Annotated in this window: 51 protein-coding genes and 10 pseudogenes (1 of these 61 running past the window's edge); 31 read left to right on the plus strand and 30 right to left on the minus strand. The window is 67.4% G+C overall.

The features are described 5' to 3' along the window. Nucleotides 1-802: 802 nt before the first annotated feature. From AV521_RS40775 to AV521_RS40845, 16 genes and pseudogenes are all read right to left on the minus strand, one after another. Complete coding sequence (locus AV521_RS40775) at nt 803-4585, minus strand: serine protease (RefSeq protein ID WP_076096373.1); 3783 nt, start codon at nt 4583-4585, stop codon at nt 803-805. After that, nucleotides 4582-4890, minus strand: coding sequence for a trypco2 family protein (locus AV521_RS40780; protein WP_076096451.1), 309 nt, complete (start codon nt 4888-4890; stop codon nt 4582-4584). The genes AV521_RS40775 and AV521_RS40780 overlap by 4 nt, the downstream gene beginning before the upstream one ends. Before the next feature lie 713 nt (nt 4891-5603). Beyond that, nucleotides 5604-6134, minus strand: coding sequence for a hypothetical protein (locus tag AV521_RS49810; RefSeq protein ID WP_076096375.1), 531 nt, complete (start codon nt 6132-6134; stop codon nt 5604-5606). Nucleotides 6135-6139: 5 nt separating this feature from the next. Further along, nucleotides 6140-6364: a hypothetical protein gene (locus AV521_RS40790; RefSeq protein WP_076096377.1), complete on the minus strand. Its 225-nt coding sequence runs from the start codon at nt 6362-6364 to the stop codon at nt 6140-6142. A gap of 800 nt (nt 6365-7164) precedes the next feature. Further along, nucleotides 7165-7614 carry a site-specific integrase gene (locus AV521_RS51805; RefSeq protein ID WP_256725909.1) on the minus strand — a complete coding sequence of 150 codons (450 nt, stop codon included), beginning with the start codon at nt 7612-7614 and terminating at the stop codon, nt 7165-7167. 306 nt (nt 7615-7920) lie between these two features. After that, nucleotides 7921-9570: a hypothetical protein gene (locus AV521_RS40795; protein ID WP_256725910.1), complete on the minus strand. Its 1650-nt coding sequence runs from the start codon at nt 9568-9570 to the stop codon at nt 7921-7923. Continuing rightward, nucleotides 9567-9914, minus strand: coding sequence for a helix-turn-helix transcriptional regulator (locus AV521_RS40800; RefSeq protein WP_076096379.1), 348 nt, complete (start codon nt 9912-9914; stop codon nt 9567-9569). The genes AV521_RS40795 and AV521_RS40800 overlap by 4 nt, the downstream gene beginning before the upstream one ends. A gap of 345 nt (nt 9915-10259) precedes the next feature. Further along, nucleotides 10260-11366 (minus strand): serine/threonine-protein kinase, encoded by a 1107-nt coding sequence (locus tag AV521_RS40805; protein WP_371917107.1) that lies wholly within the window; start codon nt 11364-11366, stop codon nt 10260-10262. A 159-nt stretch (nt 11367-11525) separates the two neighbouring features. Further along, nucleotides 11526-11999: a DUF6262 family protein gene (locus AV521_RS40810; RefSeq protein WP_218639405.1), complete on the minus strand. Its 474-nt coding sequence runs from the start codon at nt 11997-11999 to the stop codon at nt 11526-11528. Next, nucleotides 11989-14241, minus strand: a complete 2253-nt coding sequence (locus AV521_RS40815; RefSeq protein WP_256725911.1) for a site-specific integrase — start codon at nt 14239-14241, stop codon at nt 11989-11991. The genes AV521_RS40810 and AV521_RS40815 overlap by 11 nt, the downstream gene beginning before the upstream one ends. Then, entirely contained in the window at nt 14238-15347 is a 1110-nt protein-coding gene (locus tag AV521_RS40820; protein ID WP_076096381.1) for a tyrosine-type recombinase/integrase, read from the minus strand. The genes AV521_RS40815 and AV521_RS40820 overlap by 4 nt, the downstream gene beginning before the upstream one ends. Further along, nucleotides 15307-15945: pseudogene (locus AV521_RS40825) on the minus strand (tyrosine-type recombinase/integrase); the annotation flags it as partial. The gene AV521_RS40820 and the pseudogene AV521_RS40825, both read right to left, overlap by 41 nt. Nucleotides 15946-16047: 102 nt before the next feature. Then, on the minus strand, nt 16048-16809 hold the full coding sequence (gene istB / locus AV521_RS40830) for an IS21-like element helper ATPase IstB (RefSeq protein ID WP_280923685.1): 762 nt from the start codon (nt 16807-16809) through the stop codon (nt 16048-16050). Nucleotides 16810-16814: 5 nt separating this feature from the next. Beyond that, a complete protein-coding gene (gene istA, locus AV521_RS40835) occupies nt 16815-18407 on the minus strand; it encodes an IS21 family transposase (RefSeq protein ID WP_076096383.1) in 1593 nt (530 codons plus the stop codon). 273 nt (nt 18408-18680) lie between these two features. Continuing rightward, nucleotides 18681-19112 carry a phage integrase N-terminal SAM-like domain-containing protein gene (locus AV521_RS40840; protein ID WP_256725913.1) on the minus strand — a complete coding sequence of 144 codons (432 nt, stop codon included), beginning with the start codon at nt 19110-19112 and terminating at the stop codon, nt 18681-18683. A gap of 152 nt (nt 19113-19264) precedes the next feature. Next, a complete protein-coding gene (locus tag AV521_RS40845) occupies nt 19265-19606 on the minus strand; it encodes a hypothetical protein (protein ID WP_076096385.1) in 342 nt (113 codons plus the stop codon). 23 nt (nt 19607-19629) lie between these two features. On the opposite strand from AV521_RS40845, the pseudogene AV521_RS40850 reads away from it, so the two are divergent. From AV521_RS40850 to AV521_RS40865, 4 genes and pseudogenes are all read left to right on the plus strand, one after another. Beyond that, nucleotides 19630-20349 (plus strand): annotated as a pseudogene (locus AV521_RS40850) (recombinase family protein); the annotation flags it as partial. Between the two features lie 61 nt (nt 20350-20410). Continuing rightward, nucleotides 20411-21397: a transcriptional regulator gene (locus tag AV521_RS40855; protein WP_256725919.1), complete on the plus strand. Its 987-nt coding sequence runs from the start codon at nt 20411-20413 to the stop codon at nt 21395-21397. A 74-nt stretch (nt 21398-21471) separates the two neighbouring features. Beyond that, nucleotides 21472-21639 (plus strand): annotated as a pseudogene (locus tag AV521_RS40860) (LysR family transcriptional regulator); the annotation flags it as partial. A 220-nt stretch (nt 21640-21859) separates the two neighbouring features. After that, the gene (locus AV521_RS40865; protein ID WP_076096389.1) at nt 21860-22837 is read left to right on the plus strand and encodes an L-threonylcarbamoyladenylate synthase; all 978 of its coding nucleotides are present in this window, start codon (nt 21860-21862) and stop codon (nt 22835-22837) included. Nucleotides 22838-23167: 330 nt separating this feature from the next. On the opposite strand, the gene AV521_RS40870 is transcribed toward AV521_RS40865, so the two are convergent. Together AV521_RS40870 and AV521_RS40875 are read right to left on the minus strand one after the other, a co-directional pair. Further along, nucleotides 23168-23809 (minus strand): carbonic anhydrase, encoded by a 642-nt coding sequence (locus AV521_RS40870; protein WP_076096392.1) that lies wholly within the window; start codon nt 23807-23809, stop codon nt 23168-23170. Between the two features lie 268 nt (nt 23810-24077). Further along, nucleotides 24078-24428: a helix-turn-helix domain-containing protein gene (locus tag AV521_RS40875; RefSeq protein ID WP_076096394.1), complete on the minus strand. Its 351-nt coding sequence runs from the start codon at nt 24426-24428 to the stop codon at nt 24078-24080. Between the two features lie 62 nt (nt 24429-24490). On the opposite strand from AV521_RS40875, the gene AV521_RS40880 reads away from it, so the two are divergent. From AV521_RS40880 to AV521_RS40895, 5 genes and pseudogenes are all read left to right on the plus strand, one after another. Continuing rightward, nucleotides 24491-25303, plus strand: coding sequence for an ANTAR domain-containing protein (locus AV521_RS40880; protein WP_256725914.1), 813 nt, complete (start codon nt 24491-24493; stop codon nt 25301-25303). Between the two features lie 168 nt (nt 25304-25471). After that, nucleotides 25472-26029, plus strand: a complete 558-nt coding sequence (locus tag AV521_RS40885) for a hypothetical protein (protein ID WP_107481155.1) — start codon at nt 25472-25474, stop codon at nt 26027-26029. 35 nt (nt 26030-26064) lie between these two features. After that, nucleotides 26065-26559 carry a hypothetical protein gene (locus tag AV521_RS40890; RefSeq protein WP_076096396.1) on the plus strand — a complete coding sequence of 165 codons (495 nt, stop codon included), beginning with the start codon at nt 26065-26067 and terminating at the stop codon, nt 26557-26559. Nucleotides 26560-26657: 98 nt separating this feature from the next. Beyond that, the gene (locus tag AV521_RS48915; protein ID WP_023544658.1) at nt 26658-26813 is read left to right on the plus strand and encodes a DUF6131 family protein; all 156 of its coding nucleotides are present in this window, start codon (nt 26658-26660) and stop codon (nt 26811-26813) included. A 735-nt stretch (nt 26814-27548) separates the two neighbouring features. Then, nucleotides 27549-28451, plus strand: a pseudogene (locus AV521_RS40895) (LLM class flavin-dependent oxidoreductase). A gap of 266 nt (nt 28452-28717) precedes the next feature. On the opposite strand, the gene AV521_RS40900 reads toward AV521_RS40895, so the two are convergent. Continuing rightward, nucleotides 28718-29215: a hypothetical protein gene (locus AV521_RS40900; RefSeq protein ID WP_076096398.1), complete on the minus strand. Its 498-nt coding sequence runs from the start codon at nt 29213-29215 to the stop codon at nt 28718-28720. Between the two features lie 610 nt (nt 29216-29825). On the opposite strand from AV521_RS40900, the gene AV521_RS40905 reads away from it, so the two are divergent. The 5 genes and pseudogenes from AV521_RS40905 to AV521_RS40925 all read left to right on the plus strand — a co-directional run bounded on the left by AV521_RS40905 (nt 29826) and on the right by AV521_RS40925 (nt 33718). Continuing rightward, entirely contained in the window at nt 29826-30413 is a 588-nt protein-coding gene (locus tag AV521_RS40905; RefSeq protein WP_076096400.1) for a hypothetical protein, read from the plus strand. A gap of 185 nt (nt 30414-30598) precedes the next feature. Continuing rightward, the gene (locus AV521_RS40910; protein WP_256725915.1) at nt 30599-30976 is read left to right on the plus strand and encodes a nucleoside triphosphate pyrophosphohydrolase; all 378 of its coding nucleotides are present in this window, start codon (nt 30599-30601) and stop codon (nt 30974-30976) included. Between the two features lie 35 nt (nt 30977-31011). Continuing rightward, nucleotides 31012-31559: pseudogene (locus AV521_RS51810) on the plus strand (IS5 family transposase); the annotation flags it as partial. A 62-nt stretch (nt 31560-31621) separates the two neighbouring features. After that, the gene (locus tag AV521_RS40920) at nt 31622-32473 is read left to right on the plus strand and encodes a chromosome condensation regulator (RefSeq protein WP_076096402.1); all 852 of its coding nucleotides are present in this window, start codon (nt 31622-31624) and stop codon (nt 32471-32473) included. A gap of 246 nt (nt 32474-32719) precedes the next feature. After that, a complete protein-coding gene (locus AV521_RS40925; protein WP_305965219.1) occupies nt 32720-33718 on the plus strand; it encodes a helix-turn-helix domain-containing protein in 999 nt (332 codons plus the stop codon). Nucleotides 33719-34351: 633 nt separating this feature from the next. Here the strand turns inward: AV521_RS40925 and AV521_RS49815 are convergent. Continuing rightward, nucleotides 34352-34528: a hypothetical protein gene (locus AV521_RS49815; RefSeq protein WP_179023774.1), complete on the minus strand. Its 177-nt coding sequence runs from the start codon at nt 34526-34528 to the stop codon at nt 34352-34354. Here AV521_RS49815 and AV521_RS40930 point away from each other — a divergent pair. Beyond that, nucleotides 34504-35022 (plus strand): annotated as a pseudogene (locus AV521_RS40930) (DUF5753 domain-containing protein); the annotation flags it as partial. The gene AV521_RS49815 and the pseudogene AV521_RS40930 sit on opposite strands and share 25 nt — an antisense overlap. A gap of 35 nt (nt 35023-35057) precedes the next feature. Here AV521_RS40930 and AV521_RS48285 read toward each other — a convergent pair. The 3 genes from AV521_RS48285 to AV521_RS40940 form a co-directional block, all read right to left on the minus strand. Further along, complete coding sequence (locus AV521_RS48285; protein ID WP_256725916.1) at nt 35058-35198, minus strand: hypothetical protein; 141 nt, start codon at nt 35196-35198, stop codon at nt 35058-35060. Beyond that, nucleotides 35195-35428, minus strand: a complete 234-nt coding sequence (locus AV521_RS40935) for a hypothetical protein (protein WP_076096406.1) — start codon at nt 35426-35428, stop codon at nt 35195-35197. The genes AV521_RS48285 and AV521_RS40935 overlap by 4 nt, the downstream gene beginning before the upstream one ends. Before the next feature lie 109 nt (nt 35429-35537). Next, nucleotides 35538-36095, minus strand: a complete 558-nt coding sequence (locus AV521_RS40940) for a GNAT family N-acetyltransferase (protein ID WP_076096408.1) — start codon at nt 36093-36095, stop codon at nt 35538-35540. A 218-nt stretch (nt 36096-36313) separates the two neighbouring features. Here AV521_RS40940 and AV521_RS40945 point away from each other — a divergent pair. The 5 genes and pseudogenes from AV521_RS40945 to AV521_RS53050 form a co-directional block, all read left to right on the plus strand. Further along, a pseudogene (locus tag AV521_RS40945) lies at nt 36314-36658 on the plus strand (transposase); the annotation flags it as partial. Between the two features lie 300 nt (nt 36659-36958). Further along, nucleotides 36959-39622, plus strand: coding sequence for an ABC transporter substrate-binding protein (locus AV521_RS40950; RefSeq protein ID WP_076096412.1), 2664 nt, complete (start codon nt 36959-36961; stop codon nt 39620-39622). Between the two features lie 559 nt (nt 39623-40181). Then, the gene (locus tag AV521_RS40955; protein WP_143658739.1) at nt 40182-40712 is read left to right on the plus strand and encodes a hypothetical protein; all 531 of its coding nucleotides are present in this window, start codon (nt 40182-40184) and stop codon (nt 40710-40712) included. 1060 nt (nt 40713-41772) lie between these two features. Continuing rightward, nucleotides 41773-42925 (plus strand): annotated as a pseudogene (locus AV521_RS47195) (protein kinase); the annotation flags it as partial. A gap of 173 nt (nt 42926-43098) precedes the next feature. Then, nucleotides 43099-43359, plus strand: a complete 261-nt coding sequence (locus AV521_RS53050; protein ID WP_371917106.1) for a hypothetical protein — start codon at nt 43099-43101, stop codon at nt 43357-43359. A 1174-nt stretch (nt 43360-44533) separates the two neighbouring features. On the opposite strand, the gene AV521_RS40975 is transcribed toward AV521_RS53050, so the two are convergent. The 3 genes from AV521_RS40975 to AV521_RS49820 are packed head-to-tail and all read right to left on the minus strand — an operon-like array spanning nt 44534 to nt 47179. After that, nucleotides 44534-45358 carry a hypothetical protein gene (locus AV521_RS40975; RefSeq protein ID WP_256725917.1) on the minus strand — a complete coding sequence of 275 codons (825 nt, stop codon included), beginning with the start codon at nt 45356-45358 and terminating at the stop codon, nt 44534-44536. Then, entirely contained in the window at nt 45355-46593 is a 1239-nt protein-coding gene (locus AV521_RS40980) for a cytochrome P450 (protein ID WP_076096418.1), read from the minus strand. Before AV521_RS40980 ends, AV521_RS40975 begins: the two co-directional genes overlap by 4 nt. Nucleotides 46594-46624: 31 nt before the next feature. Beyond that, nucleotides 46625-47179, minus strand: a complete 555-nt coding sequence (locus tag AV521_RS49820) for a DUF6228 family protein (RefSeq protein WP_179023778.1) — start codon at nt 47177-47179, stop codon at nt 46625-46627. An 83-nt stretch (nt 47180-47262) separates the two neighbouring features. Between AV521_RS49820 and AV521_RS40985 the strand changes: the two are divergent. From AV521_RS40985 to AV521_RS40995, 3 genes and pseudogenes are all read left to right on the plus strand, one after another. Beyond that, nucleotides 47263-47448 (plus strand): annotated as a pseudogene (locus tag AV521_RS40985) (WYL domain-containing protein); the annotation flags it as partial. A 258-nt stretch (nt 47449-47706) separates the two neighbouring features. Further along, nucleotides 47707-48618 (plus strand): glycosyltransferase 87 family protein, encoded by a 912-nt coding sequence (locus AV521_RS40990; protein WP_179023780.1) that lies wholly within the window; start codon nt 47707-47709, stop codon nt 48616-48618. A gap of 12 nt (nt 48619-48630) precedes the next feature. Further along, the gene (locus tag AV521_RS40995; protein ID WP_076096422.1) at nt 48631-48906 is read left to right on the plus strand and encodes a hypothetical protein; all 276 of its coding nucleotides are present in this window, start codon (nt 48631-48633) and stop codon (nt 48904-48906) included. A 282-nt stretch (nt 48907-49188) separates the two neighbouring features. On the opposite strand, the gene AV521_RS41000 is transcribed toward AV521_RS40995, so the two are convergent. Next, complete coding sequence (locus AV521_RS41000) at nt 49189-49677, minus strand: hypothetical protein (protein WP_076096424.1); 489 nt, start codon at nt 49675-49677, stop codon at nt 49189-49191. Nucleotides 49678-49742: 65 nt separating this feature from the next. Here AV521_RS41000 and AV521_RS41005 point away from each other — a divergent pair, with 65 nt between their 5' ends. Beyond that, nucleotides 49743-50708 (plus strand): YafY family protein, encoded by a 966-nt coding sequence (locus tag AV521_RS41005; RefSeq protein ID WP_076096426.1) that lies wholly within the window; start codon nt 49743-49745, stop codon nt 50706-50708. Between the two features lie 335 nt (nt 50709-51043). Here the strand turns inward: AV521_RS41005 and AV521_RS41010 are convergent, their stop codons facing one another. Further along, nucleotides 51044-51481, minus strand: coding sequence for a hypothetical protein (locus tag AV521_RS41010; RefSeq protein ID WP_076096428.1), 438 nt, complete (start codon nt 51479-51481; stop codon nt 51044-51046). 96 nt (nt 51482-51577) lie between these two features. On the opposite strand from AV521_RS41010, the gene AV521_RS41015 reads away from it, so the two are divergent. The 6 genes and pseudogenes from AV521_RS41015 to AV521_RS50190 all read left to right on the plus strand — a co-directional run bounded on the left by AV521_RS41015 (nt 51578) and on the right by AV521_RS50190 (nt 53976). Further along, nucleotides 51578-52147: a TetR/AcrR family transcriptional regulator gene (locus AV521_RS41015; protein WP_076096461.1), complete on the plus strand. Its 570-nt coding sequence runs from the start codon at nt 51578-51580 to the stop codon at nt 52145-52147. A 333-nt stretch (nt 52148-52480) separates the two neighbouring features. Next, nucleotides 52481-52652, plus strand: a pseudogene (locus AV521_RS48295) (M18 family aminopeptidase); the annotation flags it as partial. Between the two features lie 66 nt (nt 52653-52718). Next, nucleotides 52719-52973: a DUF6458 family protein gene (locus AV521_RS41030; RefSeq protein ID WP_076096430.1), complete on the plus strand. Its 255-nt coding sequence runs from the start codon at nt 52719-52721 to the stop codon at nt 52971-52973. Nucleotides 52974-53041: 68 nt separating this feature from the next. Next, nucleotides 53042-53359, plus strand: coding sequence for a hypothetical protein (locus tag AV521_RS41035; protein WP_076096433.1), 318 nt, complete (start codon nt 53042-53044; stop codon nt 53357-53359). A 16-nt stretch (nt 53360-53375) separates the two neighbouring features. Beyond that, a complete protein-coding gene (locus AV521_RS50185) occupies nt 53376-53804 on the plus strand; it encodes a hypothetical protein (RefSeq protein WP_218639406.1) in 429 nt (142 codons plus the stop codon). Continuing rightward, entirely contained in the window at nt 53773-53976 is a 204-nt protein-coding gene (locus tag AV521_RS50190; RefSeq protein WP_218639407.1) for a hypothetical protein, read from the plus strand. Before AV521_RS50185 ends, AV521_RS50190 begins: the two co-directional genes overlap by 32 nt. Before the next feature lie 599 nt (nt 53977-54575). Here the strand turns inward: AV521_RS50190 and AV521_RS48300 are convergent. Beyond that, nucleotides 54576-54902, minus strand: a complete 327-nt coding sequence (locus AV521_RS48300; RefSeq protein ID WP_107481157.1) for a hypothetical protein — start codon at nt 54900-54902, stop codon at nt 54576-54578. A gap of 592 nt (nt 54903-55494) precedes the next feature. Continuing rightward, the gene (locus AV521_RS41050; RefSeq protein WP_256725918.1) at nt 55495-56058 is read right to left on the minus strand and encodes a lytic transglycosylase domain-containing protein; all 564 of its coding nucleotides are present in this window, start codon (nt 56056-56058) and stop codon (nt 55495-55497) included. Nucleotides 56059-56637: 579 nt separating this feature from the next. Between AV521_RS41050 and AV521_RS41055 the strand changes: the two genes are divergently transcribed. Beyond that, nucleotides 56638-57671: the 5' portion of a DUF4158 domain-containing protein gene (locus tag AV521_RS41055; protein WP_076096437.1), read on the plus strand. Its footprint extends 127 nt past the window's final position; the window shows 1034 of its 1161 coding nt (coding positions 1-1034); its start codon is at nt 56638-56640; the stop codon falls past the right edge of the window.

Below are 57671 nucleotides of genomic sequence, written 5' to 3' on the forward strand. Positions count from 1 at the left end.
CAGACATCTCGCCCAACAGCCGGGGAGCCCTGCTCGTTACGCCCGCACAGCCGTCCCCCGATCGGTGGCCAGGCTGAAGAAGCTCACTGAACACTTCACCGGTCTCGTAGTCCAGCGCCCAGGCGGTGGTGGAACGCGCATGGACATCCAGGCCGACCGAAGTACGCTCGGAAAACATCCGGTGCCTCCCGGTAATTGCGGCACTACCCGCCACCGTGCCCACCGGCAGGCAACCCGCGTCAACTTACGCGAGGGGCATCGGTCTTCGACTCCGAGGCGGTCACACCCACCGACGCTTCATACGGTCTAACCATCCGGGGAGTCGCGTCCGGGTTCCCGTGTCGCACGACGCAGGATTCTGCGAACTCGCTCGCTTCCGACCGGGCGGCCCAGAAGGTAAGAAAAGAGGAGCAAGGGCACGAATACGTCGAAGCCAAGCTCATGTCGCTCGGGGCCCCGGCGCCTCGAGCCGGCTGCAACCCGGCCCTCTGGCTACGAGATGCCTTGCACGCGGTCGGCGCCCGGAACGTTCGCCACCGGGGTGCGCACCGCTTCTGCGGACGGTTGTCGCGTGTTGCCGCTTGGGTGGGAGACCCTATCAGGACGGAGGAGCACGTCGCCGATGAACGCCATCCAAGACGTCCTGCCTTCGACGACTTGACCGAGATCCCGACCACTCGGACAAGTGTCAGCAGTGGCGCGGGAAGCGGCACTCTTGGCGCCACCTCAGCGAGCGCTCGATACCCTCGCCAGCACGAAAGAATGGCCTGATCAGACGCCGTTCGCTCCGCGGTATGCAGGTTCAACGCTGGCAGTAACGACCGTGCTGGGCATGCGGTGTGCGGTTGGCCGCTTGAGTGCCCTTCTTGCGGGGGTGAAGCCCAAGCTTTACCGGATTGCGTGATCGCTGAGGTGGCTCGTTCAGGCCGTCTATGCTCTCCAAGTCTTTGTCGATCCGTTCCAGCGTGTCACCGACTTCGACACGGCCCGGCTCATCGGCACCGAGTTGGAGGAGGCAGCTCCTGACATCCTCGACCACATCGCGGGCCTCTTTGAAACGACCCTGACGGGTCAGGGCCTGGACCAAAATGGCCTGTGCCTGGGTCATATCGAACTGGGTTTGCCATGTATGCCTATCAATGCCCTTGTAGATCTTGATCGCATTTATTGCGGCCGTCTCGGCTGGATCGAAGGCCCGACTGGGTCGCTCCGGATAGAAGCGCTCGTCATTGTTTCCCTGGGTCACCAAGATCTCTGCTTTAAGCCGGTAAGCTGCAGCCTGGGAGAGGCGGTTGGCCCGCCTGTCGTCAAGCCGCATACTCTCGTACAGCGTCAGCGCTTGATCGATCCTGTCGCGAGCCTCGTCGAGATCCGCCTCGAGATCCCTGACCTGTTCACTGGGTGCCTCGATCTCAGACGTAAGCACCTGCGGCAGTTGATTTGATTGCCCGCGTGCCCGCCCAAGAAACCCGGCCGCCAAGTGCCTCAGCGCATTAGCGTGATGAGGGCGGACGGCCTCGCGATATTGCTGCTCCAAGGTCTTGTAATGGATATCCACAGCCTCTTCATGCAGTTTGATGCTATCGTTCCACTCCGCTTTGGCTTCATGCTGGGATCCACAGATGGACAAGGCCAGGGCATAGTGGCGCCGCCAACGACCGGGACTCCGACTGAAAAGGTAACTGTACTTCGCACAGGCATCTTTGGCCGTGCTCAAGGCTTCATCCTTGGACCCATTCTTGCCAAGTTGCCAGGCCAAGGCCCGCAGGGCGAACGCTTGTTTACCCTTGATTTCATCTTCTTCGGCTTCGGTGACCTTCGGAAGTCGCTGGGTCACCTTGTACGCACGCGTGGCGGCCTGCAGAGCTTCCCTGTGTCGGCCTATGTCGTTGGCGGCCGTTGCGTACGTGCACAGGCCCTTGGCAAGTCGGAACGCGTCCACTTGCGGTGGGCTCTCTTGGTACAGCTCGTCGAACAGCCGCACGGCATCCCGAGCCTGATCGTGGGCCTCCTCGAAACGACCAACTTCGTCGAGGCGATCGGCAAGATCGCTATGTGCCTCTGCCAGCCCTCGCTTGCGTTCGGGCGATGATGTCGTCTGTGCCAGTGCACGGTGGGCGTACACAGCCTCGTAGGCGATCTCGCATGCTCGGTTCCGGAAACCGGAATTGGCCAGGTACAAGGACCACCGCTGAAGAGCAGTAGCAAGTCCCACCGTTTTTTCATCGGTATGGGGCGCGTCGTCGCGTTGGTAGTAGGCAACTGCATGTTCCGCTATGGCCGTTGCCAGCTCAAGGAGGACGTCCGGACAGGACTCGTCGAGTTCCGTCAGTACCTCAGCAGCGATGGCCTGGGCTTCCCCTTTCTGCAAAATCGTGTTGAGCGCCGCCGCCAGTGAGGCCCCGATGGCCTGGGCAGTTCCGTCCTCATCATTCTTCGCCACCTTCTTCACTAGCCGAAGCAAAGGGGTGGCATGTGCGCGCAGTGTATTCTCGAGAACGCCGCGGGCCTTCTGGATGTGTGAACTCGTCCCTGGGATATCGGCACTCGTACGGTGGTTCTCCCCCTCGCCCTCCGCAGTGACCTGCAGTAGCTGCAACACGTTGAGCACCTGGTGCGACTGGTCTACCGGGCAGTACGGGATTCCCGGGCCGCCCCCTTCGACATCGAGCAGCTGCGAAGCGAGCTCGGGAAAGGCCACGAGCATCCTGGCTCCGACGCGCTCGGCCAGGCGCAGCGGCTGGAGAGGATGTAGGTATCCCTCGCCCGTGAACTGTGTGTGCTGCCACCGGGCGAATGCGCGCCGCCGCCATTCCGGCTCGTCGGTGAGGTCGGGGACAAGCTTCAGTCGGCGGGACGCCTCTGTCTCACCCCTTCCGTCTGTCTCACCCGTTCCATCTGCCGGACCAGCAGCCACGGCCATGCTTGCAATGGCGACGACACGTTCGAGAAGCACGGCGTCGTCGGGCAGCCCAGCAGATCTTGCCGCCTCCTGCCACCTCTGTCGCTCCACATCGATGGCGTAGTCGAGCAGAGCCTCCACCCGTGAGCGCAGTGTCGGAGCGGTGGAAATAGCCGGGCTCTTGTCCATTTTCGCGCGCGCGTCAACTAAAGCCTGAATCAAGATCAGAAGATAGCTCTCAAAATCGCGACTCCCGAAATCCGGCGCAGGGAAGTTGTCCCTGATTCCGGTGGGAACTTCGTCACCTGAGGAAGCGGCCTTTCCCTCCCCCGTCGCATCGCCCTGCGCCTTCTGTTGATACCAGAATTCTTTCTGCTGGTACCAGATTTGGAAGGCCTCGACTGCAGCGTTGTAGACGTCCTTTCGACTGCGCTGGGCCGGCGTGATGAGCGGCGGGGGATCTCCGCTGTCCACAAGAGACTCATGCCGACGCCGAATTGCTTGCCACCAGGGGCCCCCACTGTGTCCCACTGCGAGGATCCGCAGCCTATGTGGGCGATCGGATTGCCTATCTACTTCGGCAAGGAGAGCCTCTAGTTGGCCTACATGAGCGTCGGCGTCGTCGACGACCAACAGACGCTTCTCGTCCAAAGCGCACACCTGGCGGAAGTCAACACGTAGCGGGTCGACGATGCCAGCAACCCAGCCTTCGGCGCCCATGACGCGGCACACTTCGCGGGCTAGGCGAGTCTTGCCGACGGCGCCACCCCCCGACAGCAATCGCATGCGGATCTTTCCGGGCTGTCGACACCACTCGGTCAACTGATCCCGTTCACGCTTGCGTTCATCACCGCAGAAGGGCACGACGTCGTATCGGGCCTGCAGGAGATCGGCCTCCGACCACTGGCCTGGGGGAGGGAGAGGACTGTAGGGCGGCTTGAGCACCCCGTGTCCAGCCCATACCGGATCGGTCAGAGCTTCGTCGGTTCGCCGAACCTGGTATTGACGCAAGCACGCCTTCGCATCCTCATAGCCGCGCTCACCGAAGATCCACTCAACCGGAACGGCCTGGAGCCGCCCCTCAACCGACGGGCGATCCTCCGTGATCACGCCGAGCAAGTGGTCACCGCTGAACAGAGCCGCACCCGACATGCCGCCCCACAGCGACGCGGCCACGCTTCTCACTGGAGTCCCAGTACTGATCTGAAAATGCAAGCGCTCTGTTGGTGTTTCGGCATCGTGGGCGGTTCGACTGCCGGTCCGGGGAAGTACAAATCCCCGGGCGTCTTCGACGTTCATGTATTGCTGGGTGTCCACCATTGACGTAGGAAAGCCGAGTGCCTGCGCCGGAACCTTGTCCTCGCCCACGAGTCGACCCAATCGAACCTCGCCGCGCCCCTTTCCACACAGGGCCAGCGGATCAAAGGCGGTCCCTTCATGAATGAGTAGTGCAAAGTCGAGAGCTTCCGGGCCGCTCTTCACTGCAACCTTAAAGGTGGAACTCTCCGCCAGGTCGTATCGTCCGTGCTTGTCGCGGCTGAACCTGAGTACCTCTGCCTCGGAACCTTCAGACTCCACGCAATGCCCGGCAGTTAGCACCAAGGTGGGCGCAAGAAGGTAGCCCGAACCGCGAGCGTTATCCAGCAAAACCGATACCAGACGCTCAGCGTCCGCGCCGATCATTTTGCGCGCTGACCCTTGACGAGGGTACCGGGAGGAACATCGAGATTGAGCTTGATGCGCTGCGTGGTTGCCTTGCTTCGATCCATTCCGCCAGTGGCCTCGATAACCCAAAACCTGACGCCACCTTTGCCTCCACCTTCGATCGTCACCTGGACCGTGGCCTCAAGCTCGACACCAGACACGCCAAAGCGCAACTCTTCCTCTGCACTTTCCTGCTGCGCGGTCTCTAGTTCCGTACGAAGCGCTGAGATCATCTGGTGTAGCTGCAGTCCGTTCCGCTGCTCGCCGTCACGTTCGTTTGTCATCGCGGGCTCCAATTGATGGCGTTCCGAGCGCTTCCGACCACGCATCGTTCTACGCATTCACCGAGTAACAGGGCAAAGCCCTCTCGGGCAAAGGCCGCATGGGTCTGTGCTAGATCTCGTCATGAGGTAGATCCGCGCAACCGGCGACTGGGTCTTCCGCAGCCATGCACGGTCCAGCGATAGAGGCACGCCATACTTCACGCGACGGTTGGGCCTGCGGAAATGTTCTACTTCCCAGTCTTCACTCCTGACCGGGCACTGCAACTCGATCACGCGGTGTGTCGGTGCATTCAGTGCCGACGCAACGGGACTGCGGGCAGGACATGAGCGCTGCACCCCCGGTCCGTAGATCCGGTCTACGATGACCTGTGCCTTGCGCAGCAACGCTGCGAGGAGGATCTGCGGGCCATACGCAAGGATGGCCCGCAGCCGGAGTCCACCGAGAGCCGTCTGGATGCCCCTCGACGATGCGGGTGATGAGGGTGCATTCACCCCGACTCCGATAGTTTGTGCGTCTTGGCTATCAGGTCGTCGTAGTTGGGTCGGAGTTTGACAGCGTGACCTGCGTGGCCATCGAGGAGTGCTGACCTGCTCAGCACCCTGAAGAACCTTATGCTGCTGACCGACCAGTTCTGGGACCGCGGTCCGGACGGCAGAGCGTCGCGCGGAGAACGGGCGTCGGTGCCGCCGCTCGGCGTTGGTGGGTGCCGTTCCTAGCGGTGCGACTCGCGTCGGCTGGCGAGGTCCGGAACCCCCTCGCGTGCGGCCAGTTGCTGTTCCAGGGCCGCGTTGGTCTCCTTGAGACGATGGTTCTCGATCTCCAGTACCTGGACGACCCGAGCCAGGAGCTGAGCCTGGGAGCGCAGGTCGTCGCGCTCGGCGCGGACGCGCGCCAAGTCCTCCTGCTGCTTGCGGCTGCGGGCCCGCGTGGCCTCGGAGACTGGCTCGGGGCTGTGACCGCGGGCCTTGACGAGGGCGTAGAACAGGTCCTTGAGGCCGATGTGCTTGTGGGTGAGCTTGTTGCGTCGCAGCCGGGCCTCGACGGCGAGGGAGACGATAGTCAGCTTGCCGTCGGAGTGCAGCGGGGTGCCGATCAGCAGGCGCACCATTGCGTCGGTGATGGCCCGGACCTCCACGGCGTCCTCAGGCCCGCTGTCAGCGGATGCGTGGGCGAGGGCCTCGCCAACGATCCGGGCGAGGTCTGCCACGCGGTGCGTGCTGGCGTCGCTGGCTGGGTCGGTCATCGCGGTTACTGGGGGTCGGGAGCGGCCGGGGGCTGCGCTTCGTGGCGGCGGATGATCTCGGTGAGGTGCGTCTTGCGCTGCTGTTCGCGGGCCGCGATGGGGTAGGGATCGAGACCGGCTTCGGCGTCGGCGTCGATCCGGGCGACCTCGCGGCGCAGGACGGCGATCTGGCTGTCGGTGCGGCTGATGTTCGCGCACGCCGGATGGCAGCGGGAGTGGTCGGGCGTCACGCGGGTGGCGTCGCGCCCGCGGCCGCGATCTGGGTTGCATAGGGCGGTGAACGCGTCGTGGTTGCAGGTCAGGAAGGCCGTCGGGTCTTCGTAGACCTGGAGGCGGGGGTTGGCGACAAGTGCCCGCAGTTCCCGCTTGCCGAGGTAGGTCCCGGCGTAGCGGCTGGAGAACTCGGCGGCCGCGGCGCGGTAGCGGTCGGGCCGCTGACCTTCTCGCTGGCGGCGATGCGCTCGCTGGCATCGGTGAGAGTCTCGGCCAGGGCCATGCCCTTCTCCTGATCCAGGACTTCGAGCATGTCGGCCTTGGAGCGGCCTAACGGTGGAGTCGGGTATTGGAACTGCCCGAATGGGTCCTTCGTTCCGAGGACTGGCGCTACGATCTGACTAAGTGTGAGGGGAGTATTCCCTCGCGGCGGTGTCGTCATCACGGGTCCGAGCAGCGACCCCGGTGCCGTCGGTCAGCTCTCGTAGCTGGCGGAAGAGACCTCCAGCCGACCAGTCATGTCCTGGTTCGGGTGGAGGTGGAGAAGCTCCCACTTGGATGAGAGCTCCAGACCTTTCAGTCGGACGAGGCTGAAGGGGTTTCCTGTGAGCGTCCTTTCCGGCATCGATCCACTCGTGTTCGTCGTTGGCGTTGTGGTTGTTCCTGTCTGCAGACTGGTCGGGCTCTTGATCGCCCTGCGGGGCACGGATCCTGGCGACCGCCCAGCGATCATTCGTGCGTTGGCGGAACTCTTCCGAGTTACGCGGTCAAGGCGTCGGTGAGCTTCCTTCATGGTCAATGTGGATGGCTGCCCCCATCAGGTGCTCCGCTGGCTGACGTCAGCGGCGTAGGCCGCCCAGTCTCCAGCGGATGCCTGCTGCCACTGGACGGCGACTTTGATGTGGACACCGAGCATCCGGGCGAGGATCGCGGCGGGGAGTTCGGCCGCGAGAGTGAACAGTGCGGTGGAGCGATCCTGCTTGGGTCGGATCCCGATCTTGTGGAGACGGATGCCGATCTGGTCGTCGCCGAGGGGGCGTCCCGGCTGACCTCCGGGGAAAAGCCACGGGGCGTCCTCCGGGGTGCCGATCTTGGCCTTGCCGCAGCGGGTCGCGACGAGCTCGCGGACCAGGTTGGCCAGCGGCGCGGGCAGGACGACCGGCGAGGTACCGAACGTGATGGAGACGGTGTCGCCGTGGAAGTGGACGTCATCCACGGTGAGTTGGCTGATGGTGGCGATCTTCTGTGCGTAGAGGATCAGCAGCAATCCCGCGACGCGGTCCGGGGTCGGCAGCGTGTCGTCGTTGAGGAGGCGGCGGGCGTCGGCCCAGCGTTTCTCGCTGTCGATGGTGCTGAGCCGGGCCTGTCCAGCGGACGGTGCCGTAGGTCAGACCGTGGGCATGCCGGTGCTGTACCGACCAGCGGACGAAGTGGCCGGTCTCGTCGCGGTAGCTGGCCGTGGAGTCGGCCATCCAGCGTTCCAGGTCCGTCTGGGTGCAGGTCCTCAGTGTGAGCCCTTCGCCACCGAGCCAGTCGAGGAAGTTGTTTGCCGCGGTGACGTGGCAGCGCACGTTCAGGTCCTGGAGCCGGGTGGTGTGGTCATCGCCGAGGCGGCGTCGGAGCCGGCGCAGGTGGTGCCAGACCGCGTAACCGTGCAGGACCCGGCGCTCGGCGAGGTCGGTGCGGGCCTGGACGGTCGTGGTGATCCATTTCTCCAGAGCGACGAGCCGCTCATCGCGCGGTGGCAGGGAGCCGGACGCGACCAGGACACTGCGCAGGTGGGCCAACACCTTGCCTGGGGGCAGTTCGTCGAGGACCTCGTGGGGACGGGCCGCTCGTCGCGGCCTATGCGCTCCAGGAGGTCTCGGGCTTTCGAGCGGGCGATCCAGGCGAAGGCGACGTCCGGTCGCTCGGCACTCGTCAACGCCTCATGAAACGGGGCGAGTTCAGGGCGGATGGCCCCGTCCGCGCCGCCGAGGAGGTCACATACTTGCTGGTCGAGGACGCATCGCTGGCAGGGGCGGGTGCTGAGCTGCCAGGTGGTGGTGCAGACCGGGCAGCGGCCCCAGAAGTCCGGGTCGGGGTTGGTGCACTTCGCGCACAACGGCTCCTCCCAGGTTCCGCTGCGGGCCTGGGCGAAGGTGCCGCAGCTGCTGCAGGCCACCCATCGCTGCTGGCAGCGGTCGCACCAGGGCTGGCCGGTGGCCCGGGACATGTCGCAGAGCGCCGTCCGCCCGCAGATGCCGCACTCCGCGGTAATCCTCGGCCGGCAGTTCTGGCAGCGTGGGCCATCAGGCAGCCGGTTCGCGACCGGTTTGCGTCGGCCGCAGCCCACGCACTCCTCCAGGTTCTCGGGCTGTCTGATCATGCAGTTCGGACACAGCGGTCGACCCTCGGTGTCGCGTGTGGCGGGTTCGCGCACGGCGCCGCAGCCGAAGCAGGGGACGGCCGCGTGGTGGGCGAAGCAGGCCCGGCATATCCTCTTGCCGTCCAGCAGCTTCGACAGCGCCTTCACTCCGTGGCAGCGCGGACAGGCCGGTCGGACGACCTTGGTCGCCCCGGCCTTGACGAGCTCGTCGACGAACCGCAGGGCGGCCGGGGTGGGGGCTTCGTAACCGGCGCCGGTCAGCAGGTCGGGACGGGCGACGACGGCCCAGGCCAGACGGCGCTGGCCGGCGGGCCGGACGGTGGCTCGCCCGAGCGCGGCCAGGACCTTGTCGTCGTTGAGGGCGGGATCGAGGCTCGTGACGAGTTCGGTGAGTCCCTGGAGCGGATCGCCCTCAGTATCGGGGCAGTTCGCGCAGCGGGGCTCACCGTGACGGTCCCTGCTGACGACACGTCGCTCTTCATGGCATCCCGCGCAGACGGCGGGCTTGTCCAAGCAGCGCGAACAGCCCCAGTACCCACCTTTGCTGCTGCCGACGTAGCCGCATGCGCGGCCGCACTCGCCGCAGCGGGGCGGCGCGACGTTCTGGGCGCCGGCCTCGTTGAGGGCCATCAGCAGTTTCGCGACGCAGTAGGGCGCCGGTGGCTGTCCGGTCCGCAGCAGCGACGGGTCGTCGTGCAGGGCCTGGGCGAGGCTGCGACGGCCGGCTCGTGCGCGTACGACCGTGAGGACGATGTCGCGGACACGCTCGGCAGGCAGGTGCTTTTCGACGTTCCCGATCAGCCGCACGACCAGGCCGACCGGATCCGCGATGACCTCCTCGGCGAGACCTGTCACCGGTCAACTCCGCTGATGCGGGCCCGCCGGGGCCGCAGGTCGCCGACTCCTTCGGAGACCGAAGTCCCGCCTGCAGCGGCCTTCTTCGGCTTCGTCGCGGAGCCGGCCACGGCGATGGGCTCGATGAGGTCGTCCATGGTGCAGTCGAGGATGTCGAGCAGGGCCATGAGGATCTTCAGGCTGAGGCGTTCGGGCCGCTCGACGACGAGCCGGTAGACCTGGCTCGACGACAGGCTGATGCCGCGTTCCTTCAGCGGCGGGATGAGGTCGGTGGTGGAGAACATCCCGCGGTCCGCCATGACCTTGCGCAGGTGCCAGTGGCAGTCGAGCTTGGCGGCCATCATCGGGTCCTTCCTCGTCAGACGCCGGCGAACGCCGGGGCCAGGGCCTTGCTCAAGGCAGTGTTCATGAAGTCGTCGCTGACGTGCGTGTAGATGGCCGTGGAGCTGTCGCACTCGTGACCGACTTGCTGCTGGATTATCTTGAGCTTGTTCGCCCGATAGGCCGTTGACCTGGGTGTTCGCGTCACGGTGGTTGTCCGTGACGTAGCGGGTGAGGGCACTGGGGGTTCTTTCAGTAGGGGCTGATCGATATCGATCTGGGATGGGAGCAGTTCCTTTCGAGGGACCACTGACCTGGAATACGAATGATCACGGACCTCGCGGGTCGCCGATTACCGAGGCATGCCCCTACTCGCAGTAGTGATTCAGGACGTCCGTCAGGTGCCGTGCCCATCTGTCGTACGTCACGTCGTCGGGTGCGGTCAGCGTGCAGTCGTACGGAACGTCGTCGGTGCACTCGATGAACAGCGTGCATTGCAGGCTGGCGTCCTTGAGGGTGTGGCCGATGCTCGCGATTTCGTTCCAGGGGAAGTCGATGCTGATGCCGTTAGGTCCGACCAGCCTGATCTCGACCCCGTAAGCATCGATGACCATGGCACGTTCGTCGTCCTCAGCCTGGAAGAACTCGGCGTCCTCGGAAGGGAGTTCCTGGGCCTTTCCAGGACCGTCCTCGGCGGGCGGTGCCACGAGGGCGGGCGGTGGCACCACGAGGGTGGGCGGGTGTGAGGCGTCCACGACCCCGGTGAATGCGTCGAGTAATTGCTCCGTGGTGGGGCGACGAGCCGGGTCCTTCTCCAGGCAGGCCCCGATGATCCCGCATATGCTCTCCGGGACTGGTGAGAGGTCCGCTTCCGCGTGCACCGAGCGGTACATCAGCATCATCGGTGTGCCCTCGCCGAAGGCGCTGCCGCCCGCCGCGGCCACGAGGACGGCGCCGAGGGCGAACACATCGGCGGCGCCGGTCACTTCCCGGCCCTCCGCCTGTTCGGGCGCGAGATAGCCGGGGGTGCCGAAGGCGTGGCCTGTCATGGTCAGCCGGGTGGACTCGACGGCCCGGGCAATGCCGAAGTCCAGGACCCGTGGACCGTCCGGCGCCATGATGATGTTGCCCGGCTTCAGGTCGCGATGCACGAGCCCGCATCCGTGCACCGCCTGGAGCGCCTCCGCCAGCGCCGCGCCGAGCTGTCGCAACTCCCCCTCGGCCATGTGCTCTTCGGCGGCGATCAAGTGGGCGAGGGTCGGACCTGGCACATACGCCGTGGCCAGCCACGGCGGCTCTCCGTCCGGATCGGCGTCCACCACCTGCGCCGTGTGGAAGCCGCCGACCCTGCGCGCCGCGTCCACCTCGGCCCGGAACCGGGCCCGGAAGGCCGTGTCTGCGGCCAGCTCTGGCCTAGCCACCTTTACCGCCAGCAGACGCCCGCCGCGCGACCGGGCCAGGTAGACCGTGCCCATCCCGCCCGCACCGAGTTCCCGCACCACGGCGTACGATCCGATCCGTTCCAACTAGTTCTCCCCCAAACGCCCTTCACGTCTTCCTTGTATCTACCGTGTCCCGTCCGTACCAGCCCTCGGGTGTCTCTCGTCTCGGGACTGGCCGTGCACATGAAACATTTACCCGGGACCACCACGTCGATGAGGTGAAGACGATGCGAGCGCGTTACCCCACCTGGGATTATCCGCTCCTGCCCGTGGTGGGTTGGTGCGAGTTGTCGCGACGCGTTGTTCACCGAGTGCGCGGGCGAGTTGCTCGCGAAGTTGCTGATTCTCCTCGGTGAGCCGCCGGATGCGGGCGTTGGCGGCTTCGAGGCGCCGCAGCAAGGACGCGTCGGAAGTGCGTTGACGTGCGGGAACCGGTGATCTGGGCTCTCGGCGGTGCGCTGCCCGCAGTTGCTCGATCTCCGTTCGCAGGTCCGGCTGGGCATAAAGCCACGACCGGGACACTCCGGCCCGCTTGGCGACGGTCTCGAAGGTGACCGGCTCGCCCGCGGCATCGAGGGTGCGGAGGGCCTTGATGGCCTTGGCGCGGGTGTACTCGCTGCGACGACGGGCGGCATCGACGATGTGTTGGCTGTTGTCAGCTCGCATCGGCTGTCGCCTCCGACTGCACGGGATCGGACTCCAGGCCGGTGATGATCTTCTCCAGGTTGCCGAGGACTTGGCGGTTCATCTCGACCACACGCGCTTGGCCGCGGGCCTCGGCGGCCGAGAGGATCTGCAGCAGCTGCTGCCGTTGCTCGCGGTGCTGCGGCAGGAACTCGGGGGTGGTGACGAACATCGGGCATGTCAGGCAAGCGTTGGCATGCGGACAGACCTTCTGAACCGGCAAGCCGCAGTAGCCGTTGGGCAGGGCCTGAGTCACGCGGCCGAGCCGCTGCTTGGCCCAGGTGGCCTCAGCCAGCGGGCCTTCGGGATCGATGGTGACGCTCTCGCCCTTGATGTTGACCTTGCGGGCCTTCTCCCAGTGCCGGCGGACCGTGGTGTCGTGCAGCCGGGCATAGTGGGCGGTCATCTCGCCGGAAGCGTGATCGAGAAGGACGCGTACGACTTCCTGCGGGACATCCCGATTGATCAGCCTGGTCCCAAAAGTGTGACGCCATTGATGAGGCGTCAGATGAACGGTCCTGCCGTGTTCGTCACGCACGTCGCACCGCTCCAGCCAGCGATCGAGCTGCCCGCGGTAGGAGTGCGTGGTCAGCGGCCTCGTGCCGTCGGGGTTCATCCGGGGTGCCGGGAACAGCCACCGGCTGCCGCCGGGCCAGCTGTGCAGGACGCGCTGCTGCTGGGCGACGATCTCGTTCTCGACTTCCTCATCGATCGGGACCAGGGCTTCGCGTTTCATCTTCCGGTTGAGGTAGCGCAGGTAGGCGGCGCCGTCGGCGTCCCGGATGATGCAGTCGAAGGGCAGGTTGCAGGCATCGCCGACCCGCAGTCCGCAGCGCATGAGGATCAAGGTCAGCACGCGGCTATCGGGGTTGTGCCAGCGGTCGAGGCTGGCGGGCTGTTCGACCTGGGCCATCACGTGTTCGGCCAGCCCCCGGGGCAGCCTCTTGTCGGGGCGGGGGAAGTCGTCGGGGTAGAAGGTCGCGTTCGCCGGGGGGCTGGGATCCCAGCCGTGGCGGCGCACGGCGTGGAAGAACGCGTTCAGCGAGCCGATGTCCCGGCTGCGGGAATGGGTCGAGCGCGGATCCAGGGCCAGGTCGGCGAGGTAGCGTTCCAGCACGGTCCGGTCCACGCGAGCGAGCGTGTCGGCGGCGAGGTGGGGATCGGCCAGGAAGCCGGAGAAGCGGTTGAGGGCCAGGATGTCGATGACGGCCTGGTTGGCGCTGCGGCCGATGCTCAGCCGCCAGCGCACGAACCTCTTGGCCGGCTCACGCAGCCACGGCTGGGTGATGCGGTCGAACCGCAGCCGGGCCCGGGTGCCCTCGACGCCGAGTCGGCGCAGTTCCCACACGTCACGAGGGAACTCGCTCTCCCAGCCGCTGCCGTGGACGAGGTCTTCCAGATGCGTGTACGCATAGCGCAGGAAGGCCAGTTGCCCGTTCTGGCTGTGGCTGGCACCTCGCATCGCCGCGTAGTACTCGCTCCACCGCTCCATCGACCACTCCAACAGCGACGCGGTGCCGCTGGCGGCGGCCAGCCGGATCACCGGAGCGACTGCCGAGCTGTGGGTGTTGACCTGCCGCTCGTCGTGACGGTGCTGAAGGGCGTACTGCAGCTCCAGCCGCAGCTGCCGTTGTCCGTCCAACGGCCGGAAGTCGAACCGGTCGTCGCCGGCTGCCTCACAGCGGCGCACGAACTCCTCGATCTCGGGACGGTTGACGGCCTGCCAGCGGGATTTGTGGTTGTGGCAGAACGGCGACCTCCCCTGAGCCCACAGGCTGCAGAACGACAGCCGGCAGACCCGGCGGCCGTCGTCTTCGATCACCGGCAGGCCCGCGGTCCAGGTCTCCTTGTCGGGCATGCCCGCCCGCTCCCAGAAGCCGTGGTGGCTCACACACAAGCCCTGGCGAGCTGCCCCGAAGCGGCAGCCGACGATGGCGCAGGCCGTCAGTTCGGCCCGTCCGACCGGGCCGGCTCCGGGATCGGCGATGAACGCTTCAACATCCGGTTTCCCGCGGCGCTGCCAGCGGTAGTAGTGGCCGCGGCAGAGCTGGCGGGTGCGGGGCTGGCGCGGGCAGCCGGGAACCCGGCATGCCCCCAGACCGAAGATCAGGTCCCCGGGTTCGGGGATGAACACATCCACCCGGAACTCCGGCCGAACGGCAGCCATCAGCTTGCCCAGCAGCCCGGCGCCGGGGGCCGGAACGGGCGACTGCGACTCGCTCACCAGCGCACCTCCCGGCCGGTCAGGAATCCCGCGGCCTCCAGAGCACGGCGGGCGTCCTCCACGGACAAGTGGCCGTAGATGTCGTGCGTGGTGGCGATCGAGGAATGTCCAAGCAAAGTGCTGACCACTTCGATCGGCACCCCCTGCCGCAGAAGCAAGGTCGCTCGGGTATGCCGGAGCCAGTGGGGATCGAAGTCGAAGCCGGTGTCGCGACGTAGCCGCAGGACGAGATCGTAGACGGATGCGTAGGTCAGTGGGCGCCCGTAGGAGCCACCCCACAGGTTGACGAACATGTAGTCGCTGTCGAGGTCGCCGTACTCGCCGTGGAGGTAGTCGGCATAGAGCCGTACGATCTCGGGACCGACGGGAACGGTGCGGGGCGAGGCGGACTTGGCCCTCGCCCGGTTGTCATTGACGCGCGGGGTGACGGTCAACTCGCCCTCTGCCGCCGCCAGATCCTCATGCCGCAGCCCCAGGGCCTCACCGATCCGGACACCGGTCTCCCACAACAGCGCGAACAAGAATCGGTCCCGCAGGCGAGTACAGGTGTCCAGGATCGCCTGGGCCTGGGCGGCGGTCAGGATCGTCGGATGCGTGCGGGGTGTCTTCAGCTTGATCGTGCGATGCCGCTCTGGCTGGCCGCCGGCCAGGTGATACAAGAATGGCTTCCAGCCCGTGCGGCGGGCGCGGACCGGCTGCAGCTCGGTGACGAGATCGCCGAGGTCCACACCGTGTCGTGCATGGAAGACGTACAGACCGCTGACCGCGGACAGCTTCCGGTTGACCGTGGTCACCCCGCAGTGATGCTCCGCCGAGGGCAGCAACGTCACACCACCGTTCCGGCCCGCGGGCGGCAGCCGGAGCCAGGCGACGAACTCGCCCAAGTCCTCCAGCCTGACCTCACGCCAGTCCAGACCGCGCCGGTCGAGAAAGACGAACCAGTCCTTCAGATCATGGGCGTATGCCTTGATCGTGTTCGGCGACCGCTCGATGTCGGTCAGGTAGGCGAGGTAGCGCTCGATCGGCTCGACTGTCCCGCCCTCGTCGCCGAGGACCGTCCATGACTCAAGCGACGAGTCGGGCATCAGCACCCGTTGCACCAGCATCAAACCTCCCGGGGAACTGCCTGGTGGACGGCGGTAGATAACCACCTCCACCACACAGATCTCCGCCCGCCTCGGGCTCGTGCTGCACGTCATGGACACACTGCTGAGGACTCAAGAGAAGCAGGATAAATCGCCCATCTACTCCGTCTTCGGTCAAATGTGTGACGTATGAATGGCGGATTGAGTGCGGAACTAAGTCTTTTGGGAGTTTTAGGGCGTCGCGGTATGCCTCGAACCGGTCGTTGATGGAGCCGGGCTGGAGGCGTCCGCCGCGTTCGGTGATCCAGAGCGCCGGGTGGTCGGGGAACCCGAAGCGCGGCCGGGCGTTCTCGACGTAGTCCGCGACCGCCTCGACGGCCCAGTCCATAACCGACAGCACGTTCCGACGCCGTGGCGGCTGGCCCTTCTTCGCCTTGCCGTAACGGACGTTGAGTGTGCCGTACCGGCCGAACTGGCGAGCCTTCGGGTTCCGCCCGAAGTCGACCACGTCCAGCTTGGACGTCTCGGTCCGGCGAAGACCCCATCCGTAGATGACCTTGAAGAGGGTCGCGTCACGGTAGGCGGCGAGGGCTCCCTTGCGTTTGGACTTCACCGCGCGTGCGACCTGGTCGTCGGCGTAGTCGAGGAACCGCTGTCAACGTCGGCGATATTCCCCAGGGGGCCTGTCGGCGCAATGGGACACCCCTGGGGTGTCGGTGAGTCAGCTGGTCGGGGGCTTGGGGGTGCCGTTGGGGCCCTTCGGTCGCTTGTTGGGACGGTAGCTTGGGCCGTTCATGATGACTTGGTGGCTGGCGTTGATCAGCCGGTCGAGGAGTGACTCGGCGACGACGGGGTTCGGGAAGAGCGGATACCAGTCGCTGGGCGCCCTGTTGCTCGTGATGATCAGAGAACGTCCCTGCCGCTCGGAGACCAACTCGTAGAGATCGTCGGCCTGCGAGGCGTTCATCTGCCGCATGGCGAAGTCATCGAGGATGAGCAGGTCGGGGCGGATGAGGTCGCGCATGCGCTTGTCCCAGGTGCGATCCGCGTGGCCGCCGGCGAGCTCGGCCAGGACCCGGCTGGTCTTGGAGAAACGGACGTTGGCGCCCTGTCGGACGGCCTGGTGACCGAGGGCCTGGGCGACGTGTGTCTTTCCGACCCCGACGGGCCCGAACAAAATGACGGACTCACCGGAGTGGAGCCATCGCAGGGCCGCCAGGTCGCGGATCTGGGCCGCGGGTAGCTTCGGGGAGGCGTTGAAGTCGAAGCCCTCCAAGGTGGCCTGCTGCTCGAACTTCGCCCGCCGCAGGCGCCGTTCGAGCGCGACGGATTCACGGCGGGTGATCTCGTCCTGGCAGAGAACCTGCAGGAAATCGAGGTGCCCGAGCTCGCCGCCCTGGGCCTGGGTGAGGCGGGCGTCGAGTGTCTCGAGCATCCCGGACAGCCGCAGGATCTTGAGCGAGTCACGCAGAGCGGTGGTCATCACGCTCACCGGGCGACCTCCTCGACGTCGTCGTTCCCCTGGTCGTCGCGGACGTCATCGGGAATCTGCAGGGGGATGTCGGTGGCGAACAGGCCCTCGGGGCCGTGTAGGAAGGCCGAGGCGCCACCGTCTCCGGTCTCGGGTTCCGGGTCGGTCTCGGTGCCGGCGACAAGGATGCCCTTGACGGTGCGATAGGATGGGTCGCCGACCGTGATCGCCTTGCGGCAGGCGGCTTCGAGCCTGATGTCGCCGTACTTCTTGCGCAGCCCGAGCACCCCCTGGGCTGCCCGGAGCCGGTAGAGGGCGTTGACCTCCAGGAGCTGGTCGATCACCTCCCGGCAGGCATCCCCGACCTGGGATGCCTGACCGCGACACCAGATCGGCGTGCGCATCTGAAAGGCGATCTTCTCCGGCGGGTAGTCCGTCTTGTCGGTGCGTTTGCCCTGCTCAAGTGCCGCGTGCGTCTTGACCAGTTCACCCTCGTGGAAGACCTGCACCATGGTGGCGGTGGAGCGGACATCGACGCGGCGGCCGATCAGCTTCCAGGGCACCGAGTAGAGGGTCCGGCCGACCTTGATGTGGATGTCCGGGCCGACCGTCGCCTTCGACCACCGCGCCAGCACGAACGGCGCCTCGGGCAACGGCAGCAGCACCGGCGCCTCGATGGACTCGAACACCGCCAAGGGAGCCGCCCCGCCCAGCGGACGGCACTGCCGCTGACCTGCGACATTACGGGACCAGAGCAGGGCCTCGGCCTGCATGTGCTCCAGCGAGGTGAACGTCCGCCCGCGCCAGTAGGAGTCGCGGACGTAGGGCATGGGCCGCTCCACTCTGGGCTTGTCCTTCGGCTTCAAAGCCCGGGCCGGATCCACCAACGCCCCATAGTAGGAGGCGAGTTCGGCATACGACTTGTTGATCTTCGGGTCGTAGAGGTCCGGCTTGTCGACCCCGGTCTTGAGGTTGTCCGGCACCAGTCGGCGCGGGAGGCCGAAGTAGCGAAACGCCTCCACGTGGGCTTGTGTCCAGGCGTGCTGGTCCATGTGGGCCACCGGGCGGACGAACATGTGCCGGGAGGCAGGCAGCACCATCACGAACGCCCAAATCCGGTGCCGCCGACCGGTGTTGGGGTTGATCCACTGCCCCAGGAAGCCGTAGTCGATCTGGGCCTCCGAGCCCGGCTCGACGTTCTCCCTCAGCACGGTGACCTTGGCGCGGGCGGCCTCGTCGGGCAGGTTCTCGTGTACCCACCGGCGGAACGAGGTCAGCCCCGCCTGCAGCTTGCGCTCGTCGCGCAGCCGCTGGTGGATCATGGTCACCGTGCAGGTGTTCAGCAGTTCCACCACGTAGTCGCGGTGCTTCTCGATCTCCGGCCAAGTCAGTTGACTCAAGCGCCTGTTGGCCTGCTCGGGGAACCAGCTCTTGATCAGTTTCGCCCAGTCGGGCTCGCTCATCGGCGGGCCGCCCGGCGTGATCCCGGCCGCCTCGGCCGGCGCCAGGTACTTCCTGATCGTCTTGCGGTCCAGCCCCAGCGACGCCGCCAGCTGCGTCTTCGAGCGGCCCGCGTACCAGTGGACGTAGATCTCCACGATGTCCGTCACGGTGAATGTTCTCCTTGCCATCCGGATCGTCCGTCGACCTCCCGGCTCGCTGGTCAAGGGACACCAGCGACTCCGAGACGGCCCGGACCCTCAACCCGGCACCGGCATGCCCCAGGGGATCTCCACCAATTCGCAAGAAGGATCTATCGGTCGAACAAACCACCCGACACGGGGAAAGATCTTCAACCCGAGACCGTGACCGGCATCCCCATCCACGACCGGCGTCCCCCTGGGGAACCGCCGACACCAGGGCGGGGAATTACGGCGACAACATCACGCAGAACATGGGGAATTGATCCGTCGTCGACACCGCTGCAGTTCTTCGCGGGTGAACGGCCTCGCCTCCGGATCGCCCTCGTAATCCTGCAGGTGAGGGAGGGTGTTCCACTCGTGAGCGATGGCCACCGGATAAGCGCCGAAGGCTTCTTCGCATGCCGGGCCCCAGCCGTAGCGGGCGTCGATGAGGAACTCGGTGAACAGCCGAACCGTGCCCTGGTAGCTGCGGATCGTGGAGGGCGCCAGGCGCTTCTCCCTCGTCAGCGAGGCAGACCACTCGTCCATGTGGGCCAGCGTCCACTGCCACGGGTACCCGTTCGCGAAATCGAGGAACCGGCGGATCAGCCGTTCCCTCGGGTCGATCGTCTCGTCCTTCAGACCCCGCGACTCCTGCTGAGCCCGCCAACCCCGCAGCATCGCGTCGAACATCGCGTCCTCCGGACGCAGCTGGACCACACCGGAGACAAGCTCCATGCGAGCCGACCCAGCGAGGGACACCTTCTGCTGATGCATCGCTCCAGACCATCCCTTCTGGAGGGCAGATCATGCATCAAGCGGGATCGCCTCCGCAACATGCCTGATCAGGCTGCTAGTTCGTAGTAGCCTCGGAGACCGTCGAGCCCTCGCCGTGAGCTGGCGACCTGCGCTTTCTCGCCCGTCTGATGCAATTCCCGAGGGTCGGCATAGCCGGCACTGACCAGAGTGCGCATGTGTCCGTACTGGATCGCCAGGGCCACCAGACCACCCGGGCGGCGCGCGATGTGCCGGGCCACGGTCCGCCTGAACCGTTCGGTGCCGATCGCGCCGTGCGGGTCGGCCGGGACGGTCTCATGAGGCCGCTCCAGGCGCTTGGCCTGGGCAGACGCCCAGGTGGCGAACCGCTCGATGCGCGCACTCATCGTCCCGTAGGTGATGGAGGTCACTCCGTGCTCATACCATCGGTCCCATGCGACGGCCCAGGCCCCACGAGCCGACCGTAACCCCAGGTGAGCCAGCGGCTCTCTACTGCCGGATATCCCAGGCGGACGACGACCAGACTGACGTCGATCGGCAGGAACGTATCTGCCGGGAGATCGCCGAGCGCCGGGGCCTCACCATCGCCCTTGCCCACGTCTTCGTCGACAACAGCCGCTCTGCCTGGAGCCGGGGCCGCAAGCGGCCGGGCTGGGACCAGCTCCTCGAACGCGCGCAGCGGCGCGAGTTCTGGCACGTCATCGCGTACCACCCGGACCGGCTGATGCGGCAGCCCAGGGACCTGGAGGAGCTGCTCCAGGTCTCGGACGAGCACCAGATCATGCTGCACGGCGAGGCGAACCGCCGGAATCCGTCCGACCCCGACGACCGCTTCATCCTGCGGATCGAGGTCGCGCATGCCTGCCGCTCGTCCGACGACACCTCGCGGCGGCTGAAGTCTGCCCTGAAGGAGCGCGCCGAGACCGGCCTGCCGCACTCGGGCAAGCGCCGCTTCGGATACGAGGCCGATGGCATGACCATCAGGGAGGACGAGGCCGAGATCGTCCGCGAGGTCTTCGACCGCTACCTCAAGGGCCAGAGCCCGAGTGCGATCGCGCTGGTCCTCCACAAGCGCGGCATCAAGACCGTGTACTGCAAGGAGTGGACGCAGGGCACGGTCCGCGCCCTCCTCGACTCCCGCCATGTCGCCGGCATCCGCATGCACCAGGGCGAGGAGGTCGGCCAGGGCAAGTGGCCCGCGATCATCGACCAGCCTGTTCTCCGTAGCCCTCACCATTCCCGGCTGGCCCGACGTCATCGGGCGAGCCGAAGCGGTCCAGTCCGGCCGCGCGAGCCGAATCGGCATGAACGAAGTGGACATGGTCATCGCCATGACCGAGCGTGTCTCGGAACTGGACGACCAATTCGGCGGTCGCCACGCACGCCCCATGGCCGCCACGTTCATGGTGAACACCGTCGCTTCCTACCTGCGCGCCGACGCCCCCGAGAACGTGCGGAAAGCGATGCTGTCCGCAGCCTCGGACCTGCTCTACCTGACCGGTTACATGGCCGTGGACGAGGGACTGCACGGCCTTGCCCAGCGCTACTACGTCAAGGCACTGGAACTGGCGGGCGCCTCCGAGGACCACCTGACCTACTGCACCACGTTGCGCGGCATGAGCGTCCAAGCGGTGGACCTCCACCACGGGCCGAAAGCGATGGAACTGGCCGACGCGGCTGCCGCAGCCTCCCTCAACGCCGGGCCCCGCATGCGGGCCTTCCTCGCAGGCCAGCAAGCGCACGCGGCCGCGCAGACCGGCGACCGAGCGGGCGCGCTGCGGTACATCCGCGAGGCGGAGGCCGCCATGGACCGCGCCGAGTCACGCGGCAAGGCGTTCGGCTCCTACGACCCGGCTGCACTCAACTACCACATCAGCCAAGTTCGTTATGAACTCGGCGACGTCCCGGGCGCCATCGAGGCCATGCAGGAGTCTGACAAGGTGCGCTACAGCGTCTATCGCCGCGCGCGTGTTCGGCACCGCGCCACCCTGGCTGAGCGCCAACTGGAAATCGGCCACCTGGAAGCTGCCTGCACCACCTGGCACCAGGCGCTCGACGACTACCCCATGGTCCAGTCCGGCCGCGCCGACGACCGGATCAAAACCATGTTCGGTCTACTCCGTCCTCACCTGAAGAACGCCACCGCACGGGACCTCTACGACCGGGCACGAACGGTGGCGCCACCTTCCCTGGTCCTTTGACCGTATGGTTCGCCGCGCCAGCGTGCCTGCGGGCGGTCGAGCCGGATGCGCAGGCGCTCGAGCGGACACGCGGCGAGACCTTCACCCTGGACGAGCTGGGCCGGATCACCCTGTTTCACAAGGGCGACAACCGCACCGTCACCACCGACTCCACCGCCGGCATGTTCGCCGCCGTCCAGGGCGAGGTCCTCACCGACAAGGACGCCCACCTCGCCGCCACCCGTTATGCGGACTGGCTCTCCTGGCATCTCTGCCTCCTGCCTGTTCTGTCCCAGCCGGCAGTCTTTTCGTTGCGCCCGCCGGGTGCGGCGGCTTGAGCCGGATGGGGATCCGGCTGCGGTCTCCCGGTCCTCGGCCAGGCGGAGGGAGGGGCTCTCCGGCCCGAGGAATCAATGGGACCGTGGTTGGTGCTGAGATTGATCACGACCGTTGCCGGTCCTTTGTGCTCCTAGGATTGTGAGGGTGACGGCAAGTACCAGTGACATCGAGAAGGCGGCCGGTGCGCTGAGCGCCGGCGGTCTGGTGGCCCTCCCGACCGAGACCGTCTACGGTCTGGGCGCCAACGCCGAGGACCCCACCGCCGTCGCGCGCATCTTCCAGGTCAAGGGACGTCCGCCCTCCCACCCGCTGATCGTCCACATCGGCGGCGCGGAGCATCTGGACGACTGGGTCCGGGACGTGCCCGCGACGGCGCGCCTGCTGGCCGAGCATTTCTGGCCGGGGCCACTCACGCTGGTTCTGCGGCGCGGCCCCCGCGTGCCTCTCGAGGCGACCGGTGGTCTGGAGACGGTGGCCGTGCGCGTGCCCGACCACCCCGTCGCACTCGCGCTGCTGTCGGCTTTCGGCGGCGGTGTCACGGCCCCGTCCGCCAACCGCTTCGGCATGGTCAGCCCCACGACGGCGGACCATGTCCGTGCGGAGCTCGGCGATGCCGTCGACTTCGTGCTGGACGGCGGCCCCTGCGAGGTCGGCGTCGAGTCGACCATCGTCGACGCCACCGGCGATACCCCGAGCATCCTTCGGCCAGGCGGGGTGACGCGCGAGGACCTCGAAGCGGTGCTGGGGTGCCCGCTCGCGGTTCCCTCGACGAGCCGTGTCCGGGTGCCGGGCCAGCATCCGTCGCACTACGCGCCGCGTGCGCGGGTGGTCCTCGTCGAGCCGGAGAAGGTCGTCGCCGAAGCAGAGCTCGCGCAGGAGCTGGGGCACCAGGTGGGCGTCTTTCTGCCTTCCGCCTTCGCCGACGCTGCGGTGAAGGCGCATGCCGTGGTGGCGGTTCCCGATTCGGTGGCCGCCTATGCGCGCGGGCTGTACGAGTTCCTGCGCGAGCTCGACCGGCGGGGATGCGACCTCATCGTCGTGTCCTTGCCGGTGGAGGAGGGGCTGGGACTAGCGATCGCCAACCGGCTCCGCCGCGCTGCAGGGCCCCGACCCACCGTGTGACCAGCACCGACGCTGTGCCCTTACTGCTCACGGAGACCGGGGCCGGGCGGATTCGTGCGGATTCGGTTGAGCGCCCACCGGTCTGGCAGGCCAGGCACAGCTAGTGCCGCCCCTCGTCGGTGACGACCGTTCCCCATCCCCGGCACACAAGCATCCTGCGGCCCGCGCCAGATCGGCGCGAGGCACGCTGCTGGGCGCGCGGTCGGCTCCGTGGGTCATCGGAGGCCCTTCCACGGATGAGCAGGCGGTGAACCCGATGGGTTCCTCATCCACGTATACGGGAGTCCTCCGACTACGGCAAATCACGCTGAGCAGCCACGGGCGCGGCGGTCAGGACGCGGCGGGGACCGCCGCATCGAGGCCGCGAGAGGCGACGAGCTGTGCGCTGCCGTCGGCCAGGCGGTAGCACAGGCCCACCACGGCGGCCTGGCCGGCGGCGACCTTCTCGGCGAGTACCCGGGAGCGGTCCAGCAGCAGGTCGACGGTGTGCCTTATGTGCTCGGCGAGGATCTCCTCGGGCTCAACCTGTCCGGCGGCCCTCGCTGCCAGCACGCTGGGGGTCACGCGCTCGACGACGTCCCGGATGTATCCGCCCGGTGTCATGCCGTTCTCCAGGGCGGCGCACGCTGCGCCTACCGCGCCGCACGAGTCGTGGCCGAGAACCACGACCAGCGGGCAGCCCAGGACGTCCACGCCGTACTCGATACTGCCCAGCACCTCCGGGCCTGTGACGTGGCCTGCGGTGCGCACCACGAACAGGTCGCCCAGGCCGCGGTCGAAGATGATCTCGGCGGCCAGTCGGGAGTCGGAGCACCCGAACAGCACCGCGAAGGGCTGCTGGGATGGTGCGATCTCGGCACGGCGGGCCGCGTCCTGGTTGGGGTGCTCGGGGGCGTCGGCGACGAAGCGCTGGTTACCGGCCAGCAGCAGCTCGAAGGCGCCGCGGGGCGTCGGTGTGTGGATCTCGGTCATGTCCGCAGCCTATGAGCAGGCACCAGCCGTCGCACGGCCTGCCAACACAGGGCTGTGAATGCCTCCATGCCCGTCGCGTCGGGGATGAGGCCTTCGGGCCAGGGATCTGGCAGCGGCTGCGTGGTCACGGCCTAGGGGGGTGTCCGATGGGTGGGCCCTCGTGCCGTCGCCTACAGGTTCCATCACGGTCTCCTCGTCGGACAACCAACCGGCGGCTCATTCCCTGACCGGCGGGCAGAACTTGTAGGTCGCGGCAGACCGCATCCCCTCACGAATCGGGCCGGGCATGGTCGCTGGCGCCGCGGCGTTCGTCCTCGTCCCTGGCCAGCATCGACAGCAGGCAGGCTACGGTCACGCCCTCCTCGGCCGGGTGGCGCAGCACCTTGTCCGGGTCGATGCTGTACTGATTGGCGCGGCCGTGGCGGGTGTGGGAGAGGTATCCGTCCTGCTCCAGGTCCGCGATGATCTTCTGGACGGCCCGTTCCGTGAGCCGGCATCGCGCCGCGATGTCACGGACCCGCGCGTGGTGGTTGTCGGCGATGCTGGCCAGCACGCGCGCATGATTGGTCAGAAACGTCCACCCCGTGTGCGGCTCGGGCACTCCATGGACTTCTGTCACGACTCCATGTTACGACCACACGTTCACGCACCCAAAAACACGAAGATAAATTCGTGTAGGGGTTGACGTGTCACGTAGAGGCGGCTGAGCCTGGAGAAGAAAACCCCGGAGGACCGGAGGAGGCGAGCATGACGACGCTACCGTCCCCGGACACACCGCTCGCCAGCGACGAAGCCGACCGCACGCCACCGTCCACCGGCGCACTGCCGGTGCAGGCAGGGCCAGCCGGGATCCGCGTGACCGTCACCGTAAGCGGAGAGTTCTGCCTCGACAACTGCCAGAGCCTCCGGCACGCCCTGCGCGATGCAATCATGCGGTCGGCAGAGGGTGTGGACCTGGACCTCAGCGAACTTCACTTCGCGGACTGCTCTGCACTCAACGTGCTGCTGGCCGCCCGCCGCGACGCAGTCGCGGCGGGGAAGACGGTCACCGTCATCACGGCCAGCCCCGCCGTCGAACGACTGCTGACCTATACCGACACCCACAGCCTCTTCTCCCCCGCCCACGAGCATGCTGACCCGCCCGACCGAAAGCCCGGGCCGCCACGCGAAGAAACCGACGACGACCTCCTGCGGACCGAAGTCGTCCAGCTGAGGCGCGCGCTGCGCACCCACCCGGACATCGACCTGGCACGCGGCATCCTCATGGCCTCTTTCGGTCTGAACCCCGACGAGGCGTGGCAGGTACTGGTCACAGCGTCCCAGAACACCAACACGAAACTGCACCGCCTCGCCGAGGACGTCGTCACCACTGTCCAAGGCGCGCCCCTGCCCGGCCCGGTCCGGCAGCAACTCACCGCAGCCGTCGCCAGAACACGCAACACCGGCGGCGGACCGGCATTCGCTGTCAGGGAGGTTTGGGCCGGCGGGATCTGAGCTGCTGGGGTCGGTCTTGATGGTCCGATGCTGAAGCCGGGCTTGCGTTCCGGATCTCATGCGCCGGCGCCTGCCGCAGGGAGGAGGCCCAAAGCCCGACTATGGAGCACCAATTAACACAAATTGGGAACACGGCGGATATCGCCCATCCATGAGGAGGTCGGTCAGATGTCTACCGGCATGCTTTTGGCGATCGTCATTCCCGTCGCAGTGGTCGTCGTGCTGATTGCCGCGGCCCTGGCTCTTTTCCTGCGGCACCGGGCTCTGCGTCAGCGCTTCGGCCCCGAGTACGAACGGACCGTCGACGGCGCCGACAGCAGGCTCGCCGCCGAGCGGGAGCTCAGCGCACGCGAGAAACGGCACGACAAACTCGACATCAAGCCTCTGCCCGATCGTCTCCGCGAGCGCTACTCACGGGACTGGGACCACGTGCAGCACGAGTTCGTGGACCGGCCCGAGGACGCCGTACACGACGCGGACCATCTGGTGACCTCCCTGATGCAGGACCGCGGCTACCCCACCGAAAGCTACGGCCAGCAGCTCAAGGATCTCTCCGTCGAGCACGGCCGCACCCTCGAGCACTACCGAGCCGCTCACGAGATCGACAAACTCAGTGCGAGTCACAAGGCCACCACCGAGCAACTGCGCGGCGCCATGGTGCACTACCGGGCGCTGTTCGACGAACTTCTCTCCGACGGCGGCCAGACCCGCCACGCCCCGGCCTGACCTTCGGGCAGCCGGGACCGAACCACGGAGGAGACATGCAACGCGACGACACACCGCACACTCGTGACAGCGGGCTGTCCACGGAGAACCTCGCCCAGCCCCGCAAGGCCGACGCAGCGTCGAATACCACTCCACCGCCCCCGGTCTACCCGAGCGAGGGCGACGACAGAACGGATGCGGCCCACGACCTCGCCTCCCGCGACGAGGCCACCCCCGCGGCGGACGAGGCGGCGGGCGCACGGACCACAGACGCCGACGAGATGCCGCAACTGCTGACATCGCAGGACGAGGAAGGCTTCCGTAAGGAGTGGGAGAACATCCAGGGTGCCTTCGTTGACGATCCTCGCCAGGCGGTACAGGCCGCGGACAACCTGGTCGCCAAGGTCATGCAGACGCTCGCCGCGATGTTCGACGAGCACAAGAAGAACCTCGAAGAGCACTGGAGCCGAGGCGAGCAGGTCGACACCGAAGTTCTGCGCAGGGCCCTGCGCCACTATCGCTCGTTCTTCAACCGCCTGCTCACCACCTGACAAACACACCCGTGAGGCGAGGCGCAACGGGTCCAGGAAGTGAACCGCATCCCGCCTCACAGCGGCCGGCACACCGGCCGGAGAGAAAGAAGAACGCCGTGATCGCACTTGGCATCATCCTGCTCGTCGTCGGATTCGTCCTGAACATCGGCATCCTGTGGACGATCGGGATCATCCTGCTCCTCATCGGAGTCGTCCTGTTCCTCCTCGGCTCCTTCGGCCACGCGGTCGGCGGCCGACGCCACTACTGGTAGAACACGCCTGTACAACTTCCCTTCCAGCGACACAAGCCTGCCCCCGATACACCGATGCGGTTCGTCAGGACTTCGCATCCTGGGACTGTTCTGCACCGGCCTCCCAGCCTGGGTCAGCAGCGCAGTGACGACGAGCGTGGCCTTCGGGGGAGCTCGGACAGCCGAACAGCCAGTTTGCCCTCGCTGAGCGAGCCCCGGAGGCCGGTGCGCGCCAGCGTGCGCAGCAGGGCATGACGTGTCCGGACAGAGGGACTTCTACCGCGCCACCCAGGATGACCTCGTCATCACCGAAGATGGCACCGGCCGTACCAGCCACACGATGAAGATCCTCCGCAGCTCCCGCCTCAAAGGCGACGGAGTCCTCCATCCCACGCTTGGCATCGCACACAGTCTCACTCTCACGGGGCGACCAGACAGCGAGCAGTCTCGAATACAAGTGAGAGATCGTTTACGAGACAGCCCTCCTATAGCGTTCCGAGTCAAAGCTGGCGGGCCTTCCGCCGCTGTTGCCACGGCATTGGCTGTGAGCTTGTTGGGCACGGCGTTCGGGGATGGTGTGCTTGTTCCTCCCCTGTACCGTGTGGCGCTGATCAGGAAGTACACCACCACACGGCACGGCCAGGAACCCCGGTAAGGGTTCGATCCCACTACTGAAGCGGGTGTGGCAGGTTCGACGAGCGGCTCCGCGCCGGGCGTTTTCCCGGACTCGTCGACGGGCGCCGTCGGCTCTGAGCCATGAGTCTGCGTCTGAGCACCGTGATCCTCCCGTACCGCCGCTGGCACGAGGGAGGCCGTGTCGCATGGCAGCGCGCGGAGGAGCTCGGGTTCCACACCGCGTACACCTACGACCATCTCTCCTGACGTTCGTTCCGGGACGGTCCGTGGTTCGGGGCCGTACCGACGCTGACGGCAGCTACCAGTGTCACCGAGCGGATGCGCTTGGGCACTCTCGTCACGTCGCCAAATTTCAGGCACCCGGTCACTCTCGCCAAGGAGCTGATCTCGCTCGACGACGTGTCCGGCGGCCGAATCACGCTGGGTATCGGCGCGGGCGGCAACGGCTTCGACGCCACCGTGCTCGGCCAGGAGCCCTGGACTCCGCGTGAGCGTGCCGACCGGCTCGCTGAATTCGTCCCGCTGCTCGACCGGCTGCTGACCGAGGACTCGGTTTCCTACGAGGGCGATTTCTACTCGGCGCACGAGGCGCGCAACATCCAGGGCTGTGTACAGCGGCCCCGGCTGCCTTTCGCCGTGGCGGCCACCGGCCCGCGCGGGCTGCGGCTCGCCGCGCGCCACGGGCAGGCGTGGGTAACGACCGGCGACCCCAAGCTGTACGAGACGGGTACCCCTGAGCAGTCCCGGCAGGCCCTGCGTGACCAGGCTGAGAAGCTGGGCAAGGCATGCGCGAACTTCGGCCGTGACGCCGACTCCATGGACAAGATCCTGCTCACTGGTTTCACGCCGGACCGCGGCCGTCTCCTGAAGTCCCTCGACGCCTCCGTCGACTTCGCTGGCAAGCACAGAGAACTCGGCTTTACCGAGATCGTCATCCACTCGCCGATCCCGGACTCGGACTTCGCCTCGGACGAGGACGTCTTCGAGCGCATTGCCACCGAGGCGCTGGCGCAACTGGGCTGACGGGCCCTCTCGTCCCCGGCTCGCGACTCTCTTGGATCCCCGGCTACCGGCACATTCGCCAAGACACGGGGGACAGGCCATGCGGGTCTTCGCACTGGCCCACCGACATGCGGCAGAGGACGGTGGGGGAGTCTATTTCTCCTGTTCAGGCTGCGATAGGCGAAAAAGGCTTGACTGACCCGGTGAATGATCAAGCGTCAGATGTACGGCCGGGCCGGCTTCGGCCTTCTGCGGAAACGAGTCCTGCTGGCATCCTGACAGGACAGTCACGAGCTCTGCTGGAGTCGCTCCGCGGCCTGAGCAGGGGTGTCGTAGTAGCCAGGCCGTGCCAGCAGGACCGAACTGAAGTAGTAGCCCTGCTCTTCCTCTGGCTCGTCGTCGGCCGTGAACGGGCGCCAGAAGCTCAGGAGCAGGTCAGAGACGACCAAAGACGCCGGGTCGTCGGGGTCTGCCTCAATCGAGGTGTACTCGCCCATGCGTTGCACCAGCTCGCGGGCCGGGATCGCGAACACGTCCAGGCCCCGGAAGATGACTCGGTCTGTCTGAGCCGACGGCCTCCCAAGCTCAATGGCTTCGAGCATGTCTCGCATGCAGTGGATGCTGATCATCAGTCCACTGGGACGGAATATGCGCTGACCCGGCCGGTCTGACTCCGAGACCGCGGAGAGATCGCGGAACGAGTCCAACGCCGCGTTGGCCGATTGCCGAGTCATACCGATCCGCAACGGGCCAACGCCGATTGGTGGGGAGAGATCGAAGTCCATGCGGGCATGATCCCAAACCGGTCTGTCAACGAGTCACGAAGGACCATCCATTCCTGAGGCATTACAGAGCGTGACGACTCCACAGAAGTTGGACCAGAACCCCAGTTTGAAGTCACCGGGGTCCTTGCCACGCGAGCATCGGGGTGTTCCTGGCGAAAGGCCCTGGTCATACCGCGGATGTCGAGGGTCGAGCTGTACGCGGCATGACGATGCGGGAGATCAAAGCCGCCTGCCGGGCGCCGTGACGGCCCACGGCGACGCACAGCAACGCGCCCCAGGTTTGCGTGCGACTGGCGGTGTGCAGTGGCGTTCCTGCAGTGAAACCGGGCCCCCGACTGGGTGAGGCATGAACAGGAGTGGGTCGGCCTTTGGCCTGAGCCGGATACCCATCGAGTCGTAAAGCGAGCGGCGTCGGCGTCGCCACTCGTACTCAGAGCCCTGCCACAAAAGCTGCGGCGGGAGGCCTCCAGAGACGAGGCCCATACGAAGAACCTGCTGCGGGCGCAGGAGGCCCAGATCGCCACCGTGAAGGACGAGACCGCCCCTAGTGGCAGCCCACCTGACCCCGCAAGACCAGCACCCGGCAGACGTCAATCGAAGGAGTATCAGCATGCCCGCGTACGGCAAGATCATCGACCTGTCCAACAGCCCGCAGGCCAAGCCCAACGCCTACTACGAAGGTCTGGGCCAGGAGCTGCACGTGGTCAACCCGCGATTCCTGGGCCCGCACGTCACAGACCAGTGGCTCACCGTGAGCAGCAATCCGAGCCTGGACGGCTGGGCCGTCACCAGCGGCAACATCGACATCTTCAGCGCCGGGTTCGCCAGGACTGGCAACCTCTCACAAGCCGTCAACCTCAACGGTACCGAAGCCGGGGAGATCCAGCAGGAGCTCCTGACCGCCCCTGGTCACCGGGTGACGGTCAAGATGCGGGCCGGCCACAACAACGGCGGGGACTTCAACAAGGACGCCAAGTTCTGGATCCAGGTCAACGGCAACACCGCCACCCGCATCACTTACAACCTCGGCGCCCTCAAAACGCTCGTCGACGACCCCAGCAAAGAGAATTACTGGCACGAGGTCACCTACGAGTTCACCGCAGAAGGACACGACGTCCTCCAACTGCACGGTGACCCCGACGGCGGTGCCTACGCAGCCATCGCTACCGAGATCCGGATCTACCAGCGCGCGGTCTGACCAGAGCGTGCAGGAAGCCGGAAGGGCAGCATCGTCAAGCTGATCGGCGTCGGGGGGCCGGGCCAGGGCTACCAGCTGCCCCGGTCCGGCGATTCCCAAGCCCCCACCCCGTGTTCCGACCTGCCTCACCAGGCCCTGACCACGGCTGTGCCAGCGGGGCCTGGCCGCAGCGGGACGCTGGGGTCTTGCGTCGGCTCCCCCGCACGGCAGTGCCGTCACAGGTGCGGGAGGGCACGGGTGGAGCCCTACAGCAGCACGGCAAGTTGGTGCGGGACCGGATTCCGCAGAGCATCCGGGAAGACGCGGCCGAGCCGGTCACCTACACCGGTGGCCGGGAGGAATACCGCAGCCGGCTGAGGGACAAGCTCGGCGAGGAGGTCGCCGAGTTCCTTGAGGCGGACGAGGACTCGGCGCCGGAGGAACTCGCGGACGTGCTGGAGGTCGTGCGCGCGCTCGCCGCGGACCTGGGGGTCGACGCGGATCAGCTGGAGAAGATCCGTGAGGCCAAGGCGGGTGAGCGGGGCGGCTTCGCCGACCGGATCGTCTGGACGGGCAACCCCTGACCGCAGGCCGTCCTCGGCGACGAGTCGGTACACGACTTCGTGCACAACTACGGGCGGTCGGAATACTGGATCTGTCCCGGGCGTCGGTCGACTCCAGCCATCTGCGGGCGATGAAGGGTGGTGCGGCCGCCGGCCCGTCCCCGGTGGACCGGGGACGGGCCGGCAGCAATCACCGCGTGATCGTCGAGGCCCACGGCATCCCGCCGGCCGCCACGCTGACCGGCGGCAACCGCAACGACGTGACCCAGCTGATCGCACTGATCCGAGCGTCGCGCCGATCCGAGGCAAACGTGGCCAACCGCTGCGCCGCCCGAAGCACCTCTACGCCGACCGCAGCTACGACCACGAGAGCTACCGCGACCAGGCCCGACGGTTCGAGATCACCCCGCACATCGCCCGAGGCGGCACCGAACACGGCTCCGGACTCGGCGTACAGCGCTGGGTTGTGGAAGGCGCCATTGCACTGCTGCACTGGTTCCGCCGCCTACGTATCCGCTGGGAGATCTGCGACGACATCCACCAGGCCTTCATCACACTCGGTTGTGCTCTCATCTGCTGGCGACGACTGAGGACCTCGCTCTGATTCCAGTCCAAAGTAGGGTGGAATCCCATGTCTCGAACTCGCGCCGAGCACAAGGAGGCGGAATGCTCGCTAACTCGTCGGCGCTGGCGGCCGGAAGGCGTCATTCGGTCGGACGGCGCTGGGATGGAACCGTTCTCGCTGTGGGCAATACCTCAGCCGCTGAATGTCGTGTCGAGCGATGGGAAGACGTCGTCGCGGTGGCAGCCGGCAACGTCCATACCGCGACGAACACGGGCGGGTCTCATACGGTGGGACTGCGGTCGGACGGCACGGTGCTGGCAACGGGGTGGAATGGTGATGGGCAATGTGATGTCGCCGGATGGCGAGGCGTCACGGCCGTGGCAGCAGGCTGGCGCCGCACGCTCGGGCTACTCGCGAATGGCCGCGTGCTAGCAGTTGGCCGGAGTTCGGAAGGACAGTGCGACGTGCAGTCCTGGCGCGAGATGGTCGTCCTCTCATGTGGTGACTGGCACTCGGTCGGCGTCCGGTCAGACGGTTCTGCACTGGCCGCGGGGAACAACCGACGACGGCAGTGTGCCGTTGAAGGATGGCATGACCTGGCTGCCATTTCGGCCGGGTATCTCCATACCGTCGGCCTCAGAGCCGATGGGCGGGCAGTAGCGACCGGAGACCGGGCAACCGGGGCGTGCGAGGTCGATGAGTGGGAAGACGTGGTGGCGCTCGACGCGGGCAGCTACCACACCGTCGGGGTCACTGCGTCCCGGCGGGTCCTCGCAGCGGGAGACAACAGCTACGGACAGTGCGAAGTCGGCGATTGGCGCGACATTGTCGCCGTGGCGGCCGGTTCAACGCACACCCTCGGCCTGCGTGCCAACGGCACAGTCGTGACCGCAGGGAACAATGCCGACAGACAGTGCGAGGTCGATGCCTGGTCCGGAGTCCAGCCTCCATAGGCCGCCGGGCCACGCCAACGCGAACTGACATGCCGTCATCCCCGAGCCTCAGAGACCTCATTCTGATGCCAGTCCTTACTCGCGAGCCTGGATCGACATCAAGCTGCCCCGCATACGACGCCCGGCAGCGGTCCGCAGCATCCGGCCGGCGCGAATGGAACCGGGGCGTTCCGTTGCTCCGTCATCCCCAGGGAGAGTCTTTGACCTGCGGTTTCAGAAACGGTGAAGAGACAGTTGTTGGATGAGATGGTGTTCCTGAGCGAGGACGTGTCCGCGGCGGACCGGTTCGACTACTGGACCGAGCTCTTGGGCCGTACTCATGCGCCCATGGAGCTGCGCAGCGATCACGCCGACGACTTCCGCGCCTCGCAGCGTGTGCTGGACCTCGGTGCCGTCACCGTGTGGTCTCACACGTTCCAGCCGCTGGTGTTCCGGCGCACGGCGAAGCTGATCCGGCAGTCCGACCCTGAGACGTATCACCTGTCACTCGTCGTTCGCGGGAGCGGGGCCAGCGTGTGGCGGCACCGGGAAACCGAGTACAGGCCGCATGACCTGTTCATCAACTCGTCCTCGCTGCTGAACGACCTCTACAGCACCGGGGACCCGGTCCAGTCGGTGGCGCTGGAGATTCCCAAGGCCCTGCTGCCGCTGCCTCGCGACGTGGCCGCCCGGATCGTCGGGGCGCCGGTGTCGGCCCGGGAAGGCATGGGAGCCCTACTGGCCCAGTTCCTCACCCGGCTGACCGCGGACCCGGCCGCGTACCAGCCCTGCGACCGGCCGCGGCTGGCCGCCGTCGTGATCCCTCTGGTCGCCGCGCTCTTCGCCCATCTGCTCGAAGCCGACGACTGCCTGCCCCCGGAGACCCATCGACGGGCCCTCACCCTGCGCATCCAGGCGTTCATCCGAGGGCACCTGCACGACCCGCACCTGACCCCGAGCACGATCGCCGCCGAGCATCACATCTCCACCAGCTACCTGCACCGCCTCTTCCAGGACGAAGACGCCACAGTCGCCGCGTGGATACGCCGCCTACGCCTGGAGGCGGCCCGCCGCGACCTCGCCGACCCAGCGCTTCGCACCACCCCCATCCACGCCATTGCTGCTCGCTGGGGATTCCCTCGCGCTGCCGACTTCAGCCGCGCCTACCGCGCGGCCTACGGCACCACTCCCAAGGACCACCGGCACCAAATCCTCCACCACATAGCGGGTGAACCGATGCGAACGCAGTTGTGCACTCGGCGCTAACAATCTGACCACCTCGGTCGGCATCCCGGAGGACGTCCGTGACGGACGGCGGGCCCCGTTGTCCGGTTGGGCTGTCGGCCGCCCTTCGTCCGCGGCTGTCGAGCGACGTTGTGCGCATTCATCTGCGCCACTACCTTGTCGCGCGGCTCGCGCAGCGGCTCCAGCTCGAACGGCAGCGTCAACGTCACCGCGGTGCAGCTTGCGGCGGGTGAGAGCGGCGGCCAGTTCACCGCTGCGCTTCTCCCATATCCGCACGCTCAGCGAGGCTCGGCCGGTGTGCACGGGGCCGCTGGCGGCCTCCACCGCAACCGACAACACCGTGACGGCTGGCCCGGGCAGCGGCGGAGGCATCCTGAACCTCGTCCAAGGCACGGTGTCGCTAATCGGCCCTACCACGGTGACCAACAACAACCTGGACAACTGTGCCCCGCCCGGGTCCGTTCCCCGGCTGCACCGGCTGACCACCCACACGGCGAGCGATAAGACGTCGTCGGGCGACCCGGTGTGGTCGTCCCCGACGGGGGCGGGGACGACCACGTCTCCAGTGCAAGACCCTGCTCCCGATTCGCCGTCAGGGAGCCTGCTGGAGTCCTGCCCGTGCCCGGCGCGATCGGCGTGCGCCAGGCTCGGCGTCTATTCGAACCACTCGGTGCCACTCGCGTCCGTGACGGACTTCCGGTCGTTGTAGTAGTCCACGCGCCACTTGTCGTCGTGCGGCGACCTCGTACAGGACGCCCCGCCACGGGGATGCTCCAGACCGCAGTAGCCGGCCGCGCGAGCCCCGGACTGAGCAGTTCCGCGTGTATTCATCCACCGTGGTTCCCGGCCTGCTACAGACTGAGGGCTACGCGGCAGGTGTGCTCGGCATCGCTGCCCGCTTCCACAGTCTCCCCACCGACGACATCGCCGAGGCGGCGCGGGCTCGTATGGACCGCTCACGTGTCATCCACGAGGTCGGGCACCGCTTCGTGTTCCTGCTCGAAGAGGCCGTTCTGCGCTACCAGGTCGGCGACGGGGACGCGATGGCCGCACAACTCGGCCAGCTGCTCGCCGTGGGCGCGCTGCCGGCGGTGTCGCTCGGCATCATCCCGATGTCGGCGCCTCGGGCGCAGTGGCCAGAAGAGACGTTCCACATCTACGACGACACGCTTGTGTCCGTGGAACTGGTGTCGGCTTCGGTGAACGTCACGCAGCCGTCCGAGATCGCCCTCTACTCGAAGACTTTCGAACGGTTGCGGAGCATGGCCGTGTACGGGGCGGCGGCACGCGGCCTGATCCTGAAGGCCATCGAGGCGCTGAGCTGAACCCAGACACGAAGAAACACCCGCTGCACGGTCATTCAGCGCCGCCGATCGCGGTGCCCAGGTCCCGCGGCTCGCACCCGCCGCGCCGTACGACCGCCACCGTTCTTGCACGCCGCCTCCGGCGCCGCGCGCAGCGCCACCCGGGTCAGGTCGACGCCGGACACCTCGCTGCTCATGCCGACCCCCAGGGGGTGTAGCCCAGGTTCAGGTGCCCGAGACGGGACATGCGCTGCACCTTCGCGACAAACTCCCCGGTGAACAGCCGCTGCGCCGACGTCTCGCCGTACCGGTCGATGTGGTCGAACACGACCTGGTGGTCCTTCGCGGCGCGGGTGCGCCAGTCCAGGACCTGTTCACGGGTCAGGTCCTCAAGGACCAGCTCCTGGTCGACGACGACGTTCTCCATTGGGCGCAGTCCCTCTGCTACCACACCACCCGCGAACGCGAGCGCCTCTACCCCACCCCGACCAGCGGAACTACAGCCTCACAACTTGATCGCGAGCTTCACAAGCCCCTCAGGACTGGGCCGACTTGTGGCGGACATGCAGATGCCCCTCGGTTGGAAACGCGGGCAGTTGGGCAGGCAGAACCGCTTCGAGCCCGAAGTCGCATCTCGCGGCCACACGACATGAGGCATGGTTACCCACCGCGTGGAGCAGATCCAGCCGCACCGCCGGCACTGGAGACTCCTTGCTGAAGACCCACCGCACGAGCGCCTCCAGGGCCCGGGAGGCCAGCCCCCGCCCTCGAACCTCGGCCGCTGTCCAGTAGCCCACTTCCGCAGAGCCCTCATCCTTGAGCTTCACCGTCACATGGCCGACAGCCGCACCGAAGCCTTCACCCCCGTTGTCCAGAACGGCGAAACTGAACCGGGTGCCGGCGGCCCAGCCCTGACGCTGACTGTCGATCCAGCGACGAGCATCAACGTCGCTGCTGATCACATTCGTCAGCCAACGACGCAGGGCAGGATCCCGATGCGCGGACACAAGAGCGTCGACGTCGGCGACCTGCCAGGGGCGCAGCCTCAGGGCAGGCAGGGACTCAGCCGCCCCCACGGACAGTTGGACGCTCACACGGTTCTCCGATCAGCTCTGCTGCTGATCAACAACCTAGCCGTCGAGCCGCACATCGAGGAGGGGTCCCCGTTCCTTCGGAAGAGCCGAATTTATCCTCCGGCTTCGGCGTGTTTCACACGCGAGTGGTGTTTGCCCAGATCAGGGCACGTAGGAACGGCCTTCCGCTGATGCTGTGCTCCCTCACAGATACACCGCTCAGCAGGACGGCCGTGAGGATGAGCCTGTCGTGTGTGAGGGTCCCGCAGGATGCGATCGCGCAACTGCCATGCTTCCGGGCGGACTTCCACGACGCCTTGACCGGTCGTGCGGATGCGCTGTTCGAGCTGACGGACGCTCTGCTGTGCGCGGACGGGCCGGTGAAGACGCTGGTCGGACCGGCTCTTGAGCCCGAACACCGGTGCGGGCATGGCGCGTTGTACGGCGGTCTCAACCGGGGCTGTATCGAGGTCGCCCGGCTGCGGCGGGCTCTGGCCTCGGTGCCGCTGCCGCGGACGGCCGAGGGCCGTCTGGTCCTGGCCGTAGACGTCCCGGCGTGGTTGCGGCCCGACGCCGCCACCAGCGGCGGACACCGACTCGAAACCCTCGTCTGCAATCGCCCCAAACGGCTGCGGTACCGCCCCGACATCCTCGACGGCTTCCTCACCGGGACCGGACTCTCCCTCGACCTGCCACCCTGAACGCCCGCCTGTCGCTTCTCGCTTCCGCCGCGAGAAGCTCGCGCCTCCCCATCGCGCTTCTGCCATCCGTCACCTCGGAAACGGTCCGAATCACTCATTAGGCGTCAGTGGCAGACATAGTACATTTTCACATCTCCCTTACATGACATGTTGGCCTCCTCACTTCCCCGAGGGAGGAACTGCATGCCCAACTCCCCCACGCCCACGGACTCGACCCCGCGATACCCCAAGTGGTCGGACCGCCTCATACGTCAGCTCGACACCTTCGCGGCCACGCGGTCCCGTGCCGAGAAGGTGCCCGCCTTGATCCTCACCAGGCAGGACGGCGGCGATGTCCGGGCACCGGCCTTCATGGTCCGGGAATACGAGCACCGGCTGTCGCGACGGCGGGGCAACCCTCACTTCCAGGTACCGCACGCCGTCGTCGACGACGTGGAGCTCAGCGGAGGATTCCTTGCCGCGATCGACCGAGTCGGACTGCGGTTCCAGCTCACCATGCCGTCGGGAAGACTGCAGTTGCCGGCCTTTCACACCTGCCGGGCCGTACTGGACTCCGAACGCGGCGCGGGCGACTTCCAGGCCCAGCAGCAGCCGATCCTCGACGACCTGTACGCAGCGCTGCTCAAAAGGCGGAAAACGCTACGTGCCTGCGCTCGCCTCGCGGACTTCCTGGGTCAGCATCTCCTGACCGGCTGGCTGCAGGGACTCGTGGCAGCCCTGATCGTCGGCTTTCCCAAGCTCTGCTACCGGTTTCACCTGCGGCACTGGGGCCTGCGCTGGGTCGCGGACGAAGCGAACGCGACCTGCTTCCTGGACGCCGCGCTCGCCTTCTGCCAGGACGGCGAGCTGGACAGGGAGGACCCCCGCGTGCGACGTATCCTCTTGCGCGCGCTGCTCACCGATCTGCGGAAAGCGACCCGAACAAGGACCTGGCTGAGTCATCTGTGGGCACGGCGCCGGTGGTCCTTCGTCGTCCTCATTCCCGAGATCGACGGCGCGGACGGCCCCGGCCGCGCCTTCCTCGGCACGTTCGAGGAACTCGCCGGTGACCATCCCTCCAAGCCGCTGCTCGTCCTGGCCGCCTGCGCGGGTCCGCCTCCGGACTACGCCGCGCCGCTGGGCGCCGACCCCGACCGGCCCAATGGCATTGCCGACAAGGTCTTCACGTTCCTCAACGAAGGCAGTGACGAGCCGGTACGCCTGGTCACGCTGCCCGCCGAGGACGACACGGAGGGCACGGCCAAGTCGAAGATCGACACCCATTGGGGCGTCATGGCTCGCCGGGACCACCCACTCGACTGGTTGCGTCCGGCCGCTCTGCCCGTCATGGCCGCGGCGACCGCGGGCATCCTCCTGGCCCCGCACTACCTCTGGCCCACTCCGCCCCCCGCGCCTCCCTCATGCGTCACCGTCAGGACCGGTGAGCGCGTGGGCGTCACCGACGGCAGCCAATGTGATCTGGCCGTACAGGGAGACCGCGGAAGGGAACTGCGGGACCTGGAGCACCAGGTCGCGAAGGAGAACGCCCAGATCCCGGACGGGCGTTACCGCACCCTGGTCTTCCTCGCTCCCCTGAGTCTGCAGAACGGCGTGTACGACGACCCGCCGATCGGCCTGCAGATCCTGCGCGGCGCCATCGCCCAGCAGCACAAGCTCAACACCGGGGTCCGCCAGAACAAGATGCCGATCCGCCTGCTCATCGCCAACACCGGCCAGTACTTCCAGTACGGCGCACACAGCGCCGCAGCGCCGAAGGACCCGGACGTCGCACAGATCATCATCAGCCGTCAGCGGCAGGACCACATCGCCGCTGTCATCGGCATCACCCAGAGCCGTCCCGAGTCGCTGAACGCAGTCCGGGAACTCGACCAGGCCGGCATCCCGGTCATCGCGAACGGCGTGTCCGGCAGCACCATGGTCGGCCCCGACTCGCCGCAGCGATACTTCCAGATCTCGGCGCCCGACGGGCGAGTCGCGCCGGTGCTCGCCGAATTCATCCGCCACTCTCCCGCGGTCCGCGGACTGACCAGCGGAACACCGCACGCCGTGGTTGTGTACGACCCGACCGACACGGCCTTCAGTACGGACCTCAAGAACCTGTTCGTCGCCGCCTACCGTCGACAGGGTGGTATCGACGAGATCAAGTACAGCGAGAAGCCCGGGGCGACCACGCCGGAGAACATCGCGAGCGAAGTGTGCAACAAGGTCGCTGCGACGCACGGGATCGTGGTCTACCTCGCCCGATCCGGTGTGCTTCCCAGCCTCCTCAACGCGATGCAGAGTGCGGGCGGTCAGTGCCAGCCCCCACAAGGCACGACCATCCCGATGATCACCGAGAGCTCCCCCATCGACTTCCAGCTTCATCCCGAGCAGACGGCGCATTCCTACCCGTACATGACGCTCTTCTACGAGACGACGAACGCCCCCACCCCGGACTCCCGGGATCCCTATGCCCAGTTCACACAGGACTTCGCCACCGTCTTCGGTACACGCAGCGCGGATGCGGACGCCGCCGGCGGCTTCGACACCGTGGGTGTCGTCAGCAAGGTCATCGAGGACCTCCTGCCGGCTTCCGACGATGTCCAGCCCAACGACATCTACCTGTGGCTCACCGCCCACGGCGTGTCCCAGTACCCCGGCGCGTCCGGCGTGCTGCAACTGGACGGCAAGAACAAATACCCGCCCGACAAGGCGGTGTTCATCCGCGAGATCGCCCAACCGAGCGGAATCACGGCCACACTGCTCAGCTGCGGAGTCCTGCCCGACCGGCAGAACCCCGCGACGTGGGGCACTCCTCCCGACACCTTCCCCTGTCCCAAGGACGACACCGCGGTGGCTTCCCCATGAGAGGTTCCCGGTTCAGTTCGTGCTGAGCATGCCTTCCCGCGGGCGGGCCAGGAGGCGGCCGCCCGCCAGTCGGCGACCGGAGCACGCCGAGGCGGCCCGGTTGCGGGGTGTCGTGGCCCGCGTAGCGGCCTGTTTACCGAACCCCTGGGGCCGCACCACCGCGTCCCGCTGAGGGACTCGGCGAGTTCGAACCACACTTCCATGGTCGCGGCTGCGAACCTCCCCTCGGTGCTGGACCTGGTCGCCGACCTGCTGATCACGCCGCCGCCCGACCGGCGGTCTGCGCTGGTGATCCCGCCCGGCAGCGCTGGGCGCACCACCGGTGACGCCGCCCGGGCGGTACGGGGCGCGGAGGCCCGTCGGCATCAGGGAGACGTGGCGGCACGGGTGTTGCCGGCCGGCGGCCAATGCGCGTGGAAGGACATGTCCTGGCCGCTGCTCCAGGCGCCGGCCGTGCCGGACGCCGGCCGCTTCGACCTCCTGCCGTCCCACGAAGTCGCAGCGGCGGTGGCGGAGGACAGCCGCCGAGTACGGCCAGCAGCGCGGTGTCGTGGCCCGGGTGCTGCCACTGCTGTACCGGCGTCTGCTCGGCGAGGACGCCCTGCTGCGGGCTGCGGCGGTGAGGGCCTGGGCTTCCCTCGCCGCACGGCATCCGCTGCCGGGCAGCCTGGCCGACTGCGGGCCTGCGCTGCTGCAGGACCGCTACCTGGCCGTCCTGCGGGCCCTGCTGATCCATGGGCGCTCACTGCTGCACGAGAGGGACGTGTGGTCTCTGGTCGGTCTGGCCGCGCAGATCGTCGGCGCCTACCGCAACGACGAGGACGAGCACGACCTCGTGGCGCTGGCTCCCGGAGTCCTCTGCAGCGAACGCTCGCGCTGGGATGCCGGTCAGGTCCCCCAGGTCGAACCGTGGATTCTCCACCATGCCGCAGCGCAGCCTGCGCGGGAGGCTGAGCGGCCGGCCGACCGGCTCTGGTGGAGCAGGATCGCCGCGCACAGCCCGCAGATGGCGGTCGTGCGGACGGCCGCGCTGCACGATCCCCCTCTCAACAGCCAGTTCAACGATGACGACCTGCGGTACGTCACTTGATGGGAGACGGCCGACGGGGGGTGTGAACATGCCACACCAACGGTTCGAGGAGTTGGTCCGGCCGGGCTGGACGGGTGGGGCGGTACTACTGGTGCAGTGTCTTCAGCGTTTCGGGTGCTGGAGCGATGCGGGCGCGCCGGCCCGCCACATGTACGAGCAGCTGCCACCGGTGCCCGCCTACGACGGGCACCGGGCTCGGCTCGAGTCCGTGCTCAAGCACACCGCCCTGCAGGCCGATCCGTCGCTGCAGTCCGTGGGCACACCCGCGTGGCCGGTCCCAGCGCCCGAGCCCGAAGAGCGGTTCGGTTTCGCTGCCCAGTGTGACCTGCTGGTGCTCGCTCGTCTCGCGTTGTGCGGCGAACTGCCCCACCAGGCCGCCGTGTCGGGCGAGAGGGATTCCTCGGCCCGGCGTCTTCTGCCGGCGTCAGACCGGCTGGACGAGGTCGCCGCACGCGTGGAGCAGCTGTATCAGCAGGCAACCCCCACCGCCGGCTTCGTGCGCGCGTGGGCCGCATCCCTGCGGGTGGCCGCGCCCCTGATGCCGGCCCACAAGGCGCTGCGGCAGGCGGACGCGGACCGGGAACGGGCGCACCGTCAGGCGGCGCTCCTTCGCGCCGAGGACCTGCTGGAACATCTCGACCGAGACGACCGCTGCACAAGCCGCTGCTGCGGTGGCTGGAGCAGGTCCACGCGGCGACCGCGCGAGGCGACCGTCTCGCAGCCGCTCTGGCCGAGGTGCCGGTTCAGCTGCAGGCGACACGGCGGTCAGTCCGCCTGCATCTGGTACCGCATGCCTACGGCGTACCAGCCAAGGCGTACGCCGTTCACCAGGCCCGACGAAGACCCGCACCCTCCGACGCCGAAGTCAGTAAGGCAGTACCCCGACGCACAGACCTGTGGTGTCCGCGGTGCCGACCCGTCGGTCACCGCGGCCGGTGGTCCGGTTGTCCGTGCCGATAATCTTGTGCTCGTTTGGGGGGCGAGCGGGGCTGCCCGGTGGTCTGCGGGCCACGGGCACGCGGTGTACGTGTCCCGGTGGGCGAGGGGGATGGTGAGGCCGATGGGTGATGACACTACGGGTGGGGCGGGCGCCGGATCGCGCACGGTGGGGCACGGCAGGTACATGCTGCGGCAGCTGCTGGGCCAGGGCGGGATGGCCACCGTCCACCTCGCACACGACTCCGTGCTGGAGCGCCCGGTGGCGGTCAAGACGCTCCACACCGGCCTGGGCCACGAGCCGTCCTTCCGCGAGCGGTTCCGCCGCGAGGCACAGGCGGTGGCGCGGCTGAGCCACACCAACATCGTGGCGGTGTTCGACAGTGGTGAAGACGTCGTTGCGGACGCCGGCCCGGTGCCGTACATCGTCATGGAGTACGTCGAGGGCGCGTCGCTGTCCGCACTGCTCCGGGAGGAGATCGACAAGCACGGCGCGATGCCCTGCGACCGTGCTCTGAGGATCACCGCGGATGTGCTCTCGGCGCTGGCCGCCTCCCATGAACAGGGCCTGGTCCACAGGGACATCAAGCCGGGCAATGTGATGGTCACCCCGCGCGGGGTGGTGAAGGTGATGGACTTCGGCATCGCCCGCGCGCTGCAGTCCGGGGTGACGTCCATGACGCAGACGGGCATGGTGGTGGGCACGCCCCAGTACCTTGCACCGGAGCAGGCGCTGGGCAGGAGCGTCGATGCCCGAACCGACCTTTACTCGGTGGGCTGCATGCTGTTCGAACTGCTCACCGGGAGGCCGCCGTTCGAGGGGGACACGGCCTTCTCCATCGCCTACAAGCACATCCAGGAGCAGCCGCCCGCGCCGTCCGGCATGAACCAGGCGATCAGCCCGGCGGTGGACGCCCTGGTGGCCCGGGCGCTGGGCAAGGACCCGGCGCTGCGCTTCCCCACCGCCGAGGCGATGCGGGATGAGGTGGAGCGGGTGCTGTCCGGCCTGCGGGGCGGCGTGAAGTCGCCGCACGCAGCGGTGCCGGGCCTCAGGGGTGTCACACCGGCGAAGCACCCGCGGCGCCGACGTGTCGCATATGCCGCCGGTGCGGCCGTGGTCTTCGCGGCCGGCGCAACCGCTGCGGCCCAGCTCTTGCCGGGGCACACCGGGCCCGCCAAGGTTTCGCACGGCAAGCCGTCCGGGGAGAGAAGCAGCCGGGCATCCGCAGGCTTCACCGCGGCGTCTCCGTGGCGGCTCGTCGTCAGCGACCGGATCGGGGGCCGGGACACTGGCTGCACCGTTACGCTGACCAACACCGACACCGGTCAGCAGCAGGTTTTTGAGAACTACGGCACCAAGTCGTTCCTGGCCCACACCTCAGGACCGTTTCGCTGGGCGGCCAACAACCCGGGCTGCCAGGTGGTCCACCGATCCGGAGCGGGGGCGGCGGTGCCGCCCTTCACCCGGGAGTACGGCACGGGCGACACCGAAGCCTTCAGTGCGCGCGGGCCGATATCCGTGAGGGTGCTGGACTTCAACGGTGCCGGCGACTGCGGGCTCGACCTACGCGACGCCGCGAACGGAGAGGCCGTCGACCTGGGTACAGTCCCCAAAGGCGGCGGCCCGCTCAAGCTCGACCCGAGCGGACACTCCCAGGTCTACCTCGCTGATCTGCAGTGCAGCGTGAAGGTCACCGCTGCCCGCCGGTGAGAACTGACCGGAGACGGCCCACGGCTCCCCTCGTATGCGCGAAAGGCACTACTGCGCTTCACCTGACCCCGGACCGGACCCGCACGAGTCCGCGGGTGCCGATGAATAACCCAGCCGTCAGGCATCCCCATCACCATCGCAGACGACCATGCCCACGGATCTCGGCCGGGTAGTGCTGGCCTCAACAAGGCGCAGCTGGGCCGGGGCGCTGGCGTGGTGCGGCCAGTGGTCACCGGCGGGCGGTCTCCGGCTGGTCGCGCGACGTCGTCGCCGTCGCCGCCGCCGGTCGGAGAGCAGTCCCACTCGGCGGCGACGGTGCCGGTCTCCCGGTGGCGGGCGCGCGCGTCCTGGTCCACGTTGCCGTCGGCGTAGGCGAACCAGATCTCCGACCGGCGAGCCAGTGCCATCGCTCTCCGGGCTTCCGTCAATTTGCGTCCTTCAACACGTCGAACTTCGTTACTACGGCCTCTTGTGCAGGGCGTGCTGCCTGTCATCGCCCCCGTACGAGCTGCCGGAGCCCCACTTCCCATCCGGGCCGCACTCCGCAGTGGAGGTCGTGGCTGAGGGAGTCACAGATCCGCGCTACCTGTCGGCGAGCGGAGGCCGCGAGCAGCAAGGCCGCGGGGTAAGACGGCCGGGCCTCGGGTTGCTGCAGTCCGTTCACCCTGCGCCCGTCTCACCCTGCGCCCGTCCAAAGACCACCAGGCTCCTTCACAGTGGCGCAGAATCTCTCGATCGAAGCCCGCACGTGTGCTGCCTGGTCCCACTCAGCACCGTACTCGCCTGCGGGCGCACGCCAGTTACGTACGAGGTGTTCCGCCACCTCGGCGACGTCGTCCGGCGCTGCGAAGACCCGGTGCGGCGCGGCAAGCGGTCGGCGGGGTCGCGATGGACGGCCCGGCCCCGAGCAGGGCGTAGTCCCAGCCTGTCTCTTCCTCCCAGCGGAAGCGGAGACCGCCCACCCCGGCGGTGCGGCTGGTGTCCCACACGAGCACGATGTACATCGTGTCCCCGTGCTGGGGGTAGGTGCGGACGGTGCCCGGCGGGATGCCGCGCCCGGTGAGGGCTTCGTCGACGGCCTGAGGTTAGGGCCAGTGCGGCAGCTGCTGTGCCGCACCGGGCCCCAGCCCGGGCGGGTTCAGGATCACAGCTCACCTCCGTGAGCAGGGGCGGGTCACGAGGCGCGGCGGAAGGCAGCGGCAGGGCCGATCGCGCCGGGGCCGAACCTGGCACGGATGCCGTCGATGGCCGCTTCGGCGACCAGGCGGTCCTCGCGGGCGCCGTCCAGGCTGATCTGCTGGGCAACCTGCCCGGCACCGACGAGATCCTCGCCCTTGAGGACGATGCCGGTCAGACGAGCGCGCTGCATGCCGGCAGCGTCCATCAGCTGGCACGCCACGGTGCGCAGGTCTTCGTCATGCCCCGATGGTTCAGGGAGACGGCGGGGCCTGTCCCAGCTGCTGCCGCCCGCGAACTTCAGCGTCAGGGTGAGCGCTTGGGCGGCCTGCTCATGTCGGCGCAGCATGAGCCCGAGCTGGACGACCAGGTCCAGCAGGGCGGCTCGGACGGGCGCGCCGTCCTGAGTGTGGTGAGCAAAGCGGTGGCGTACGGCCGCGGAAGCGGGCAGCGCGCGGGACAACTGGAAGGGTGTCGATGACTTGGGCCCGGTGGGCGGCGAGGCGGCCGGACAGACGACGGTGAGCCGGCCGACGCTGTGGATGCCGTAGTCACACAGCACAGCGGCCTGACAGGGTCCGATCCCGTGCAGGTCCTGAACCGGCAGCGGCCCGCGCCGGTCAGCGACCTGATCCGGGGCGATGGCGGGGACGCCTCCGGGGGCCGGAATCTGGGCGGAGGCGGTCGCGGCGACCGTGATGGTGGGACCGATACCGATCCGGAGGTCGACACCGAGCCAGGAGACGGACCTGACGCGCAGGATCTCCCCCAGATGACGGGCGTCGGTGCCGTGGTGGCGCATCCAGGATCCGTCCCCGATCATCTCGCCATCGTGCCTGGTCCAGTGCTCAGGTCCCTGTCTGCGGTATCGCGCCGCGCTGCCTTCGTGGCCTTCACTGGCAGGCTGCGGAGCCCGCGTTTGTGAAATGAGGGCCACCATTGCAGTTCGTCGGCGGAGACGGCGAGTTCGAGCACGGAGTAGCGTTCGACGAGCGAGCGAAGCGCGATCTCTGCTTCCAGTCGTGCGAGCGGTGCGCCGACGCAGTAGTGGATGCCGTGGCCGAAGGCGAGGTGGGCGTAGGGACGATGGCCTGGAGCGAAAATGTCGGGCGAGAAAAACTCGCGCTCATCCCGGTTCGCTGAGGCGATGGAGATCCAGACGCGGCCGCCGGCGGGTATGACGGTGTCGCCGATCGTCACGTCTTGCAGTGCGAATCGGCGTACGCCGAGAGGGAAGGGCGGGTTCCAGCGTAAGGTCTCCTCGATCACAGCTCGGATCGATAGCTTGCGACGGCGGACATCGTCCATCACATGTGGCTGCAGCAGCAGTCCGAGGGCTGCGTTGCCGATGAGGTGGACGGCATTGTCATAGCCAGCGAACAGGATGAGGAAGGCCAGAGAGAGCAGTTCCTTTTCGCTGAGGCTCGCGTGTTCGTCTCGGGCTTCGGTGAGCGCCGACAGCAGGTCGTCGGCTGGGTAGTTGCGCTTGTCCTGGACGACCCCGGTGAGGAACTGGTGCATCTGCCGCATCGCCGCTCGTGAGTCCCCGGTGGCATTGGGTTCGGGTGAGAGCAGGGTGTCGGTCCAGGCCCTGAAGTCATGACGGTCCTTTTCGGGGATGCCGAGCAACTCACAGATGACACCCATGGGAAGTGGGACGGCCAGGGCCTGCATGAGATCTATTCGAGGGCCGGCCATCTTGCCGAGAAGGTCGGCTGTCATGGTCTGGATGCGGTCACCCAAGGCTGCGATGCGCCGTGGTGTGAAGGCTCCTGCAACGAGGTGGCGCAGGCGTGTGTGGTCGGGGGGGTCCATGTTGAGCAGGTGGGCGTCAAGTTCGGGCGGCATGGACGACTGGTAGGCCCCGCTGACCTTCGCGTTGGCTTTGTCCAGCGACAGGCGGGCATCGGCAAGAGCGGCCCGAGCCTCGGCGTAGCGGGTGACGATCCAGACCGGTTGTCCATCGGGGGTGGAAGTGGGGTGGACCGCGACGCCCTCACGCAGTCGGCGGTATGTAGCGGTGGGGTCGGCAATGAGCTCGTGGTTGAACAGTGTCATGGACGGATTCGCCTGTCTGCGGTGGCTGGTGTCAGGTCTGCAAGAGCGATTCTCTTAGGTACGGCAGTGCCCGAGGCCCCCCTTCCCGCAGTGCTCGGTGCCGGAGTGAGGACTGGATGAACAGCCCGCCAGCAGCAGGCAGGAGAACAGCACCGGCCACCCAGGCCGCAAGCCACTGCCAGACCAGCACGTGCTGAGCGGGATTCCCCTGGGAACGCAAGGCCGATATGCGCATCTCCTCTCCAGGAGCGTGATCCGTCGGCGCCTCGAAATGCCACTCGTCGTCAGGTAGGCGATCGTGCAGGCCCCAAGTCAACTGGACGCATGATCCGTTGTGCTCAGCAGACAGCGTCAGGCCTCTTTCCAGCGACCGCCAGGTCCGGGCACCGGTCCACCCGCGGAACTCCTTCGCCGACTCGGCCAGAAAGACGTCCAGGCCTTCACTGCACCAGGTCCTCACCGTGATCTCGATTCGCACCGCCTGTGGTGTCGGGAATCGACCGGTGCTGTTCGTACGCCGGTGCATGCTGTTGTGCGCTTGTGCGCTCTCCCGAGAAAAATCTTCCAGCCACTTGATCAGGCGCACTCTTCTCGCACGGTGGCGGGGTGAGCTTCCCGCTCCGCATCTGTGCCGGTGGGGCCGGCCCCACCGGGGTCACGGTGCCCACCCTGGAGGCTCTCGCCTTCACGGATCAGCCCGGCGAGTTCGACACCCCGGACGCTGAGGTCCTGCTCACCGTCGCCGGTGCGGTGCGCGACCACCGACCGGTCCCGATCCGCTACACCGACCGCGACGGACGACGCAGCGAACGCACACTGCACGCGTACTGGATCGTCGCCCATGCGGGCCGCTGGTAGTGCGGATCCACGTCCCCGCCGTGCCGCTGCTCACCACAGCCAGTGAGTACGGGTATCGAGTGAGCTGATGGCGTGTGACATGCCGCTGACGGCGTAAAGAGACGGCTCAGGCTGTTCAGCCGGTCACGCTGACACACATTGATCACGGTCGCGTCAGGAGACCTCTAGGTGCATAGATCGCGTGAGTGGCTGTCCGAGCGGATCCGTCGGGGGCGGCGACTTGCCGTAGCCGCGGGCCTCAGGACCGGAGTGTGGGTGACGGGCCACGCTGGATGGTGTCTGACCGTCTCGATCGCTCTGCACGTCCTGGCCATCAGTGTCTTTCCTCCCGCACCCCTTGACCTGCGCGTCTATCGCGACGCCTCTCCGCTTCTCCTCTCCGGCGGACTCTACGACTACCGCCTGCACACAGCCCCGCCCATTCCCCTGCTGGCGTTCACCTATCCGCCGTTCGCGGCCCTGGTGTTCCTGCCGTTGGCACATCTGCCGTGGACAGCCGCGCTCTGGCTGTGGCAAGCGGCCTCCGTGGCCGCCTTGTTCGCCATCAGCGTCTGCACCGCGCGTCTGGTGTCCGCCGACACTCTCCGGCGCACCATGTCCCACGCCATGATCTGGACCGCCGCCGGTCTCTGGCTCGAACCCGTCCGCCACACACTCGACCAAGGCCAGGTCAATCTGCTGCTGGACGCCTTGGTACTGGGGGCCTTGGCTGTAGTCCGTACGGCCGCGGGCCAGGGAGGGGCCGTCGGACTGGCCGCCGCGGTCAAACTCACTCCAGGTGTCGGTGGACTGTACTTCCTGGCAACCCGGCGATGGCGCGCGGCGGCATGGGCCCTGGCCGCTGCGTGCGCAGCCACGGCACTGGCCTGGCAGATCGCACCGCGCGAGTCGGCAAGGTACTGGAGCACCCTGGTGACCGACACCCGACGCATCGGCCCCGTGTGGTCCGTGCGCAACCAGTCGCTGCGCGGAGCGCTCAGCAGGCTCCTCGGCCACGACGCCACCCTTTCCCCTGCCTGGTGGCCCGTCCTCGCACTAGTCACCGCCCTTGCTGCCGACGCCCTGCTCAATGCCGTCACACGCCACGACCTCCTCGGCATCCTGATCACCGCTGAGCTGTACGGACTGCTGGCATGCCCTATCTCCTGGAGCCACCACTGGATCTAGTGCCTGCCCACCATGATCTGGCTCACCCACCCCATCAGACGGCACCAACTACTCAGCCGCATCACCCTCGCAGCATGGATCACCGCGACAGCCACACACCTCGTACCGCTGCTGATCCGATGGGAGGACAGCCTGCACCGCACCAACCCCTACCCGGCCCTGCTGGCCTGGCCCGGCACGGCCTACACTGCATGCGCCGTGCTGAGTCTTCTCGCCATCAGCACCCACCCCGCGCACACCCCCAGCCGCAAACACGGCCACACCACGACGCACCCCCAGTCTGCCTAGGATGCCCCTAGGTGAGATCACTCCCGATGCCGCGCCTGAGAGACACAGGACATCGAAGGGGCCGACACCGGCCGGACGCCAAGTCCATGGCTGCAGGGATGTGGAGGCCACACAGGTCATGTACTTGGCGAAGGCGTCGACACCAAGAACTGCGACAGCGTGTACTTCGCCGACGTTGAGCGCCACAGCTGGCGAGGTCGCCCACTCTGGCGCTCAGGAGTCGGGCCGACTGGCCAGGCTGTGACCCCCGGTGAGGAGGCCCTGAAGACGTGGCAGCCGCCGTTATGCGACGCGGTCGGTGGCCGTGCGCCGGGCGAAGTCCATGTGCCAGTTGGTGATCCAGGTCCGCCCGTTGTCGAGGGAGAACGCCTGCTCCCAGTGGGCGCGGTCGGTGGTGATGCCGGACCAGATGAAGCGCGCCCGGACCTTGCGTCCGCCGTGTTCGTCGTCGCCGTGGAAGACGCCGGTGCCGTCCGCGCCGAAGCTGCCGGTGACGGGTGGGAAGAGGGTGCCGGTGCGCTTGCTGGCCCAGTACAGCGACCACTGTGCGGTCGCTGGGTTGAACAGCCGCAGGGTAAGTCCGGAGAAGCCCTTGGTCGGAAATTCGATCTCATCGAAGCTGGCGGCGCCGTCGAAATGAACGGAGGCGCGGGTGATGCCGGGGAATTCCTCCCAACGGTCGTCACCCTCCGTCGGGTCGAGGAAGTCCTTGCGCCAGCGGTTGGCGACGTCGTAGGTGCCGGTGAAGAACGCAAAGTCGTTGTTCGTCATGCCGCAGACGCTAGGACCGGTCCCCTGACATCCTGTGTCAGGGGACCGGTCGTAGATTTGCGACCATGCGCGCTGGTCGACTCCTCTTGCTTCTGCTCCTGCTGCAAAACCGCGGCCGGATGACCGCCGATCAGCTGGCGGCGGCGCTGGAGGTGTCGGTGCGTACGGTGTACCGGGATGTGCAGGCGCTGATCGCGGCGGGCGTGCCGGTCTACGGCGAGGCGGGGCACGCGGGCGGCTACGCCCTGCTCGACGGCTACCGCACGCGGCTGACCGGGCTGACCGCGGCCGAGGCGCAGACCCTGTTCCTGGCCGGTCTCCCCGGGCCGGCGGCCGAACTGGGGATGGGCTCGGTCCTGGCAGCGGCCGAGCTCAAGCTCGAGGCAGCCCTGCCGGTCGCGTTGCAGGACCAGGTCCGGCGGATCCGTGAGTGCTTCCACCTCGACGCCCCGGGCTGGTACCGGCAGGCGGACGAGGTGCCGCATCTTCCGGCGGTGGCGGCCGCGGTGTGGGAGCGGCGGGCCATCCGCGTGCGCTACCGCCGGTGGCAGACCCCGCAGGTGGTTGAGCGGCGTCTGGAGCCCTACGGGATCGTGCTCAAGGCCGGACGCTGGTACACCGTCGCCCGTGCCGACGATGACCTGCGCACCTACCGGATCGGGCAGATCCTTGACCTGGAGCCGCTGGAAGAGGTGTTCGACCCACCGGCCCGTTTCGACCTGGCTCGTCACTGGCAGGCCCATACGGCTCAGCTGCAGGAGCGGCTGTGGCAGGGCGAAGCGGAGATACGCATCTCACCGGCCGGCATCACCCGCCTCCAGGACGTCGCGGCGCAGGCGGTGCTCGATGGCGTGAACCAGGGAAAGCTGGAGCCCGGCGGCTGGCGCCGGGCTGTCATCCCCATCGAGAGCCTCGCCCATGCGGAGGCAGAGCTGCTGCGGCTGGGCCCGGAGGTGGAGGTGCTCGCACCGCCGGAGCTTCGGGAGCGTATCGCCGCATCGGCACGGACCGTGGCGACGCTCTACGACTGAAGGTGATTTCGCCCGTACATGCCGTCCGGACGACCGGCGTCGGGAAACGCCGGTGCTCTCCCTGCACCCGGATGAGGCGCACCGTCCTGCGCGGTTCATTACGTCACGCCTTCTTAAGCGTCGCCGCCGGAGCGCGTGGCCATTGCCGGAAGGTCGGTACCCGCTCAGGCAGACCGAGAGCGGTATGCGGGGCGGTGCTGCTGCTCAGGCCACTGCCCTTACCCGCTGTCCCTCGCCCAGTCTCGACAACTCAGGCGCTCATCCGCCAAGTGGAGTACTCAGCCACCCCCGACGCACCGGCAGCATGGGGTATCACTCGTCTAGCGGCCAGGAGGTCAACGCCCGCTCCCGGCCGCTGCACTGGAGGTGACGGCGGCGATGAGGGCGTCGCCGGTGTAGGCGTTGCCGCCGATGCCCCAGCCTCCGTCGGGTGCGTTGAGGATGTTGACCCAGGTGTTTTCCCGGTTGTGTCCGGCGACCGTCAGTGAGTCGACGACGTCGGTGGCGGCGGTGATGAACGCCGCGCGGGCTTCCGTCGTGTTCAGGCCGATATTGGGCAGCTTCAGTTCGACCATGACGACGGGGCGGTTCACCCCGCCGGCGTAGACGTCCTGGGGCGCCAGGACGTGGACGGTGCCACCGACGATCGAGGCGAAGAAGCTGCTGCCGGTAAGTCCGCTGGCTTCGATCAGCGCTGTGGTCAACTGCGGCAGGATCTCGCGCTCTCCAGCGGCGGTGAGCACGCCACGCGGGGCGGTGACAGTGATCGGCATGGGGAAATCCTTCCTGATGTGTAGCTAGTACGTACGTACTAGCCGTGAACTCAGCCTGCAGTAGGATGACCGTACTAGTCAAGGTGGGAGATGCCGGTGTCGAGCGACACACGTACCCGGATGATCGAGGCGACAGTAGAGGCGTTGCGGTGCCGCGGCGTCGCCGGGATGTCGTTCACCGAGGTCCTGCGCGACAGCGGCGCCGCGCGCGGTGCCATCTACCATCACTTCCCTGGCGGCAAGGCCCAACTCGTCGCCGAAGCCGCCACACGCTACGGACACGACGTCTGTGCCCACCTCGCCGAACTGCCGGCCGAGAGCCCTCAGCACACCGTCGAAGCCTTCCTCGCGGCCGTGCGGTCCGTCGTGCAGGAGTCGGCCTGCGGCGGCGGCTGCGCCGTCGCAGCCGTCACCGTCAGCACGGACGCAGACGACGACACGCTGAGGCAGGTCGCGGCGACCGCTTTCGCCTCCTGGGTCGACCAGCTCGCCGAACGACTCACCACCAGCGGCCTGCCACACGGCGACGCCGCCGACCTGGCCACGACCCTGATCACCCTGCTCCAAGGTGCCCACGTACTGTGTCGAGCCGCCGGCACGATCGAGCCCTTCGACCAGGTCGCTCGCACAGCGATTGAACTCGTCCGCAGTCGGTGCCACGACTGATCAGCCGGTGCAACAGCACCTCCACACCTCCGCATCGGCGTAGGCGAACAGCCCCTCCAGCGTGTGCAGACGCACCTTAGGCCGATCCGGCACTGCAAAGCCGCGGGCCGCGAGCAGCGGCGGACCTCCCGGATCGCTCCGGACACGGTGGAGCGGTCCACTCCGTACAACTCGGCCAGTGCGGCGTGCGGCAGCCCCAACCGCAGGTGCACCGGCGTGATCAGGAGCCGATCCTTGACGTGCTCCCTGGCCTAAAGTCCAGGAATTCCGGCCTGGGTCGTCTGACCCTTCCTGGGGGCTTCCTGCTTCAGCGCGCTGTGCGGGCACGTGTGCGACTCCATGCCGTGCGGCACCACTGATCGGCCCCATCACCGCGGCCCGGCACGGCATCCGCACGGTAGACATCGGCTTCGCGATCTTCTCGATGCACAGCGCCCGCGAACCCCGCACAGCCGACGCCCCGTACTTGCTGGCGAACACCCTCACGGCCTTCCTGGAGGGCTAGTTCGCGAACCGCGGGGTACCCGGCCGGCACCGGAGATTCCGGAACCGGAAAGGGAGGCGAATTCCCATGGGGCTCGGCGGATGCATCATCCTCCTCGCCGCGGGAGCCATCCTGACGTTCGCGACCGACTGGCACATGAAGGGCGTCAACCTCCCGGTCGTCGGGCTGATCCTGATGGCCGTGGGACTGCTCGGCGTCGTGACGTTCACGGGGATCGCGCGTCGTCGGCGGGTCGTGGTCCCGCCGACGACACCGGTGATGGAGGAGGAACCCCGCCGCCACCACCATGTCGACGGCTACAACGACGGCTACGGCGTCTGACGACAACGCCCAGCTACTGCTCGTCCATCCGGGCCAGGACGAGCGGCAGCCGTTCCGCGCCGCCTTCTATGAACCGGACCGGAACAGACCGAACCGGATCGCCCCGCGCGCACGTCTGGCTCGGGGCCCAAGACCGTGCCCTGCACGGTGTCGGCAACAACGACATCGACGTCCTCCCCAAGAACAGCCCATGCGGGTTCTGGGCCTGTGCCCTCGACCAGGACTACGGCGCAGCCCTCCCCGCCGCGGACATCCGCCCCAGTCGGATTCTGTGCAGGCTCACCGCCGCGAACCGCGTCGCCCAGTTACGGGTGACCTCCGTGCACGACGACGCGGCCCGGGTCACGCTGGACATCACCGTGTGGGTGCCTGCCCCCAAGACCTGACCGAGGGGCGGCCCTAATGGCAGCAGCCATGCTCAGCCACTCCGAACTCGTCTGCCTGGCGTTGGTCCAGGCCCTGCTCGGCTACCACTCCGAGGCGCGGTGGCTTCGGTTCGCCCGCAAGCGCCTGGTCGGCCTGTTCCCGTACCTGCTGCAGCAGTCGGTGTACAACAAACGCCTACGGGCGGCTCTGCCACTGGTCAAGCGCACGATCCGGCAGCTGGCCATGGACAGCGACTTCTGGACGGACACCGTGTGGATCACCGACTCCACCCCGGTGCCGTGCGGCATGTCGCCGGACAGTCCAGCGCTCCAAGCGGGCGGGCTGGGCCGGCTAGGGCTACTGCAGCTCCCACTCCCGGTTCTTCTGGGGCCTGCGCCTGTACCTGGTCTGCACGCCGACCAACATGCCGATCATGTGGGCGCTCGTCAACCCGAAGATCGGTGAGCGCGAGGTCCTGGCCGCGATGCTCGAAGTCGACGCGGACCTGGTCCGCACGCGCGAGGGCATCCTGCTCATCTCGAACAAGAGTTTCGCCTCGAAGGCATTCGAGAAGGACCTCTCCCAACTTAGCATCGAGTTGCTGCGACCGTCGTTCAAGCGCGAGAAGAAGCGCTAGGGCGAGCCGATACTCAAGAAGGTCCGCCAACTGATCGAGTCGGTCAACGACACCCTCAAAGGGCAGCTCGAGCTGGAACAACACGGCGGACGGTCCTCCGAGGGCGTCGCGATCCGGGACCGGCCGTCCGCCAGTGCCGGCTCGAAGCGGTCGACTGCTCTCCGCGCGAGCGGAGGTGAACCGAGGCGTCGACCATCACGCAATTGGACTCTGTCGCTGATCTTGTGACGGAGCCAGAGATTCCTCAGCCATAACGGAGTGCGGGCCGTTCCTTGCACGCACTCGTCCTGCTGAACCTGCGGTGCGAGCGGTTTGTCGGCATCGGGGGCGGACAGCAACACCGGGACGCTCACGCAAACGCATGGATATCGGAGGCATGCAGGCGTGCCCAATACTGTGAGTTATGCGAGGGACATCCGGCCATTGTTCACCGCCATGGACGTCGAGCACATGCGGCCGATGGGCGTTCTGCTGGACGACTTCACGTACATGTCCGACCCCGGACATGCCCAAGGCGTGCTCGACCAGGTGTCCAGCGGCTCCATGCCCCCCGCCCGACAGCGGCGAGCCGCCGTGGGACCAACAACGAGTTCAGCTGTTCAGGACTGGATCAACGACGGCTTCAAGCTTTGAGCGGCATCACCCGCGGTGACGGATCCTCCCGACGTCTCACGGGCGGCCCGCCGCGCGGCTGAGTGGTGATCGATCTCCGGCGCGATGTGCCGAGGCCGCAGGCCCAGCACCCCGGCCAGACGGGCACCCGCACGGCCGGCCAGCGCGAGAGCAATCGAGGTCAACTGCTCACGCACCAGTGGCGTGTAGCGGGCACGCGGGCTCGTCAGCCCCGCGATCTGCTCGGCGAACGTCACCGCCTGACATGCCGGATTCGGGCACTTGAACCGCCGCACCAGCAGCTCGATCACCATACTAGCGCCAGCGACCCCGGCATCCGCGAGCCGTCGCACAAACCGCCGTGCACCCGCACCGACGCAAACCGCAGTGCGGACAGTCCACCCCTGCCCGGCGGGACCGCGCATGCATGGTGACCACCCCGGCCGCGGCCCGTTCGACCAACTCCACTACGACACCGTCAAGATGAGGGAACAACACCTCGAAACTCCGCCAAGCGCACGCGAGCCGTGATCACGGCCACCACTGATACCGGCTCCGTCACAAGATCAGCGGCAGAGCCGAATTTCGTGATCGTCGACACGAGGACGTCGACCAGGTCCCGCGGCCCCACAGCTACTCTCCGCGCGAGCGGAGGTGAACCGGAGTTCAAAGAGGCCACCCGCCACCAACAGGCCCACTCCCCCACTGAAACCAAAACTCCCGACCACTGAAACCCAACCGCCGAACATCAGGTCTCGGTGAACTCCAGGAAGCGGATGGTGGCCGTACCTTCGGTCGGCGCCGCGTGGACGGGCTTGAGAACCTTGGCGATCTGGCGTGCCACCCGGCGTTGGGCAGCTCGGCGAATAGAGCGTCCTCGATCTGCCGGGTCAGTGCGTTCGAGGCTCACTGGGCAAGGTGCCGGCCGGGGGCGGGCGACGTGCCGGTCTGCTTGGCGTAGGTCTGGGCGTACTTCGGGATCAGTGCCTCGATCCGGTTCACATAGTTCTGAGTCTCAGGGATCCGTGGGATGCCCCGGGCCTTGAGTACCGCGACGGGGCCGGCGTTGTATGCGGCGAGCGCGAGCCGGGTGGGGTCACCGGGGATGCCCTTGACCTGCTTGAACAGATGGCACATGTAGGCGCCCTGGGCCGGGATGGCGTCGGCGGGGTTCCACACGTCGGCCTTGCCATCGCCGGCGTAGTCCTTGCCCCACTCCGCCCAGGTGGACGGGCGGAACTGCGCGATGCCCTGGGCCCGCCCGGAGTCCGCCCGCGGATCCCAGTGGCTCTCCGCGTCGAGTTGCGCGGCCAGCAACGGAACGCTCAGCTGCGGACAGGTCCTGGCGGCCGACTGAACAGTCACCAGATACCGATCAGGAATGGCGGGCAGTGCGGGCGGCCGGCTCAGCCACCACACGACGCCGACGCCGGCGGTGACTACGAGTACGACTCCGAGGGCCAGGCCCACCAGGCGTCCTCGGCGTACGGAGCGCCTGGGTGCCATCTCCGCCCAGGAAGGGCCGCGCACTGCGGCGGGCGACGCCCCTTGCCAGGAGGTAGGTGTGGCCTGCTGACTTTGTCGCCACACCCGGCCGCTGTCCGCCGCGTTGGCTTGCTGCTGTTGCATGTGCCCAGTCCGTCCGGTCGGTGCACCCGGTGCTCTGCCGATGACAGGTGGGACGCCTTGGACTCTGCCGTCGGTTGCAAAGTCGCGCAGCTGAGCAAGCGTCTGTGGGAATCGCCACAGGACGGAACCGGCCTCAGCCGCCCACCGAGACACCGTCACCGAAACCGCCCCCAAGGCATGCTCGGCCTCGGGGCCAGTCCTGCCCACCATGCTGTCAGCACTACAAGGGGTCCAGCCAAGGTGAGCCCAAAAGCCGCGACAGGATGATCTTGAAGCCTTGATCCCCTGCGGCTCCTCTACCAGCGCACCCCGGTGCGTGTCCTGGATTCCGGAGTTCTGATCTTCGCAGCGTTGTTGGGCCGGGGATGACCGCGCGAGCGCGTGTGGCGCCTCCAAGGGCTGGCGTCGGGTGGGGTGGGGATGACCTCGATCGAACGGACCGCGTACCCGCGGTTCAAGCGGCTGATCACCGCGCGTGAGCTGCATGTGTTCTTCACGCCCAGTGAGGAGGAGCGGATCTGGGCTGAGGAGGTCACGGACTCCGACGAGCATCAGCTCGCCCTGCTGGTGGCGCTGAAGTCGTATCAGCGGATGGGGTGCTTCCCCAAGGTGTACGACGCGCCGGACCAGGTGGTGGAGTTCGTGCGCCGGGCGGTGGAACTGCCCGAGAGCACGCTGCCGGTGTACGCCTCCGGACGGACGGCCGAGCGGTGCCGGTCGTGGGTGCGTGAGCGGTGCGGGGTGCGTTACGACGGCCCGGCTGCGCGCAGGCTCGCTGAGGAGACGATGCGGGTGGAGGCAGCGTCGAAGAACAACCCGGCGGACCTGATCAACATCGCGCTGGAGAAGCTGGTCGAGGCCGGGCTGGAGATACCGCGGTTCTCCACGTTGGACGCGATGGCCTCCAAGGTGCGGGGTCAGGTGAACGAGGAGATCCTGGCAGGCATTCAGAGCCGGGTGACCGAGGAGGAGCGGCGCCGGGTGCTGGGGCTGCCGGATGTGATCGGGCTGGACCGCAAGACGCTGTTCAACGCGCTCAAGCAGAACCCGGGCCGGGCGACCTGGTCGAACTTCAAGCGGCTCAAGGGCCACCTGGAGTGGGTGGACGGCCTCGGAGATACCGGCAAGTGGCTTGAGGGGGTGGCGTCGGCGAAGGCCGCGGACTTCGCCGGCGAGGCGGAGGCCCAGGACGCCGCCACCTTGAAGGACTACACCGAGGACAAGCGGGTGGCGCTGACCGCCTGTCTGGCCGCCAAGGCCCGCATGCGTGCTCGGGACGACCTGGCCACGATGTTCTGCAAGCGCATGGCGGCGAAGGCGAAGAAGGCCCGCGAGGAGCTGGCCGAGATCCACCGCCAGCAGCAGGAGATCGTGGAAGCACTGATCGGCAACTACCGCACCCTGCTCCAGCAGGTCGACACCGGCGGACCGGCGCAGACCGCCCGGGCGACGGC

The organism is Streptomyces sp. IMTB 2501 (assembly GCF_001953885.1).
Classification (GTDB): domain Bacteria; phylum Actinomycetota; class Actinomycetes; order Streptomycetales; family Streptomycetaceae; genus Streptomyces.

Coding starts and splice junctions, on each gene's coding strand:
- AV521_RS50185 (WP_218639406.1), top strand. CDS start 53,376: ATGGCAGCAGCCATGCTCAGCCACTCCGAACTCGTCTGCCTGGCGTTG.
- AV521_RS40885 (WP_107481155.1), top strand. CDS start 25,472: ATGTCTACCGGCATGCTTTTGGCGATCGTCATTCCCGTCGCAGTGGTC.
- AV521_RS40805 (WP_371917107.1), bottom strand. CDS start 11,366: ATGGGCACGGTCTACCTGGCCCGGTCGCGCGGCGGGCGTCTGCTGGCG.
- AV521_RS40840 (WP_256725913.1), bottom strand. CDS start 19,112: ATGTTCGACGCGATGCTGCGGGGTTGGCGGGCTCAGCAGGAGTCGCGG.
- AV521_RS40980 (WP_076096418.1), bottom strand. CDS start 46,593: ATGACACTGTTCAACCACGAGCTCATTGCCGACCCCACCGCTACATAC.
- AV521_RS40950 (WP_076096412.1), top strand. CDS start 36,959: ATGCCCAACTCCCCCACGCCCACGGACTCGACCCCGCGATACCCCAAG.
- istB (WP_280923685.1), bottom strand. CDS start 16,809: ATGACCACCGCTCTGCGTGACTCGCTCAAGATCCTGCGGCTGTCCGGG.
- AV521_RS40890 (WP_076096396.1), top strand. CDS start 26,065: ATGCAACGCGACGACACACCGCACACTCGTGACAGCGGGCTGTCCACG.
- AV521_RS40810 (WP_218639405.1), bottom strand. CDS start 11,999: ATGCGAGCTGACAACAGCCAACACATCGTCGATGCCGCCCGTCGTCGC.
- AV521_RS40905 (WP_076096400.1), top strand. CDS start 29,826: ATGCCCGCGTACGGCAAGATCATCGACCTGTCCAACAGCCCGCAGGCC.
- AV521_RS41010 (WP_076096428.1), bottom strand. CDS start 51,481: ATGCCGATCACTGTCACCGCCCCGCGTGGCGTGCTCACCGCCGCTGGA.
- AV521_RS49810 (WP_076096375.1), bottom strand. CDS start 6,134: ATGACCGACCCAGCCAGCGACGCCAGCACGCACCGCGTGGCAGACCTC.
- AV521_RS48285 (WP_256725916.1), bottom strand. CDS start 35,198: ATGAGCAGCGAGGTGTCCGGCGTCGACCTGACCCGGGTGGCGCTGCGC.
- AV521_RS48300 (WP_107481157.1), bottom strand. CDS start 54,902: ATGGTGATCGAGCTGCTGGTGCGGCGGTTCAAGTGCCCGAATCCGGCA.
- AV521_RS40780 (WP_076096451.1), bottom strand. CDS start 4,890: ATGACAAACGAACGTGACGGCGAGCAGCGGAACGGACTGCAGCTACAC.
- AV521_RS40820 (WP_076096381.1), bottom strand. CDS start 15,347: ATGCTGGTGCAACGGGTGCTGATGCCCGACTCGTCGCTTGAGTCATGG.
- AV521_RS41035 (WP_076096433.1), top strand. CDS start 53,042: ATGAACCGGACCGGAACAGACCGAACCGGATCGCCCCGCGCGCACGTC.
- AV521_RS40775 (WP_076096373.1), bottom strand. CDS start 4,585: ATGATCGGCGCGGACGCTGAGCGTCTGGTATCGGTTTTGCTGGATAAC.
- AV521_RS49815 (WP_179023774.1), bottom strand. CDS start 34,528: ATGAATACACGCGGAACTGCTCAGTCCGGGGCTCGCGCGGCCGGCTAC.
- AV521_RS40935 (WP_076096406.1), bottom strand. CDS start 35,428: ATGGAGAACGTCGTCGTCGACCAGGAGCTGGTCCTTGAGGACCTGACC.
- AV521_RS40900 (WP_076096398.1), bottom strand. CDS start 29,215: ATGGACTTCGATCTCTCCCCACCAATCGGCGTTGGCCCGTTGCGGATC.
- AV521_RS50190 (WP_218639407.1), top strand. CDS start 53,773: ATGTGGGCGCTCGTCAACCCGAAGATCGGTGAGCGCGAGGTCCTGGCC.
- AV521_RS40800 (WP_076096379.1), bottom strand. CDS start 9,914: ATGATGGCCGCCAAGCTCGACTGCCACTGGCACCTGCGCAAGGTCATG.
- AV521_RS40995 (WP_076096422.1), top strand. CDS start 48,631: ATGATCTGGCTCACCCACCCCATCAGACGGCACCAACTACTCAGCCGC.
- AV521_RS40975 (WP_256725917.1), bottom strand. CDS start 45,358: ATGATCGGGGACGGATCCTGGATGCGCCACCACGGCACCGACGCCCGT.
- AV521_RS40870 (WP_076096392.1), bottom strand. CDS start 23,809: ATGACCGAGATCCACACACCGACGCCCCGCGGCGCCTTCGAGCTGCTG.
- AV521_RS41000 (WP_076096424.1), bottom strand. CDS start 49,677: ATGACGAACAACGACTTTGCGTTCTTCACCGGCACCTACGACGTCGCC.
- AV521_RS40925 (WP_305965219.1), top strand. CDS start 32,720: ATGGTGTTCCTGAGCGAGGACGTGTCCGCGGCGGACCGGTTCGACTAC.
- AV521_RS40920 (WP_076096402.1), top strand. CDS start 31,622: ATGCTCGCTAACTCGTCGGCGCTGGCGGCCGGAAGGCGTCATTCGGTC.
- AV521_RS41005 (WP_076096426.1), top strand. CDS start 49,743: ATGCGCGCTGGTCGACTCCTCTTGCTTCTGCTCCTGCTGCAAAACCGC.
- AV521_RS41030 (WP_076096430.1), top strand. CDS start 52,719: ATGGGGCTCGGCGGATGCATCATCCTCCTCGCCGCGGGAGCCATCCTG.